Genomic DNA, 50453 nt, shown 5'->3' with positions numbered 1-50453 from the left:
CATCCTCTCAGACCAGCTAGGGATCGTCGCCTTGGTGAGCCGTTACCTCACCAACAAGCTAATCCCATCTGGGCACATCCGATGGCAAGAGGCCCTAAGGTCCCCCTCTTTGGTCTTGCGACGTTATGCGGTATTAGCTACCGTTTCCAGTAGTTATCCCCCTCCATCGGGCAGTTTCCCAGACATTACTCACCCGTCCGCCACTCGTCACCCGAGAGCAAGCTCTCTGTGCTACCGTTCGACTTGCATGTGTTAGGCCTGCCGCCAGCGTTCAATCTGAGCCATGATCAAACTCTTCAATTTAAGTTTGATGCTCGTGAATTAAACTTCGTAATGAATTACGTGTTCACTCAGAGACTTGGTATTCATTTATTGTCCGAAGACATTAAGAATCCATGTCACTTTGAGTGCCCACACAGATTGTCTGATAAATTGTTAAAGAGCAGTTGCGACGCGCTTCAGCGCTCTGTCGCGAGGTGGCGTATTATACGCTTTCCTCATTCAGAGTCAAGCGTTAATTTTTGCTTTTCCCTGTCGGCTTTTACGGTGACTTTTCACCGCTTAACCCCGCTGACCCGGCGGCTTGCGTGCCGTTGTTCCGTGTCAGTGGAGGCGCATTATAGGGAGTAATTCCGGTGTGACAAGGGGTAATTGCAAAAAACTTTCCAACTGTCTCTTTTTTCATCATTTTACTGTGTAATATGACAAAAACCGTTATTTTGCCGTTTTAACCAACCAGGTAAGCCGCCAGATGGCATACTGGCAGAGTCGAAAAGAAAGGAACTGCATTTATGTCTTTAAGCGCACAGCAACTGGCGGCACAAAAAAATATCTCCTGGGTTTTAGCGGAGAAACTGGCTCAAAAAATACTGACCGGTGAATATCAGCCAGAAAGCATTCTTCCGGGAGAGATGGAATTAGGCGAACAGTTTGGTGTAAGCCGTACCGCTGTGCGTGAAGCGGTTAAGACACTGGCAGCAAAAGGAATGCTTCTGCCACGCCCACGCATCGGAACCCGGGTTATGCCCCGCAGCAGTTGGAACTTTCTCGACAAAGAGTTACTGTCATGGTGGCTCACAGAAGATAACTTTGCAGAGGTTGTGAACCATTTTCTCATTATGCGCAGCAGCCTGGAGCCTCAGGCCTGCTTTCTGGCGGCAGCATCAGGCACTTCAGAACAAAAAGCGCAGCTCAATACCTTAATGGAGGAGATGGTTGAACTGAAAAGAAATTTTCAGCGTGAACGCTGGATTGACGTCGATATGGCCTGGCATGAACACATATATGAAATGAGCGGAAACCCTTTCCTGACCTCTTTCGCCTCCTTATTCCATTCGGTCTATCATACCTATTTCACGTCGATTACTCAGAATGAAGTAGTAAAGCTGGATCTTCATCAAGCAATAGTTGACGCAATTCTGGACAACGACGGTCCACGAGCATTTAACGCTTGCCAGGCGTTATTGAGCGCACCACCCCATTCAGGCAAATAACAAGGGCATCGAATGACCGGAAAAAAAGGGCACAGTATGGCCGGGCTGCCGTGGATTGCAGCAATGGCCTTTTTTATGCAGGCGCTGGACGCCACCATTCTGAATACCGCCCTCCCGGCTATCGCCCACAGTCTCAACCACTCTCCACTAGCGATGCAATCAGCTATCATCAGCTATACACTTACCGTAGCCATGCTTATTCCGATCAGCGGCTGGCTGGCCGACCGCTTCGGCACACGGAAAGTGTTTATCATCGCCGTGAGTCTGTTTATTCTGGGTTCGCTTGCCTGCGCCCTGTCGGGTTCACTGATGGAGCTGGTCATCTTCCGTGTCATTCAAGGCATCGGCGGAGCGATGATGATGCCGGTGGCGAGGCTGGCATTATTGCGCGCTTATCCACGTAGTGAATTACTGCCGGTATTAAACTTCGTTACGATGCCCGGACTGGTCGGCCCGATACTCGGACCGGTACTCGGTGGCGTCCTGGTCACCTGGGCCAGTTGGCACTGGATTTTCCTGATCAATATTCCCATTGGCATTATCGGGATTATTTACGCCCGCAAATATATGCCGGATTTCACCACCCCCAGACGCCGTTTTGATTTGTCAGGCTTTCTGCTATTTGGCTTCAGTCTGGTGCTGTTTTCCAGCGGAATAGAACTGTTTGGCGAAAAGCTCGTTGCGACATGGATTGCCCTGGTTATCCTTGCCTTGAGTATTGTTTTACTGGTGATCTATATTCGCCACGCGCGCCATCATCCCACACCGCTCATTTCGCTTTCTTTATTTAAAACACATACGTTTTCCGTAGGCATTGCGGGGAATCTGGCCACCCGCCTCGGCACCGGGTGCGTTCCGTTCCTGATGCCTCTGATGCTACAGGTCGGCTTTGGCTATCCGGCGATTATCGCGGGCTGCATGATAGCGCCTACGGCTATCGGTTCAATTATCGCGAAATCAACCGTCACGCAGATTCTTCGCTGGTTTGGCTACCGGAAAACGCTGGTTGGGGTCACGGTATTTATCGGACTGATGATTTCTCAGTTTTCACTGCAATCACCGGATATGGCGCTCTGGATGCTGCTATTACCGCTATTTGTACTGGGAATGGCGATGTCCACTCAGTTCACAGCAATGAATACCATCACTCTCGCAGATTTGACCGATGAAAACGCCAGCAGCGGTAACAGTATGCTGGCGGTTACCCAACAACTCTCCATCAGCCTCGGTGTCGCCATAAGCGCAGCAGTACTACGCTTTTATCAAGGATTCGATAGTGCAAATACTATTGAACAGTTTCACTACACCTTTATTACCATGGGGGCGATCACCGTGGTATCGGCGCTGGTATTTACCTTATTAAGCGCGAAGGATGGCCGTAATCTGATTAAGGAGCGGCACAAGCATTAGGCTGAGCCGCGAATCACCAGTTCCGGCGTCAATTGGACACGCTGTTGTTTTTGTTCTGGCTCGGCCATACGGTGGATTAGCACATCAATGGCCAGTTCGCCCAGTTCATCTTTCGGCTGATGAATGGTGGTCAGCGGTGGCGTCATGTAGCGCGCCAGTTCAATATCGTCATAGCCCACCAGCGCCATATCCTGCGGAATATGCAATCCTCGCTGATAAAGGGCCTGATAGGCGCCCACCGCCATAGCGTCGTTACCGACAAATACCGCCTGCGGTCGCTCAGGCAGATCCAACAGCTTCTGCATGGCGCTAAACCCACCGCCAAATTCAAAATCGCTGCTAATCACATATCCTTCAGGTACAACTAACCCGGCGCGGGCCATCGCGGAGTGATAGCCTTCCAGACGTAGCCGCGACGGCGTTTTATCCAGCGGCCCGGCAATGCAGGCGATCCTTATATAACCTTGATCAATCAGATACTGCGTCGCCATATCGCCTCCCAGCAGAGAGTTATCCTGAATCAGGTCGCTATCGCCGTCGAATGGTGCCCAGTCCATCATTACTGTCGGTACAGAAGGATAGCGCTGCATAATCTCCGGGGAAGGTTGGTGAGTTTCAGTGCACAACAGCAGTAAACCATCGACGCGCTTTTGCATCAGCGTTTCCAGATTGCGGTTCATACGCTGCTCATCGCCTTCGGTATTACACAGCACGAGACTGTATCCGCGTTCAAAACAGCTACGCTCCACGCCGCGTACCAGCTCCGAGTAAAAGGGATTGGTACTGGCGGTAATGAGCATGCCTATGGTGCGAGTTTGATTTAATTTGAGGCTGCGCGCCAACGCAGAGGGCGCATAATTCAGGCTCTTAATCGCAGCATTAACTTTAGCGGTAATGGCGTCGCTGACGAAGCGATCTTTGTTGATGACATGAGAAACCGTCGAAGTGGAAACGCCCGCAATGCGGGCTACATCCTTCATGGTGGCCAAGCGTTACCCCTGTTGACGTAAAAATTCGTCTATCTCTTCTCGCCATGGCACGGAGGGCTGGGCGCCTTTACGGGTGACCGCGATCGCCGCGGCAGCATGGGCAAAACGAATCGCTTCAGACAGTACGCTGCCTTCAAGTAACGCGGTAACCAGGGCACCGTTAAAAGTATCGCCAGCGGCAATGGTATCAACTACCTGCACGTTAAAGCCAGGAACCCGGCGACTTTCACCGTCGCTGCTGGCCCAGACGCCACGGCTGCCAAGCGTAATAATCACTGTACCGATACCTTTATCATGGAGCACATTCGCCGCTTTTGCCGCATCATCGTCATTTTCCACTCGAACACCGGTCAGTTTTTCCGCTTCGGTCTCGTTAGGGGTAATAATATCCACCAGCGCTAACAGTTCATCAGGCAGTTCAGGGGCTGGAGCAGGATTGAGTATCACTAAAGTCTGATTCTGGTGTGCGATTTTCGCCGCCGCCAGTACGCTTTCCAACGGTGATTCCAGTTGCATCAGCAATGCCTGTGCGCCGGCGATACGATCTTTTTCTGCCTCAACCTGAGCAACGGAGAGCGCAGCATTAGCGCCGGCATGAATACCAATAGTATTTTCGCCTTCAGCGTTCACAAAAATCAGCGCCACGCCAGTTGATTCACCGGCAACGGCTCTGACTGGCGCGACATCGATGTTATCGCTTTTCATCTGGCGACAAATACGTTCGCCAATATCGTCATCGCCGGTACAGGCAATAAAGGAGATATTTGCTCCGCTACGCCCGGCAGCAACAGCCTGGTTTGCACCTTTACCGCCAAAGGCGACCTGATAATGATGACCAGTGACCGTTTCCCCCGGTGTAGGGAAATCGTCGAGGTTGAGGATATGATCGACGTTGATACTGCCAAGGACGACAAGTCTGCCTGCGGTTTTCATAATCAATATTCCCGGGAAGCGCGCCACCGGAACCCGGTGGCGCATGCCCTGCTTTTCTTTATTATGTTGTCCCTCGGACTGTCACCAGCCCGAATAACACATTATTGCTTAATGACCAGTTTCAACTCAACCGGGTAGCTGGCATCCACTTTTTCGCCCTTCAGCACTTTATCGGCAATCTCAACACCCTTCACGCCGATCTGTTCCGGTAACTGGGCGATGGTCGCAGCCAGTTTGCCACTTTTTACCGCTTTCTCGCCATCCGCAGTACCATCAAATCCAACAACCATCACATCAGATCTACCCGCAGTTTGCAGCGCACGCAGGGCGCCCAGCGCCATCTCATCATTCTGGGCAAATACCGCCTGCACATCCGGATGCGCCGTCAGCAGGTTTTGCATAACGTTCAGGCCCTTAGTACGGTCAAAATCTGCCGGTTGGCTGGCCAGAACGTTAAATTTATGCGCAGCAACGGCCTGCCGGAAACCTTCTCCACGTTCGCGTGCCGCAGATGTCCCCGCAATCCCCTGTAATTCAATGATTTTCGCTTTGTCGCCAAGTTTCTTCGCGATATAGTCACCGGCCATTTTGCCACCAAGCACGTTATCGGAAGCAATATGGCTAACCACTTCGCCTTTTGATGCCTGGCGGTCGAGAGTGATGACCGGAATTTTGGCCTGGTTCGCCAGCTTCACAGCGTTGCCAACCGCATCAGAATCCGTTGGGTTAATCAGCAGCAATTTCGTGCCGCGAACGGTTAAATCCTGAACGTTGGCCAGTTCTTTTGCCGGGTTGTTCTGCGAATCCAGCACCACCAGGTTATACCCCAGTTTGTCAGCTTCTTTTTGCGCGCCATCTTTCAGCGAGACGAAGAACGGATTGTTAAGCGTAGAGATAACCAGAGCGATGGTATCTTTGGCCATCGCGTTTGCGCTAATGGTCGCACTTAACGCGACAGCAGAGACCAGGGTCGCCAGTTTTTTCATATTCATAGTTAAGATGTCCTGTAGAGTTCTCAGTTACTGCTTCTTGTTATCTACCAGTACCGCCAGCAAAATGACCACCGCTTTCACGATCATCTGGTAATAGGATGAAACACCTAATAAATTCAGGCCGTTGTTCAGAAAACCAAGGATCAACGCCCCAATTAACGTGCCGACAATACGGCCTTTACCGCCAGAAAGACTGGTACCGCCGAGCACAACCGCAGCTATCGCATCCAGTTCATAACCGGTGCCCGCCGTCGGTTGCGCGGAAGAGAGACGAGCGACTTCAATAATTCCGGCCAGCGAGGCGGTCATGCCGCATAAAGAATAGACGATGATTTTGACTTTATTGACGCTGATGCCGGAAAGGCGCGTTGCTGCCTCATTACCGCCAAGCGCGTAAATATAACGACCGAGACGAGTCTGGTGCAGCATGTACCAGGCGGCGATAAAAACAATCGCCATAATCCACACCGGGGTTGGAATGCCAAGCGGGCGGCCAATCCCGAACCAGCCAAACAGATCGGCATTGTCGGTAAAGCCGGTATTTACCGGGCTACCATCGGTATAAACCATGGTCACACCGCGCAACAGCAGCATCATCACCAGCGTGGCGATAAATGCCTGGACTCGCCCTTTCGCCACAATCACGCCTGTGACTGCGCCGATGGCCGCGCCTAATGCCAGCGCAGCGACAACAGCCACCAGCGCGTTCACCTCAATCCCGACAATTGATGCGGCTACCGCCCCGGTAAGCGCCAGCAGGGAACCGACGGACAGGTCGATACCTGATGTCAGAATAACCAGCGTCATTCCCACCGCCATAATGGCGTTAACTGACGTTTGTTGCAGAATATTGAACAAGTTATTCACGGTAAAAAAGTTGGGGCTCATGGTGGAAACAATCGCGATCAGCACCAACAGGGCAATCAACGATTTTTGCTCCATCAGCCACGCTTTTGTGAAATAGCGACGACCAGAAACAGCCGGGTTATTCATCTTTTTTACTCCTGATTCACTCGGTTAAGCTTGCCCACGGCGGCAGCCATCAATACTTCCTGAGTGGCCTGCTCGCGTCTGAATTCACCGCCGAGATGCCCTTCATGCATCACGATGATGCGATCGCTCATACCCAGCACTTCTGGCATCTCCGAAGAGACCAGAATGATGCTCAGCCCTTCAGCTTTAAACTGGTTAATCAGTTGATATATTTCTTTTTTCGCGCCCACATCCACACCGCGAGTCGGCTCGTCGAGGATCAACACCTTCGGGCGGGTCATCAGCCCACGAGCTATCGCGACCTTCTGCTGGTTACCACCAGAAAGCAGTCCAATGGACTGCTCCATCGAGGGCGTTTTTACATTAAACAAACGGATAAAATCACTCACCGCCTGCTGTTCATCTTTGTGTTTGAGGCTCCCCCCACTGCGGCTGAAGTAACGCAGTGCGGTGAGGGACATATTTTCTTTGACCGACATGCCCAACACTAAGCCATCGCGCTTACGGTCTTCAGAAATGTAGACAATACCGTTCGCCAGGCCATCCTGCGGAGAACGAGTCACCACTTCGCGCCCATCAAGCGTGACCGAACCGCTGCTGCGTGGCAGAGCGCCGTACAGCACCTTCATCAGTTCAGTACGCCCCGCGCCCATCAGCCCGGCAACGCCAAGAATCTCGCCCTGATGCAACGTAAAGGAGATGTTTTCCACACCCGAACCACACAGGTTATCAACCTTCAGACGAACCGCACCTGGCGCTTTATCCAGATGCGGATACTGATCTTCCAGCTTGCGACCCACCATCATCTCAATCAGCAGATCTTCATTCAGACTGGCGACTTCGCGCTCGGCGATAAACTGCCCGTCGCGGAAAACCGTAACATCATCGCAAATCTCAAAGATCTCTTTCATACGGTGGGAAATATAGACAATACCGCGGCCCTGCGATTTCAGTTCACGGATCACACGGAACAGGGATTCGGTCTCGGTATCGGTCAGGGCGTCGGTCGGTTCATCCATAATGATGACCTTCGACTCGAAACTGAGTACTTTAGCGATCTCCACCATTTGTTGATCGCCGATTGACAGATCGCCCACCAGCTTTTGGCTATTGAAGCGTAAATTCAGCTTCGTCAGCAGCTTGTCGGCTTCGGCATACATCATTTTCCAGTCGATTTTGCCAAAGCGATTGACGAACTCTCGACCGAGGAAAATATTCTCAGCAATCGTCAGTTGCGGGATAAGATTAAGCTCCTGATGAATGATGCCGATACCGGCTTCCTGAGAGAATTTGGGGCCGTTAAACGTGGTCTCTTTCCCCAACCACAACAACGAGCCCGCGTCGCGGGAGTAGATACCGGTCAGCACCTTCATCATGGTGGACTTACCGGCGCCATTCTCCCCGACCAGCGCCATCACGCGCCCTGGATAAACGTTTAGCGAAGCGCCGGAAAGCGCCTTGACGCCAGGAAAGGCTTTATCGATGCCTTTTAATTGCAATAAGGCTTCCATATTAACGGCCTCAGAACGTGACGCCGGCGCAGAGAATAATGTTCGCATACGGGGAACACTCCCCGCTGCGAATCACCGCCTGACTATCCGCGGTTTCTTTTTTGAACTGCTCATGACTGGTGTAACGAATTTCAATGGTGTTTCCCTGGTGTTGCTGCAGTTGCTCAAGATGGCTGAGCAACGTTGCGTGGAGCTGCGGATTAAGCGTTTTAATCTCTTCCGCGAGGATAGCCGCTTCAACCTGCATTTCGCTCGTCACAACCTCCAGAACCTGCATAAAGGAAGGCACCCCGTGAGTTAATGCCATATCAATACGCGCGCTGCTGCCGGGAATGGGTAACCCGGCGTCACAAACCACCAGCGTATCGGTATGACCCAGACGGGAAATGACCGACGAAATATCAGCATTAAGCACGACACCTTTTTTCATTTTCTCTTTTACTCCACGAGCGAAACGTTTCGCTGAGGTAAGTATGAGCACGACAAAAACAAAAAACCATCAGCAAGTGTGAGAATTGTGATCGCTATCGAAACGTTTCGCACACGGGAGAAAAGAAAGAGGGAACAGTTCAAATAAACAAAAACCCTTCATGAAGAAGGGTTTTAACTAATCAGATCTCAACCTGGGTTCCGAGCTCAATAACCCGATTAGGCGGAATTTCGAACTGGTCAGGCGCCCGCAGGGCGTTGCGCTGCAGCAGAAGATACAGTTTGCCGCGCAGACGCAGATACCAGGGGCGTTTGCCGATGATCAGCGATTCATGCGACATAAAGAAGGAGGTCTCCATCATCCGGCAGCTCAAACCTTCCAGCCCGCAACGGTGGAAAACCTCTTCGACGTTCGGCGTTTCGCGCCAGCCGTAGCTGGCAACCACCCGCCAGAATGAAGGCGACATTTGCTCGATCTGTACGCGGCGAACGTTATGCACGTATGGCGCATCTTCGGTACGCAGCGTCAGCAGAATGACTCGCTCATGCAGCACCTTGTTATGCTTCAGATTATGCAACAGGGCAAAAGGAATCACGTTCAGCGCCCGGGACATGTACACCGCGGTGCCGGGTACGCGCACCGGCGGCGATTTCTCAAGAGATGAGATCATCGCTTCCAGAGAATTACCATGCTCATGCATCCGGCGCAGCAGGCGAAAACGCTCGCTCTTCCAGGTGGTCATGATGATGAACATGATTAAACCAAGCGTCAGTGGCAGCCAGCCGCCGGAGACTATTTTATCCAGGTTGGCCGAGAACAGCGGGACATCAATGCACATAAAGGCCAGCAGCAACAGCGCCACAACAAACTTATTCCAGAGCCAGTTTTGCCGCGCCACCGTCGTGAACAGAATGGTGGTCAGCACCATCGTCCCGGTAACCGCAATACCGTATGCGGCAGCCAAATTCGACGAATGCTCAAAATTAACAATAACAATAACCACCGAGATATAGAGCAGCCAGTTGATAAACGGGATATAAATCTGGCCCGACTCCATTTCCGATGTATGAATAATACGCATCGGCGACAGGTATCCCAGGCGCACCGCCTGGCGAGTCAGCGAGAAGACCCCGGAGATAACCGCCTGAGAGGCGATAACCGTCGCCAGGGTGGCGATAATCAGCATCGGAATCAATGCCCACTCCGGCGCCAGCAGGAAAAACGGGTTTTTAATCGCTTCCGGGTGTTTTAACAACAGAGCGCCCTGGCCAAAATAGTTTAGCACCAGAGAAGGTAACACCACCGAAAACCACGCCAGGCGAATAGGTAATTTACCGAAATGCCCCATATCGGCATAAAGCGCCTCCACACCGGTAATCGACAGAACCACCGCGCCCAACGCCACAAAGGAGACAGTTTTATATTCGAGGAAGAAGTGAACCGCCCAGTAGGGGTTCAGCGCCTGCAGAACGACCGGATTAGCAAAGATGCTACGCGCGCCAAGCACTGCCAGCAGCAGGAACCAGATTAGCATGATCGGCGCGAACAGCTTGCCCACCATACTGGTGCCGTGTTTTTGAATAACAAACAGCAGCGTCAGGACGATAATGGATATGGGGACAACCCAGGTATCCAGATCCGGGGCGATAATTTCCAGCCCCTCTATCGCCGACATCACAGAGATAGCAGGAGTAATCACCACCTCACCATAAAAAAAACTCCCACCGATAAGCCCGAGGATCACCAGAACGGATGTCGTTCGGGCAGACGTATTTCGTCCCGCCAAAGACATTAACGTCAGTATTCCACCTTCACCGGCATTATCCGCCCGCATAACGAAGGTAATATATTTGAGCGATACGGTGAGAATTAATAGCCAGAAAATGAGCGACAGGAAGCCAAAAACAGCATCATGCTCCACGCCGAAGCCAAACTGACCAGACAGACATTCACGAAGTGTATACAGTGGGCTGGTACCGATATCGCCGTATACCACGCCGATTGCCGCCAGCGTTATTGCCGGCAACGATTGCTTATTATCAGAGCTCATAGACTAGTCTTTTCGTTTATACACAGCACTGTTCAGGCTGCCTCTGCGTTAGCTGCGCTCAGAAACCCGAGGTCATCTTTATGACGCTCCGAAGAATTCATCCCTTGCCGCCTTGACGCATCCTGAACAATTTTGTGTATATCAAACAGATGTGTTCCTGATCCCTTGGCCCACAAAAAGCGCACAGTATGCACGATTATTTACTGAATCGTACCCCTAACCGACATCATCTTAACCTGAAGCAAAGAAAATAAATGGATTCTTCGGTCTATTACCACCCCTGATCAAGCATCTATACTCGACTCAACAACGACATCCTGAAAAGCACGCAACTCAATTATGGCTCAATCACATTTACTGGCAGAAAGAATTTCCCGTCTCAGCGCCGCTCTTGAAAATGGACTCTTTGAACGCAGCCATGCAATACGGCTTTGCCTGCTTGCTGCGCTAAGCGGCGAGAGCGTTTTTCTGCTGGGCCCGCCGGGTATCGCCAAAAGCCTGATAGCCCGTCGCCTCAAGTTTGCTTTTCAGCAAGCCCGCGCGTTTGAATATCTGATGACCCGCTTCTCGACGCCGGAAGAAGTCTTTGGCCCGCTCTCCATCCAGGCGCTGAAAGATGAAGGCCGCTACGAACGTTTAACCACGGGGTACCTGCCGGAAGCCGAAATTGTTTTTCTCGATGAAATCTGGAAAGCCGGTCCGGCGATCCTTAACACGCTGCTTACGGCGATAAACGAACGTCATTTCCGCAATGGCGCGACCGAGAAAAAAATCCCCATGCGCCTGCTGGTGGCGGCATCGAACGAATTACCTGAAGCAGACAACAGCCTCGAAGCTCTCTACGATCGTCTGCTCATCCGTTTGTGGCTCGATAAGGTACAGGACAAAACCAACTTCCGTTCAATGCTGATAAGCCAGCAGGATGAGAACAACAATCCCGTTCCGGCTAATTTGCAGGTCTGCGACGAAGAGTTCCGGCAGTGGCAACAGGATATCGGCAACGTCAAGCTACCGGACAGCGTTTTTGAACTGATTTTCCAGCTGCGCCAGCAACTGGATACGCTGCCAAATGCGCCTTACGTTTCAGATCGTCGCTGGAAAAAAGCCATCCGCCTGCTGCAGGCCAGCGCCTACTTTAGCGGCCGCGATGCGATTGCGCCTGTCGACCTGATCCTGTTAAAAGATTGCCTGTGGCACAATATTGAAACCATGAATCTGATGTCCGCGCAGCTGGAAACCTTAATGACCAGCCACGCCTGGCAGCAGCAGGCGATGCTTACCCGACTGGGGGCGATTCTCCAAAGGCGTATTCAGCTTCAGCAACAGCACAGCGACAAAACCGCGCTGAAGGTAACGCGCCTGGGCGGAATGTTTAGCCGTAAACCCCATTATGAACTGCCTGCGTCTGTGCAGGATGCCACCTTAACGCTGCTCCTCCAGCAGCCGCTCAAACTACACGATCTGGACGTTATTCATATTACATTTGTCCGTGACGAGCTATCCCATTGGCTGGAAAAAGGCGGTGAGATCCGCGGTAAACTCAACGGTATTGGTTTTGCCCAGCCGTTGAATATGGATGTCGATACCAGCCAGCACCTCGTCGTACGCGATGTCAGTTTACAGGGGTCGCGTCTCTCTCTGCCCGGCAGCGAATCGCAGGAAAATATGCCGACCGAAATCAGGCAGCAGTTAGAAGCACTGGATGACGAGTGGCATCAACAGCATCACCGATTCAGTGAACAACAAAAGTGTCTGTTTATTCCCGGTGAGTGGCTGGGGCGAATTGAAGCCAGCCTGCAGGACGTCGGGACGCAGATTAAACAGGCGCGCCAGTCATGACGCTGGACATGCTGAATGTCATGCTGGCAGTCGGCGAAGAGGGAATGATCGATGAGATGCTGCTGGCGCTGCTGGCGGCACCTCAGTTAGCCGTTTTCTTTGAAAAATTTCCTCGGCTTAAAAATATCATCGCGGACGACATTCCCCGCTGGCGTGAAACGATTAAATCGCGGCTAAAAGAAACTCACATTCCCGCCGAACTGGATGCGGAAGTTCAGCGTTATCAACAATCTCAACGGCTTTCCACCTCGCAGTTCATCGTCCAGCTCCCGCAAATCCTGAACCAACTGGACAAGCTTCACTCCCCTTTTGCCGCCCAGGCGCAGCAACTGGTGGCGAACAACCCCACGTTTACCCCGTCATTACATACGCTCTTTCTCCAGCGCTGGCGTCTGAGTCTGGTGGTGCAGGCAACCTCTCTCAATCAGCAGTTGCTGGATGAAGAGCGCGAGCAACTGCTAAGCGAAGTTCAGGAACGAATGACCCTCAGCGGACAACTGGAGCCGGTGCTGGTGGAAAATGATAACGCCGCCGGACATCTGTGGGATATGAGCGCCGGAGAACTGAAGCGTGGGGATTATCAGTTGATCGTTCGCTATGGTGATTTTTTAACTCAACAACCTGAACTCATGCAGTTGGCCGAGCAATTGGGTCGCGCACGTGAAGCGAAAATGGTGCCCAAAAAAGATGCGCCGATGGAAACTTTCCGCCGTCTGGTACGCGAGCCAGCCACCGTGCCAGAGCAGATCGACGGACTTCAGCAGAGCGATGATATTCTGCGTTTGCTGCCGCCGGAGCTGGCGACGCTTGGCATTACCGAACTGGAATTTGAGTTCTACCGTAAGCTGGTGGAAAAGCAACTGCTGACCTATCGACTACACGGCGATGCATGGAAGGAAAAAATCACCGAGCGCCCGGTCACTCGCCAGGACGTCGATGAACAACCGCGCGGACCGTTTATCGTCTGCGTCGATACCTCCGGTTCTATGGGAGGGTTTAATGAACAGTGCGCGAAAGCGTTTTGCCTGGCGCTGATGCGCGTTGCGCTGGCGGATAACCGCCGCTGCTTTATTATGCTGTTTTCCAGCGAAGTAGTGCATTACGAACTCACCAGCCCGCAGGGCCTGGAACAGGCGATCCGCTTTTTAAGCCAGCGTTTTCGGGGGGGTACTGATCTGGCCAGTTGCTTGCGGGCCATTATTGAGCGAATGCAAAACCCGCAATGGGTGGACGCTGATGCGGTAGTCATTTCCGATTTTATCGCCCAGCGCTTGCCGGATGAGGTAATCAATAAAGTGGGAGAGCTACAGCGTAAATATCAGCACCGTTTCCATGCGGTTGCGATGTCAGTACACGGTAAGCCCGGCATTATGCGCATTTTCGACCATATCTGGCGCTTTGATACCGGGTTACGCAGCCGCCTGTTGCGACGCTGGCGACGTTAAGCCGTCATTAAAGAAGCGCGGTAACGCTTTGACGAACCTGCTGCGGCCATACGCCGCACTGGACCTGACCAATATGCTCAAGCTGCAGAAGCAGCATGGTCAGGCGAGACTGGCCAATGCCGCCGCCGATAGTCTGCGGCATTTCTCCGCGCAGTAGCGCCTGATGCCAGTCCAGCAGCAGGCGATCCTCATCACCGGTGATGGCAAGCTGGAGTTTCAGCGCCTCAGCATCCACGCGAATCCCCATGGAAGAGAGTTCGAATGCATCTTCCAGAACCGGGTTCCACACCAGAATATCACCGTTCAGACCAGCAAAACCTTCCGTCGTCGGCGTACTCCAGTCATCATAATCCGGCGCGCGAACGTCGTGACGCTTGCCGTCAGACAGCTTACCGCCAATCCCCATCAGGAATACCGCCCCAAGCTCTTTGGCGATTGCCCGCTCGCGGCCCTTAGCGTCAAGCTCCGGGTAGCGGCTTAAAAGCTCCTGGCTATGGACAAACTGGATCGTCTCCGGCAGAAACGGCTTGAGGCCAAATTCTTTACTGACGGCGTCTTCGGTAGCTTTGATCCCGGCATAGATCGCGGCAACGGTTGATTTCAACGTTCCGCAGTGGCGTTCTTCGTCGCCCATTACGCGCTCCCAGTCCCACTGATCAACGTAAACGGAATGGATGGCGGTTAACCGGTCTTCATCGGGGCGAAGGGCTTTCATGTGCGTGTACAGCCCTTCTCCCGCACTGAAATCATGTTGTCCCAGGGTTTGACGCTTCCACTTCGCCAGTGAATGAACCACTTCAAACCGGGCATCTGGCAGCGTTTTCACTTTCACCTGCACCGCTTTCTCGCAACCAGAAAGGTTATCCTGGGTCCCGTCTCCCACACGGCTTAAGATTGGCGCCTGGACTTCAATCAGGCCGAGCTTCTCTTCAAGCTGACGGGAAAAGTGAGACTTAACGAAACTAATCTGTCGTTGTTTGGCGATATATGCGGTTTTCATTATTTATAACTCCTGCGTCCTGTTGCCACTGATTAAGCAACAAAAGCGCGATACAATTCAATAATCCAACAACAAAAAGGTCATCATAGTTTTAATCCATTAAAATATAGCGCTAAAATAGAGTGATCCATCAAACTTCATAAGAAAAAGCTATGGAAAATTATCAGATCGACAATCTGGATCGCGGCATCCTCGAAGCCTTAATGGCCAACGCGCGCACTGCCTATGCAGAACTGGCAAAACAGTTTGGCGTCAGTCCAGGAACCATTCACGTCCGGGTAGAGAAAATGAAGCAGGCGGGGATCATTACCGGCGCCCGTATAGATGTCAGTCCAAAACAGCTGGGTTACGACGTGGGTTGCTTTATCGGTATCATTCTGAAGAGCGCGAAAGATTATCCTTCCGCCCTGGCAAAACTGAATAGCCTGGATGAAGTAACGGAAGCGTATTACACCACCGGCCACTACAGCATCTTTATAAAAGTGATGTGCCGATCGATCGATGCCCTTCAGCATGTACTTATCAACAAGATCCAAACAATTGATGAAATTCAGTCCACTGAAACATTGATCGTCCTGCAGAACCCGATTATGCGTACCATTCGCCCCTGATCGGGCCTTTTAATCCCACATTTTTCCACAGGTAGATCCCAACTCTCACACAGCGTACAATACGCCACTCTGAATAGTTGAGGGGCGATCATGGCAGACATTACTCTTATCAGCGGTAGCACCCTGGGTAGTGCGGAATATGTATCAGAACATCTGGCGGAAAAGCTTGAAGAGGCTGGTCACAACACGACTATTCAGCACGGTCCATTGATTGAGGATCTGCAAGCAGAAGGGATCTGGCTGGTTATCTCTTCAACCCACGGGGCTGGCGATATTCCCGATAACCTGGTGCCATTTTACGAAGCGTTACTGGAGAAGCAGGTCGATCTTTCTGCGCTCCATTTTGGCGCGGTCGGCATCGGTAGCCGTGAATACGATACCTTCTGCGGGGCGATTGATAAGCTCGAAACAGCGCTCAAAGCCTGCGGAGCAAAACAGATCGGCGAAACGCTGAAGATTAACGTCCTCGAACACGAGATTCCTGAAGATCCGGCTGAGATTTGGCTGGGATCCTGGAAGAATTTGCTCTGAGAAATGTAAAGATCCTATTTTTTTCTGTGGATAACCATGCTTAAAAGCTTGGATCAACCGGTAGTTATCCAAGTATAACCGTAGATTGTTTTTTGTGCTGTGTATAACCATTCATTTTGATCCCAGCTTATACGGACCAGGATCACCGATCATTCACAGATAGTGATCCTTCTTAAGCGTTTGATCTTACATCACTGATCTGACTTATCCACAACATGAGTCGATCCTAATAAGAGATCACAATAAAACAGATCTCTAAATAAAAGATCTTCTTTTTAATACTCAGGATCCCGGCGCTTTCTCCGAAGGTGAAAGTTGAGTAGAATCCACGGCCCGGGCTTCAATCCATTTTCAAACCGCTTTATGCGAGGCATACCACATGTTTTATCAGGATCCTTTTGACGTCATCATCATTGGCGGGGGTCATGCAGGCACTGAGGCCGCAATGGCCGCAGCGCGTATGGGGCAACAGACCCTGCTTTTGACACACAATATCGACACGCTGGGGCAAATGAGCTGCAACCCGGCAATTGGCGGTATTGGGAAGGGACACCTGGTAAAAGAAGTGGATGCACTCGGCGGGCTGATGGCAAAAGCCATCGATCAGGCGGGTATCCAGTTTAGGATACTAAACGCAAGCAAAGGTCCGGCTGTTCGTGCAACCCGCGCGCAGGCGGATCGCGTGTTATATCGGCAGGCGATACGTACGGCGCTGGAGAATCAGCCGAACCTGATGATCTTCCAGCAGGCGGTTGAAGATCTGATTGTTGAGAACGATCGCGTCGTGGGCGCCGTGACCCAAATGGGGCTCAAATTCCGCGCTAAAGCCGTTGTTCTTACCGTCGGGACGTTTCTCGACGGCAAGATCCATATCGGTCTGGATAACTATAGCGGCGGTCGCGCCGGTGATCCGCCGTCGATCCCGTTATCTCGCCGTCTGCGTGAACTTCCGCTGCGCGTCAGCCGTCTGAAAACCGGGACACCACCGCGTATTGACGCACGCACCATTGATTTCAGCGTTCTGGCACAGCAGCACGGTGATAATCCAGTGCCGGTTTTCTCGTTTATGGGGGATGCTTCCCGGCATCCGCGCCAGGTACCGTGCTACATCACGCATACTAACGAAAAAACCCATGACGTTATCCGCAATAATCTTGATCGTAGCCCAATGTACGCCGGCGTGATCGAAGGCATTGGCCCACGTTATTGCCCGTCGATCGAAGATAAAGTGATGCGTTTTGCCGATCGTAACCAGCATCAGATTTTCCTTGAGCCGGAAGGGCTGACCTCTAACGAAATTTATCCGAACGGTATCTCCACCAGCCTGCCGTTCGATGTGCAGATGCAGATCGTTCGCTCAATGCAGGGAATGGAAAATGCGAAAATCGTTCGCCCTGGTTATGCCATTGAGTACGATTTCTTCGATCCGCGGGACCTGAAACCAACGCTGGAGAGCAAATTTATCCAGGGTTTATTCTTCGCCGGGCAAATCAACGGCACGACAGGTTACGAAGAAGCGGCCGCGCAAGGCCTGCTTGCTGGTCTGAACGCCGCCCGTCTGTCCGCTGAAAAGGAGGGCTGGGCGCCTGCGCGTTCTCTGGCTTACCTCGGCGTGCTGGTGGACGATCTCTGCACGCTGGGTACCAAAGAACCGTACCGCATGTTTACCTCCCGTGCGGAATACCGCCTGATGCTGCGTGAAGATAACGCCGATCTGCGTCTGACCGAAGTAGGGCGTGAACTGGGTCTGGTGGATGATGAACGCTGGGCGCGCTTTAACGAAAAACTGGAACGCATTGAGCGTGAACGTCAGCGCCTGAAAGCAAGCTGGGTTAATCCTCAGGCGGAGAGCGCAGCGGAAGTTAACGCTCATCTGACAGCGCCTTTGTCTCGCGAAGCCAACGGCGAAGATTTGCTCCGTCGTCCGGAGATGACCTACGAACAGCTGGTGCAACTGTCGCCGTTTTCGCCGGGTCTTGACGATCAGCAGGCGGCTGAGCAGGTGGAAATTCAGGTAAAATACGAAGGCTATATCGCGCGTCAGCAGGATGAGATCGAAAAACAGCAGCGTAATGAAAATACTTTATTGCCAGCCACTCTTGATTATCGGCTGGTTAACGGACTGTCGAACGAGGTGATTGCTAAATTGAACGATCATAAGCCATCTTCGATAGGACAGGCATCGCGCATTTCCGGGATCACCCCGGCGGCAATCTCCATTTTGTTGGTGTGGCTGAAAAAGCAGGGAATGCTGCGTCGCAGCGCCTGATCTTTCCCTGAACGATACATTAAGCGGATAACGTATCCGGTATCCGCCCGATTCATTTCTCAGCCCGGTCAGCGTATCGCCTCCGGGCTCATTATTTTTAGACAGGTACTGACCGTGCTCAATAAACTTTCTCGCCTGCTTGACGAAGCGAGTATTACGCTTACCGATCACCAGAAAAACCAATTGGTGGCCTACGTGGGCATGTTGAATAAGTGGAACAAAGCCTACAACCTGACGTCCGTTCGCGATCCGAACGAGATGCTGGTGCGCCATATTCTCGATAGCATCGTCGTTGCACCCTACCTTAAAGGGACACGTTTTATTGATGTGGGTACCGGGCCTGGGTTACCGGGGATCCCGCTGGCTATTGTGCGTCCTGAGTCCCACTTTACCTTGCTGGACAGTCTCGGTAAGCGCGTGCGTTTCCTGCGGCAGGTACAGCATGAGTTAAAGCTGGATAACATCACCCCGGTGCAAAGCCGTGTAGAAGCCTTCCCGGCTGAACCGCCGTTTGATGGTGTGATTAGCCGGGCATTTGCGTCGCTAGCTGACATGGTGAGCTGGTGCAAGCATTTGCCTGCTGAGAACGGACTTTTCTATGCGCTCAAGGGATTAGCGCAGGAAGATGAAATGGCAAATCTGCCTCAGGGATATACCGTTAATGAGGTTCGTGAGCTACATGTTCCGCAACTGGAAGGGGCGCGTCACCTGGTCGTGATTCAGGCAAAAAAAATTTAATTTTTATCAAAAGATGTGACAAAAAGCCGGATTATGCATGTTACAGAAATACTGGTTTCGGCAGAGGATTACTGAAGACGCTTTAACCTTGCTTTTACTGCGCCTTTTCTTTCGGTTAACTTTGTCACCTGCTTTACACACTAAATAGTCAACATTGAAAATATCAGTATGCTAAAAATCAAGGAGATTGCAGCCCATAGTGATGTTAAAAAATTATTATGGATGTCAATGAAAGGTTTTTATTGTATATGGTGTTGTTTTAGAAAAAATACCTGATTTTTATGTTTATTATCAAAAGGATGAAAAAATGCGTTTTATGTACAGAATTAATTCAACGATAAGCTCAATGTTTATTATGTGATCTAAAGCACGCTTTAATTGCCGTGTTTTCGCGTTGTTTGCGGTTTTGTACCCGTGCTCACAGATTGATGAAATTCAGGAAAAGTTGTCAGTCGGAAGATAATTAAACATTTATTCACTATTTTGCTACTTATTGTTTGAAATCACGAGGCGTCACCGTATAATTTGTCCGCTTTTTGATGCTTGACTCTTCGCCTCAAAGGACGTTTTATACGACACGCGACATACCTCAAAGGGAGCAGGAGTAAAAACGTGATGTCTGTGTCGCTCTTGAGTCGAAACGTTGCTCGTAAGCTTCTGTTTATTCAGTTACTGGCGGTAATGGCAAGTGGACTGCTGTTTAGCCTCAAAGACCCTTTCTGGGGCATCTCCGCCGTTAGCGGAGGTTTGGCGATTGTGTTGCCAAATGTAATTTTTATGATTTTTGCCTGGCGTCATCAGGCACATACACCTGTTAAAGGCCGTGTGGCCTGGACCTTCGCTTTCGGCGAAGCCTGCAAGGTGTTGCTGACCTTCACCCTTCTGGTGGTGGCGCTGGCGGTTTTCAACGTGGCATTTTTGCCGCTGATAGTGACGTGGGTTTTGGTGCTGGTGGTACAAGTTCTGGCGCCAGCTGTAATTAACAACAAAGGGTAAAAGGCATCATGGCTTCAGAAAATATGACGCCGCAGGATTACATAGGACATCACCTGAAGAACCTTCAGCTGGACCTGCGTACATTCTCGCTGGTGGATCCGCATAACGCCCCGGCCACCTTCTGGACGCTCAACATTGACTCCATGTTTTTCTCAGTGGTGCTCGGTCTGTTGTTCCTGTTTATGTTCCGCAGCGTGGCGAAAAAGGCGACAACCGGCGTTCCTGGCAAGTTTCAGACCTTTATTGAGATGATCATCGGCTTCGTCCATGGCAGCGTCAAAGATATGTACCATGGCAAGAGCAAGGTCATTGCGCCGCTGGCTCTTACCGTGTTCGTCTGGGTATTCCTGATGAACCTGATGGATTTGCTGCCAATCGACCTGCTGCCGTACATCGCTGAGCACTGGATTGGTCTGCCGTCATTGCGTGTCGTACCGTCCGCTGACGTCAACATCACTCTGTCGATGGCGCTGGGCGTGTTTATCCTGATTCTTTTCTACAGCATCAAAATGAAAGGCGTGGGCGGGTTCGTTAAAGAACTGACTCTGCAGCCGTTCAATCACTGGGCGTTCATTCCTGTCAACTTAATCCTTGAAGGGGTAAGCCTGCTGTCTAAACCTGTATCATTGGGTCTGCGACTGTTCGGCAATATGTATGCCGGTGAGCTGATTTTCATTCTGATTGCTGGTCTGTTGCCGTGGTGGTCACAGTGGATTCTGAATGTGCCGTGGGCCATTTTCCACATCCTGATTATTACGCTGCAAGCCTTCATTTTCATGGTTCTGACGATCGTTTATCTGTCGATGGCATCTGAAGAGCATTGATTTTTTACCAACATACTACGTTTTAACTGAAACAAACTGGAGACTGTCATGGAAAACCTGAATATGGATCTGCTGTACATGGCTGCCGCTGTGATGATGGGTCTGGCGGCAATCGGTGCTGCGATCGGTATCGGCATCCTCGGGGGTAAATTTCTGGAAGGCGCCGCGCGTCAGCCGGATCTGATTCCTCTGCTGCGTACTCAGTTCTTTATCGTTATGGGTCTGGTGGATGCTATCCCGATGATCGCTGTAGGTCTGGGTCTGTACGTGATGTTCGCCGTCGCGTAGTAAGTTGTTCGAAAGAAACCTAAGCCACAGAGTAATTTTTTAAGAGGTATTGTGCTGTGAATATGAACGCAACAATCCTCGGCCAGGCCATCGCGTTTGTTCTCTTCGTATGGTTCTGCATGAAGTATGTATGGCCGCCTTTAATGGCAGCCATCGAAAAGCGCCAGAAAGAGATTTCTGACGGTTTAGCTTCTGCAGAACGCGCTAAGAAAGATTTGGACCTTGCACAGGCCAACGCGACCGACCAGCTGAAAAAAGCGAAAGCAGAAGCCCAGGTGATCATCGAGCAGGCGAACAAACGCCGTTCGCAGATTCTGGACGAAGCGAAAGCTGAAGCAGAACAGGAACGCACTAAGATCGTCGCACAGGCGCAGGCTGAAATTGATGCCGAACGTAAACGTGCTCGTGAGGAACTGCGTAAGCAGGTTGCTATCCTGGCTGTTGCTGGCGCCGAGAAGATCATCGAACGTTCCGTGGATGAAGCTGCTAACAGCGACATCGTGGATAAACTTGTCGCTGAACTGTAAGGAGGGAGGGGCTGATGTCTGAATTTGTAACGGTAGCTCGCCCCTACGCCAAAGCAGCTTTTGACTTTGCCGTCGAACACCAAAGCGTCGAGCGCTGGCAGGATATGCTGGCGTTTGCCGCTGAAGTGACTAAAAACGAACAAATGGCAGAGCTACTCTCTGGCGCGCTGGCGCCGGAAACGCTCTCTGATGCGTTTATCGCGGTTTGTGGTGAGCAACTGGACGAAAATAGTCAAAACCTGATTCGGGTGATGGCTGAGAATGGTCGTCTGAATGCGCTCCCTGATGTTCTTGAGCAGTTCATTCATCTGCGCGCTGCCAGTGAGGCAACCGCTGAGGTAGAGGTTATTTCTGCCACCCAAATGAGTGAAGAACAGCTTGCGAAGATCGCCAGCGCGATGGAAAAACGTCTGTCACGCAAAGTTAAGCTGAATTGCAAAATCGATAAGTCTGTAATGGCAGGCGTTATCATCCGTGCGGGTGATATGGTCATTGATGGTAGCGTACGCGGCCGTCTTGAACGCCTTGCAGACGTCTTGCAGTCTTAAGGGGACTGGAGCATGCAACTGAATTCCACCGAAATCAGCGAACTGATCAAGCAGCGCATTGCTCAGTTCAATGTTGTGAGCGAGGCTCACAACGAAGGTACTATTGTTTCTGTAAGTGACGGTGTTATCCGCATTCACGGCCTGGCCGATTGTATGCAGGGTGAAATGATTGCCCTACCGGGTAGCCGTTACGCTATCGCACTGAACCTGGAGCGCGACTCCGTCGGCGCGGTTGTGATGGGTCCGTACGCTGACCTTGCCGAAGGCATGAAGGTTAAATGTACTGGTCGTATCCTGGAAGTTCCGGTTGGTCGTGGCCTGCTGGGCCGCGTGGTTAACACCCTGGGCGCGCCAATCGACGGTAAAGGTCCGGTTGAGCACGACGGTTTCTCCGCCGTTGAAGCTATCGCGCCGGGCGTTATCGAACGTCAGTCCGTTGATCAGCCGGTGCAGACCGGTTATAAAGCCGTCGACTCCATGATCCCAATCGGTCGTGGTCAGCGTGAACTGATCATCGGCGACCGTCAGACCGGTAAAACCGCGCTGGCAATCGACGCCATCATCAACCAGCGTGATTCCGGCATCAAGTGTGTCTACGTGGCTATCGGTCAGAAAGCGTCCACCATTTCTAACGTGGTGCGTAAACTGGAAGAACACGGCGCGCTGGCTAACACCATCGTTGTGGTTGCTACCGCATCTGAATCTGCCGCACTGCAGTACCTGGCGCCGTATGCCGGTTGCTCAATGGGTGAATATTTCCGCGATCGTGGTGAAGATGCGCTGATTATTTATGACGACCTGTCGAAACAGGCTGTTGCTTACCGTCAGATCTCCCTGCTGCTGCGCCGTCCGCCTGGACGTGAAGCATTCCCGGGCGACGTATTCTACCTCCACTCTCGTCTGCTGGAGCGTGCTGCACGTGTTAACGTCGAGTACGTTGAAGCTTTCACCAAAGGTGAAGTGAAAGGGAAAACCGGTTCTCTGACCGCGCTGCCGATTATCGAAACCCAGGCGGGTGACGTTTCCGCGTTCGTTCCGACCAACGTAATTTCTATTACTGATGGTCAGATCTTCCTGGAAACCAACCTGTTCAACTCCGGTATTCGTCCTGCGGTTAACCCGGGGATCTCCGTTTCCCGTGTCGGTGGTGCAGCGCAGACCAAGATCATGAAGAAACTGTCCGGTGGTATCCGTACCGCACTGGCGCAGTATCGTGAACTGGCAGCGTTCTCCCAGTTTGCATCTGACCTTGACGATGCAACCCGTAAACAGCTTGACCACGGTCAGAAAGTGACTGAACTGCTGAAACAGAAACAGTATGCGCCGATGTCCGTTGCGCAGCAGTCTCTGGTTCTGTTTGCTGCAGAACGTGGTTATCTGGCGGATGTCGAGCTGGCGAAAATCGGTAGCTTCGAAGCCGCTCTGCTGGCTTACGTTGACCGTGATCACGCTCCGTTGATGCAAGAGATCAACCAGTCCGGTGGCTATAACGACGAAATCGAAGGTAAGCTGAAAGGCATCCTCGATTCCTTCAAAGCAACCCAGTCCTGGTAACGTCTGGCGGCTTGCTTTAGGGCAGGCCGCAAGGCATTGAGGAGAAGCTCATGGCCGGCGCAAAAGAGATACGTAGTAAGATCGCAAGCGTCCAGAACACGCAAAAGATCACTAAAGCGATGGAAATGGTCGCCGCTTCCAAAATGCGTAAATCGCAGGAGCGTATGGCGGCCAGCCGTCCTTATGCAGATACTATGCGCAAAGTGATTGGTCACCTTGCGAACGGCAATCTGGAATATAAGCACCCGTACCTGGAAGAACGCGACGTTAAACGCGTGGGCTACCTGGTGGTGTCTACCGACCGTGGTCTGTGTGGTGGCTTGAACATTAACCTGTTCAAAAAGCTGCTGGCGGAAATGAAAGCATGGTCCGATAAAGGCGTTCAGTGCGAACTCGCAATGATTGGCTCTAAAGGCGTGTCGTTCTTTAATTCTGTTAGCGGTAATGTTGTCGCCCAGGTGACAGGTATGGGAGATAACCCATCCCTGTCCGAACTGATCGGTCCGGTAAAAGTGATGTTGCAGGCCTATGATGAAGGCCGTCTGGACAAGCTGTATATTGTCAGCAACAAATTTATTAACACCATGTCTCAGGTTCCAACCATTACTCAGTTGCTGCCGTTACCGGCATCAGAAGATGGTGAGTTGAAGCGTAAATCCTGGGATTACCTGTACGAACCCGATCCGAAAGCGCTGCTGGATACCCTCCTGCGTCGTTATGTGGAATCTCAGGTTTATCAGGGCGTGGTAGAAAACCTGGCCAGCGAGCAGGCCGCACGTATGGTGGCGATGAAAGCCGCGACCGACAATGGCGGCAGCCTGATTAAAGAGCTGCAGTTGGTATACAACAAAGCTCGTCAGGCCAGCATTACTCAGGAACTCACCGAGATCGTCGGTGGAGCATCCGCGGTATAACCAGGTTAATTCGTAGAGGATTCAAGATGGCTACTGGAAAAATTGTCCAGGTAATCGGCGCCGTGGTCGACGTCGAATTCCCTCAGGATGCCGTACCGCGCGTGTACGAGGCTCTTGAGGTACAAAATGGTAGTGAGAATCTGGTGCTGGAAGTTCAGCAGCAGCTTGGCGGCGGTATTGTTCGTACCATCGCGATGGGTTCTTCCGACGGTCTGCGTCGTGGTCTGGATGTCAAAGATCTTGAGCACCCGATCGAAGTCCCGGTCGGTAAAGCAACGCTGGGTCGTATCATGAACGTACTGGGTCAACCGGTAGACATGAAAGGCGACATCGGTGAAGAAGAGCGTTGGGCTATCCACCGCGCAGCGCCTTCCTATGAAGAGCTGTCAAGTTCTCAGGAACTGCTGGAAACCGGCATTAAAGTTATCGACCTGATGTGTCCGTTCGCGAAGGGCGGTAAAGTCGGTCTGTTCGGTGGTGCGGGCGTAGGTAAAACCGTAAACATGATGGAGCTGATCCGTAACATCGCGATCGAGCACTCCGGTTACTCCGTGTTTGCGGGTGTAGGTGAACGTACTCGTGAGGGTAACGACTTCTACCACGAAATGACCGACTCCAACGTTATCGACAAAGTATCCCTGGTGTATGGTCAGATGAACGAGCCGCCGGGAAACCGTCTGCGCGTTGCGCTGACCGGCCTGACCATGGCTGAGAAGTTCCGTGACGAAGGTCGTGACGTTCTGCTGTTCGTTGATAACATCTATCGTTACACCCTGGCCGGTACGGAAGTATCCGCTCTGCTGGGCCGTATGCCTTCAGCGGTAGGTTACCAGCCGACCCTGGCGGAAGAGATGGGCGTTCTGCAGGAACGTATCACCTCTACCAAAACCGGTTCTATCACCTCCGTTCAGGCGGTATACGTACCTGCGGATGACTTGACTGACCCGTCTCCAGCCACCACCTTTGCGCACCTTGACGCAACCGTGGTACTGAGCCGTCAGATCGCCTCTCTGGGTATCTACCCGGCCGTTGACCCGCTGGATTCCACCAGCCGTCAGTTGGACCCGCTGGTTGTTGGTCAGGAGCACTACGACACCGCGCGTGGCGTACAGTCCATTCTGCAGCGTTACCAGGAACTGAAAGACATTATCGCCATCCTGGGGATGGATGAACTGTCTGAAGAAGACAAACTGGTGGTAGCGCGCGCACGTAAGATCCAGCGCTTCCTGTCCCAGCCGTTCTTCGTGGCGGAAGTGTTTACCGGTTCTCCGGGCAAATACGTCTCCCTGAAAGACACCATCCGTGGCTTTAAGGGCATCATGGAAGGCGAATACGATCACCTGCCGGAGCAGGCGTTCTACATGGTCGGTTCTATCGACGAAGCCGTGGAAAAAGCCAAAAAACTTTAACGCCTTAATCGGAGGGTGATATGGCAATGACTTACCACCTGGACGTCGTCAGCGCAGAGCAACAGATGTTCTCTGGTCTGGTCGAGAAAATCCAGGTAACGGGTAGTGAAGGTGAACTGGGTATTTACCCGGGGCATGCGCCGCTGCTCACCGCCATTAAGCCTGGTATGATTCGCATCGTTAAGCAGCACGGTCATGAAGAGTTTATCTATCTGTCAGGCGGCATTCTTGAAGTGCAGCCCGGTAGCACGACTGTTCTGGCTGATACGGCAATTCGTGGCCAGGATCTCGACGAAGCGCGAGCTCTGGAAGCGAAGCGTAAGGCCGAAGAGCACATTAAGAGCTCTCACGGTGACGTGGATTACGCTCAGGCGTCTGCGGAACTGGCCAAAGCGATCGCCAAACTGCGCGTTATCGAGTTGACCAAAAAAGCGATGTAACACCGGCTTGCAAGTCAAAAAGCCAGTCTGGTTTCCAGGCTGGCTTTTTTTTATGGAACCGTTTCATAAATAGCGAAACTAAAAAGCAGGTTTAAAATTTTGTGACTAATGTCTCGTTTTTGTTGATCGATTAAACAATGAAGCGTAGACTTGTTTTTGTGATGTGAGTCACATAAAAATAATCCATCAAAACATAATCGCTATTCAGGAAGACATCATGAAACTGATCAATAAAATCGTCGCTTTCTTCAGTGCTATGAACATTACTTTTGGTACTTTCAACAACTAAGAAGCAAGCTCTCCAGACTGCACTTGCGCTGTACCGCTAACTAAAACGACAACACATGCGGTGTGAGGCAGGAAAGAAAGTGATAAGGTCGCCCTCCGGCGACCTTTGTTTTTTATGGTGAGATTAGTTGCGGTTAAGGAAGTTACCGGTATTGAAACTCCCGTCCGCATTGCGTAGCAGCGGATCCGGCAGCGTCAGCGTCTGGTAATCGGCGCTGTTGATGCTTTGCCCTTTAGTATTGATACTTTTACCGCCGTGGATAAAGTAGTTGCTGTCGTCGATGTTACCGACCACGGCATCATCATATTTCCCCGGCTGAGTTCGTAGCGAAAGGTTGTCGCTAAACACGCCTTGCGTATCCGGTGCCCCATAAGGGCTTGGGCGGAAGATATAGTTGAAGCGCTGGTTATCCACCGCGACGTTATTTTCCACCACCAGCTTGCCGGGGTTAAAGTTGTCGGTAAAACCGTCCAGATGGTTGCCGATGGCGATGCTGTTACGTACCTCATGAGCAACCGGCTGCCCTTCTCCGCCGAGCTTAAAGCCGTTGCTGGTGTTATTGCGGGCAATTGAATTCTCGATCACCACAACGCCGTTAGCGCCGTCTTCAATCTTGTTAAACAGATCGAATCCGTCGTCGATATTATCGTGCGAATAACAACCCTCCAGCCGATTTCCCTCCCCTACGCGCATCTTCACCGCGAAGCCATCAGCGTTAATTTTCCCAGGATCTTCATTACTAAAGGACTCTGAATTGACCACCCGGTTATAGCTGGCCCATAGCGGTCGGCCAACATTTGCCGGAGAGGAAATTTGAATCCCGGTATCATCGTTACGATAAGCGACAACGTTCTCAATCAGGTTATGGCTACCCTGCACGCGCAGACTTTTGTCCGTAACCTCTATGCCATCAATATGCCAGTAACTGGCGTCCAGCAGCAGCCCGTGAATCACGGCTTTTCCTTCAACCTTCAGCGTCTTGACTTTATCTTTTAATCCACTGGCGCTAAGAGGAATTGTCGTTTGCGGATAATCTCCGGCAGCTAACAGAATTTGCCCGCCAGGCGGGATGAGTTCGACAGCGGAGGCTAAATCCAGCGGCGAATCTGCTGTTCCTTTCGCCTGGGGTTGTCCGTCAGGTGCGGCATAGAGCTTGTTCCCTGTCACATTGGTACTTTGTTCAACCGTCAGCGTTTGAGTTATCGCTTGTGCGCCGGAGGCTGGGGTAAAGCTGATTTCGAACGTGCTTTTATCTTTCAGTACGACAGGCTGGGTAAACATCTCTCCGGCTTTTACCGCTTTGTTCTGCCCGATCACCACTTCATCCTGGCGAACGGTTATGTGTCCGTCATCATTGGTACGAGCCTGTAACACGTAATCTTTGCTTTGGCTTTTTGTTCCAGAGGTTATTTGCATAACCGGTGGCCAGCTTTTGGCGACATAGGGTGCAGAAGGAACCGTTTTTGCCGTAGATGTGGTGAGCGAAGCATCGCTGATGGTGATTTTTGCGTTACGTGAGGCAAAGAAACCCACGTAGTAATGTTTTTTATCCTGCTGAGCGATCAGGTCGGCATGAGGAACCTTCAGGTCAACCCACTGATTGCTGTTCATCGGTGCCCACGCGGTTATAAACCCATCGTTAGTGCGCTCCAGCTTGAGCTGAAAAGTCGGTGTTTGCTGTAAGTCTATCTTCTCTTTATAGCTCTGGCGTTTTATTGTTGCACCTGCGTTCCCCCAGGGGTGGATAATCCCCTCCCGGCTGATAGCCTGTAACTTGATATGTGAGTTATCTTTTTTATCCTGAGTCATAATGGCGTTCATCACCATATTGGATGCTGCCGGAAACTCTTCGTAGCCGACTTTTAGCGGTTGTTGGCGCGGATTGCCTTTCACGTCGCGGACCAGCAATCCGGCCCCTTCCTGAGCAGCCGGGCGAGCGCCATTTTCCGGTCCAAACTGATTGACGGTGACCGTCGCTTGCAGGATAAAATTCTGGCTGGTGGGCAGTTCGGTATAAAAGAAGGTCAACCCATCGTGGGCGTTGGCTATTTTACCGCCGCGGCTCTCGATGGTGATCGGTTGGCTAAGATCCGCGATATCGCTGGGCATCAGCTTCTTCCCGGCGATCGTCACATCATTGACGCCAATTTTTTCTGGCAGGACGTTGGAGGAAAAATTGCTGTCGGTTGATTGTCCAAAGGTGATAGCCCGCCACTGATGCGCGTCGTTAGCCTGCAGCGGTAACGCAATCATCGTACTGCATAAGGTTAATGCCAGAGGTATTTTGTTCGTCATTTTTTTCTCCTGGGTAATATTTGAATGACATTATCAGGAAAATGAAATGGTGTTTCTATTTATTGCGTCACAATTAATGAATAGTAAAACCGTGTTTTATTTTTATGGTTTTCTTTATTCATGCATCAAAAAAACAACGAAAGCAGTGGGATAGCCGTTATAACCCATCGTAAAATTGATGTTTTAGTGCCAAACAGGTTTGCGCGGGAGAAAAATCCACCTCTAAAATGGAGTTGAGCGTGAAGCTTGTATGTTTTATCTCCGTCTCGTTTCATGATGAAAAATATGTAGATATTTCAACGTGAAAGGCTTTTACTTTTTGTTCTAACAGCTGTCAGGATGCGTATGTCAAATAGTGCGATGAGCGTGGTGATCCTTGCCGCAGGCAAAGGTACCCGCATGTATTCCGATCTTCCTAAAGTGTTGCATTCGCTGGCCGGGAAGCCGATGGTGCAGCATGTTATTGATGCGGCTAAAGACTTAGGGGCCTCAGCCGTGCATCTGGTGTACGGACATGGCGGCGATCTGCTTCGTCAGACGCTGCGCGAAGATAATCTTAACTGGGTCTTACAGGCGGAGCAGCTTGGTACCGGCCATGCAATGCAGCAGGCGGCACCGTTCTTCAGCGACGATGAAGATATCCTGATGCTGTATGGTGATGTGCCGCTGATTTCTGTTGAAACATTAACGCGTCTTAGAGAGGCGAAGCCGCAGGGTGGGATTGGTCTGTTGACGGTGAAGCTGGACGATCCGAGCGGTTACGGCCGTATTACGCGTGAGAACGGTAAAGTGACCGGTATCGTTGAGCATAAAGATGCTACCGACGAACAGCGTCAGATCCGGGAAATTAATACCGGTATCCTGATCGCTAATGGCGCGGACATGAAGCGCTGGCTGGCAAAACTGACCAACAATAACGCTCAGGGTGAATATTACATTACCGATATCATTGCGCTGGCGTATCAGGAAGGCCGCGAAATCGCTGCTGTACACCCGGATCGTTTAAGCGAAGTGGAAGGCGTAAACAACCGTCTGCAACTCGCTCGTCTGGAGCGCGTTTATCAGTCTGAGCAGGCCGAAAAGCTGCTGCTGGCCGGTGTGATGCTGCGCGATCCTGCGCGTTTTGACCTGCGCGGCGTTCTCACCCACGGGCGTGATGTTGAAATTGATACTAACGTTATCATTGAAGGCACAGTCATCCTTGGCCACCGCGTGAAGATTGGCGCGGGTTGCGTCATTAAAAACAGCGTGATTGGCGATGACTGTGAAATTAGCCCGTACAGCGTGGTGGACGATGCCCACCTGGAAGCGGCCTGTACTATTGGTCCGTTTGCCCGTCTGCGTCCTGGTGCGCAACTGCGGGAAGGTGTTCACGTGGGCAACTTTGTCGAAATTAAAAAGGCGCGCCTGGGTAAAGGCACTAAGGCCGGGCATTTGTCCTATCTGGGCGATGCCGAGATTGGCGATGACGTTAATATCGGCGCGGGGACCATCACCTGTAACTATGATGGCGCGAATAAACATAAAACGGTTATTGGCGATGATGTATTTGTCGGTTCGGATACGCAACTGGTCGCGCCGGTCACCGTGGGTAAAGGTGTGACCATCGCTGCGGGAACAACCGTTACCCGCGATGTTGCGGATAACGAACTGGTGTTAAGCCGCGTGCCGCAGGTGCACAAACAGGGCTGGCAGCGTCCGGTGAAGAAAAAGTAACTCTTTTTGCCGGATGGTGGCTTTGTCTTACCTGACCTACGTTCGATAACGTTCTGTAGGCCGGATAAGGGTAAGCGCCATCCGGCAGATGAGGGATGAGGCGATAAAGATATATCGCTCGCCCAAAAGCAGTACCTATAAAAAATACCCCCACTCTCTACAAGGCTCGGGGCGCCCGAAATACGGGTATTAACAGGTCAGCGACAACGACAGGCATAATGCCAAAATCGGAATTAAAAACTATGTGTGGAATTGTTGGCGCAGTCGCGCAGCGTGATATTGCTGAAATCCTTCTCGAAGGTTTACGCCGTCTGGAATACCGCGGTTATGACTCCGCTGGTCTGGCGGTTGTGGATAACGAAGGCCATATGAACCGTGTTCGTCGCCTCGGGAAAGTACAAATACTGGCTCAGGCGGTAGAAGAACATCCTCTCCACGGCGGAACCGGGATTGCCCATACCCGCTGGGCAACGCATGGTGAGCCGTCTGAAGGTAACGCACATCCGCATGTTTCTGACCATATTGTGGTGGTGCATAACGGTATCATCGAAAACCATGAGCCGCTGCGTGAGCTGTTGCAGTCCCGGGGCTACGTTTTTGTCTCCGAAACTGACACCGAAGTGATTGCTCACTTAGTGCACTGGGAACTGGAGCAAGGCGGCACGCTACGTGATGCTGTTCTGCGTGCGATTCCGCAGCTGCGCGGTGCATATGGCACGGTAATCATGGATACCCGTCACCCGGATACGCTGCTGGCGGCGCGTTCTGGCAGCCCGCTGGTTATCGGTCTGGGTATGGGCGAAAACTTTATCGCTTCCGACCAGCTGGCGCTGCTGCCGGTAACCCGTCGCTTCATCTTCCTGGAAGAGGGCGATATTGCGGAAGTGACCCGTCGTTCGGTCTCCATTTTTGATAAATCCGGCGCGGAAGTGAAACGTCAGGATATCGAATCCAGTCTGCAATATGACGCGGGCGATAAAGGTATCTACCGTCACTACATGCAGAAAGAGATCTACGAACAGCCGAATGCGATTAAAAATACGCTGACCGGGCGTATCAGCCACGGTGAAGTGGATTTAAGCGAGCTGGGGCCAAAAGCGAACGAACTGCTGTCTCAGGTTGAACATATTCAGATTATCGCCTGCGGCACGTCGTATAACTCCGGTATGGTCTCTCGCTACTGGTTTGAATCGCTGGCCGGTATTCCGTGCGACGTCGAAATCGCCTCTGAATTCCGCTACCGCAAATCCGCCGTGCGGCGTAACAGTCTGATGATTACCCTCTCTCAGTCCGGCGAAACGGCGGATACCCTGGCCGGTCTGCGCCTGTCGAAAGAGCTGGGCTATCTGGGTTCCCTCGCCATCTGTAACGTTCCGGGCTCTTCCCTGGTGCGTGAATCCGATCTGGCGATGATGACCAACGCCGGGACGGAAATCGGTGTGGCTTCTACCAAAGCGTTCACCACTCAGCTGACCGTTCTGCTGATGCTGGTGGCGAAACTGGCGCGTCTGAAAGGTCAGGATGCGTCTATCGAGCATGACATCGTGCACGGTCTGCAGGCGCTGCCGAGCCGTATCGAACAGATGCTGTCTCAGGACAAGCGTATCGAAGCGCTGGCGGAAGATTTTTCTGACAAACACCATGCCTTGTTCCTGGGGCGTGGCGATCAGTATCCTATCGCGCTGGAAGGCGCACTGAAGCTGAAAGAGATCTCTTATATTCACGCGGAAGCGTATGCGGCAGGTGAGCTGAAACACGGCCCGCTGGCGCTGATCGACGCAGATATGCCGGTTATCGTGGTGGCGCCGAACAATGAACTGCTGGAAAAACTGAAATCCAACATCGAAGAAGTCCGCGCCCGTGGCGGCCAGTTGTACGTCTTCGCCGACCAGGATGCCGGTTTTGTCAGCAGCGACAACATGCACATCATTGAGATGCCGCATGTGGAAGAGGTGATTGCACCGATCTTCTACACCGTTCCGCTGCAACTGCTGGCGTATCACGTTGCGCTGATCAAAGGCACCGACGTGGACCAGCCGCGTAACCTGGCGAAATCTGTTACCGTTGAGTAATCGTGACGATGCCCTGCGAAAGCGGGGCATTTTTTTCTGCGCTGTTCTGTTTTTAATCAATTATCCCGTCGTTTTAATGTGACAAACCGTCATCTTCAGCTACTGTTTTCAGTGTCATTAAAAGAAAATCTTCATGACATCTCAACGTCATAAAATGATTAAACATGTTGTTTATTAATGCTTTTTTTGGTGGTTTATTTCATCGTTTTTGATTGTCATAAAACTGTCATATTTCGTACATTTAACTGTCACCTGTTTGTCCTATTTTGCTCATCGTAGCCACTTAACAATGATTTACGAAAATCTTGCAGGAGACATTATGAAAGTCATGCGTACCACTGTCGCAACTGTTGTCGCCGCGACCTTATCCATGAGCGCGTTCTCTGCTTTTGCAGCAGCGAGCCTGACAGGTGCAGGTGCAACTTTCCCTGCGCCAGTGTATGCCAAATGGGCGGATACCTATCAGAAAGAGACCGGTAACAAAGTCAATTACCAGGGTATCGGTTCCTCTGGCGGTGTAAAACAAATCATTGCTAACACCGTAGATTTCGGTGCTTCTGATGCTCCTCTGACTGATGAAAAACTCGCTCAGGAAGGTCTGTTCCAGTTCCCGACCGTTATCGGCGGCGTCGTACTGGCGGTTAACCTGCCTGGTGTGAAATCCGGTGAGCTGGTGCTCGACGGTAAAACCCTGGGTGATATCTATCTGGGCAAAATCAAAAAATGGGATGATGCTGCGATTGCTAAGCTCAACCCTGGACTGAAGCTGCCTTCTCAGAATATCGCGGTGGTTCGTCGCGCCGATGGTTCCGGTACGTCCTTTGTTTTCACCAGCTACCTGTCGAAAGTAAACGAAGAGTGGAAATCTAAAATCGGTGCCGGTACGACCGTAAACTGGCCGACCGGTCTGGGCGGTAAAGGTAACGACGGCATCGCCGCTTTCGTTCAGCGTCTGCCGGGCGCTATCGGCTACGTTGAGTACGCTTACGCCAAACAGAACAACCTGGCCTACACCAGGCTGATTTCCGCTGACGGCAAGCCGGTTAGCCCGACCGAAGATAACTTTGCTAACGCCGCGAAAGAGATCGACTGGAGCAAATCCTTTGCCCAGGATCTGACTAACCAGAAAGGTGAGAACGCATGGCCGATCACCTCCACGACTTTTATCCTGGTTCACAAGACCTCGACTAAACCGGCGCAAACCACGGAAGTGCTGAAGTTTTTCGATTGGGCATACAAAAATGGCGGTAAAGAAGCTAATGCGCTGGACTATGCGACGCTGCCGGAAAACGTCGTTGAGCAGATTCATGCTGCATGGAAGACCAATGTGAAAGACAGCAGCGGTAAAGCGCTGTACTAATAGAATATCTTTAACGAACTGGCGGATGGCGCTACGCTTATCCGCCCTACAGTTCCGACTGTAGGCCCGATTTGTAGGCCGGATAAGCGTAGCGCCATCCGGCATGGGCAAACTTCGTAAACGCGTTTAATGAAAAGAGTAATTTATGGCTGCAACCAAGCCGACATTTAACCCTCCGGGGAAAAAAGGGGACATCATTTTCAGCGTGCTGGTAAAACTGGCGGCGCTGATTGTGTTATTGATGCTTGGCGGCATCATTGTCTCCCTCATCATCTCCTCCTGGCCGAGTATTGAGAAATTTGGTTTCTCCTTCCTGTGGACCAAAGAGTGGGATGCGCCAAATCAAATTTTTGGTGGCCTGGTACCGATTTACGGCACGCTGGTAACCTCTTTTATCGCACTGCTGATCGCCGTACCGGTGAGTTTCGGTATTGCACTGTTTCTGACGGAACTCTCTCCCGCATGGATGAAGCGTCCGCTGGGCATTGCCATTGAACTGCTGGCGGCGATCCCCAGTATCGTTTATGGCATGTGGGGCCTGTTTATCTTCGCGCCGCTGTTTGCCACCTGGTTTCAGGAACCGGTCGGGAATATTCTTTCCAATATTCCGTTTATCGGCGCGCTGTTCTCCGGCCCGGCATTTGGTATTGGTATTCTGGCGGCGGGCGTTATTCTTGCCATTATGATCATTCCTTACATTGCGGCCGTTATGCGCGATGTCTTCGAACAAACCCCGGTGATGATGAAAGAGTCTGCCTATGGCATCGGCTGCACGACCTGGGAAGTGATCTGGCGTATCGTCCTGCCGTTCACCAAAAATGGGGTGATTGGCGGCATTATGCTCGGGCTGGGGCGTGCGCTGGGGGAAACCATGGCGGTAACCTTTATCATCGGTAATACCTACCAGCTCGACAGCGCCTCGCTATATATGCCAGGCAACAGTATTACCTCTGCGCTGGCGAACGAATTTGCCGAAGCGGAGACGGGTCTGCACGTTGCCGCGCTGATGGAACTGGGCCTGATTCTGTTTGTGATTACCTTCATTGTGCTGGCGATTTCTAAGCTCATGATTATGCGCCTGGCGAAGAATGAGGGGGCACGCTAATGGCGACGCTTGAAATGCAAACCACCACAGAACTGGCGGAGTCCCGCCGTAAAATGCAGGCTAAACGCCGCATGATAAACCGCATCGCATTGACACTATCAATGGCGACGATGGTGTTCGGTCTGTTCTGGCTTATCTGGATCCTGATGTCCACCGTGACGCGTGGTTTCGACGGTATGAGCCTGGCGCTGTTTACCGAAATGACGCCGCCGCCGAATACGGCGGGAGGCGGTCTGGCGAACGCTCTGGCGGGGAGCGGGCTGTTAATTTTGTGGGCAACGGTACTGGGTACGCCGCTTGGCATCATGGCGGGGATTTATCTGGCGGAATATGGCCGTAAGTCCTGGCTGGCGGAAGTGATTCGTTTTATTAACGATATCCTGCTTTCCGCGCCGTCTATTGTGGTCGGTCTGTTTGTTTACACCATCGTGGTGGCGAAAATGCAGCACTTTTCCGGCTGGGCGGGCGTGATTGCGCTGGCGTTGCTGCAGGTGCCAATCGTCATCCGTACCACCGAGAATATGCTGAAGCTGGTGCCGGATAGCCTGCGTGAAGCGGCTTATGCGTTGGGAACGCCGAAATGGAAAATGATCTCGGCGATTACCCTGAAAGCGTCTGTTTCCGGGATCATCACCGGGGTACTGCTGGCGGTTGCCCGTATTGCCGGTGAGACTGCGCCACTGCTGTTTACCGCGCTCTCCAATCAGTTCTGGAGCACCGATATGATGCAGCCGATTGCTAACCTGCCGGTAACGATTTTCAAATTTGCCATGAGTCCGTTTGCAGAGTGGCAGCAACTGGCATGGGCCGGGGTATTGATTATCACCCTGTGCGTATTGCTGCTGAATATTCTGGCGCGCGTGATTTTCGCTAAGAATAAACACGGTTAATTTTTTGCGGCGTGGCGAAACGCGGCGCCGAATGAGGAAGAAAACGAGATGAGTATGGTGAATACGACCCCGGGTAAACTTTCAGTGCGTAACCTGAACTTTTACTACGGCAAATTCCATGCCCTGAAGAACATTAACCTGGATATTGCTAAAAACCAGGTGACGGCGTTTATCGGCCCGTCTGGGTGCGGTAAATCTACGCTACTCCGTACGTTCAACAAGATGTTTGAACTGTACCCGGAACAGCGTGCGGAAGGTGAAATTCTGCTGGATGGCGACAATATTCTTACCAATACCCAGGATGTCGCTCTGCTGCGCGCCAAAGTCGGTATGGTATTCCAGAAACCGACGCCGTTTCCGATGTCTATCTATGACAACATCGCTTTTGGCGTGCGCCTGTTTGAGAAACTGTCTCGCGCCGATATGGACGAACGCGTTCAGTGGGCGTTGACCAAAGCCGCATTATGGAACGAAACCAAAGATAAATTGCACCAGAGCGGGTACTCTCTCTCGGGTGGTCAGCAGCAGCGTCTGTGCATTGCGCGTGGTATCGCCATTCGCCCGGAAGTTCTGCTGTTGGATGAGCCGTGTTCAGCGCTGGACCCGATTTCCACCGGGCGTATTGAAGAGCTGATCACTGAGCTGAAGCAGGACTACACCGTGGTGATCGTAACGCACAACATGCAGCAGGCTGCGCGTTGTTCCGACCATACGGCATTTATGTATCTTGGCGAGCTGATTGAATTCAGTAACACGGACGATCTGTTTACCAAGCCCGCGAAGAAACAAACTGAAGACTACATTACTGGCCGCTACGGTTGATTTGGAGCTAACCATGGACAACCTAAACCTTAACAAACATATTTCCGGCCAGTTCAACGCAGAACTGGAAAGTATCCGTACCCAGGTGATGACCATGGGCGGCATGGTGGAGCAGCAGCTTTCTGATGCCATTACCGCCATGCATAACCAGGACAGTGAACTGGCGAAGCGCGTTATTGATGGCGACAAACAGGTCAATATGATGGAAGTTGCCATCGATGAAGCCTGCGTGCGTATTATTGCCAAACGTCAGCCCACCGCCAGCGACCTGCGTCTGGTGATGGCGATTATCAAAACTATCGCGGAGCTGGAACGTATCGGCGATGTGGCGGATAAGATTTGCCGCACTGCGCTGGAAAAATTCTCCCACCAGCATCAGCCGCTGCTGGTGAGCCTGGAATCGCTGGGCCGCCATACCGTACAGATGTTGCATGATGTGCTTGACGCTTTCGCCCGTATGGATCTTGATGAAGCGGTGCGTATTTATCGCGAAGATAAGAAAGTCGACAAGGAATATGAAGGCATCGTGCGGCAACTGATGACGTATATGATGGAAGACTCGCGCACGATCCCAAGCGTCCTGACCGCGCTGTTCTGCGCCCGTTCTATTGAGCGTATCGGCGACCGCTGCCAGAATATCTGCGAGTATATTTTCTATTTTGTCAAAGGCCAGGATTTCCGTCATGTTGGCGGCGATGAGCTGGATAAACTGCTTGCCGGGAAAGATCCGAAAGAGTGATTTCCGCGTTAAGCAAAATAAAACGTCAGCCGCCGTTGATTATGCCGCCGGGTTAAGAATTAGCTGATCGATGCTGTGGCGGTGTAAGAATCCGGAAACGTCTTCGTTTCCGGATTTTTTTATGCGTATCGCTCCGGCCTTTGATCGGGTTTGTTGCTATAACCCTACTTTTAACTTAATCCTATGACTTTCCTCGTTAAGTTTATCGCCCGGGCGTGATTTCTCGTTATCCTGAATAATCCGTGATTACCTCTCTGCGCAACCCGCGATTTTGATCGTGGAATATATTAGCTAAGCGGAAAACGCTTTCTGCATCCGACCTCACCGGTATTCTGGCCACTAAAAAATATGTCGAACTGAAAATTCGCGGTAAATCACAATTTATCTTTTTGCTCATTGCTGGTGGATTAAAAATTGCTATGTTAAGGACTGAAACTGGATTGCTACCGCTTTGCGGGCTAAACCTGACATCTCCTTTCCGGAGGTGCCAGGTTTTATGCTTTCAGGCCTGGCGAAAAAACAGACAGCAGATTAACCGCGGATGGGTTCAGGTTTTTTTATCCAAAAATAGTGGAATGAGAAACCTGAAGAAACAATCTCCTTAGTTCAGGCATCATCATTTTTATACTCAGTTCCCCTGGCGCTGGTCGCGACTGAAAATATCACCAGCGCACGGCGTCAGGCCGCACTGGAGAAAAACCTTAGCGCAACGAAAAAAGGGGGCAGCGCGACAAAAACGGAAAAATAAACAGGCGGTCTGCTTCTCTGTATCCACTCCGGCTCTGCTGCTGCGCTTGTTCGAACAGCGCTAGCGTCAGGTGCCCAACCTTCTGAACTCTTTTATAACCGCGAAAATAAAACGAGAGACTTGATATGAAAAGAAACATCGCTTGTCTGACGCTGGCCATCACGACACTATTGGGTTGTGCGGCTATGCCTGTCGTTGCTGCACCGCTTCCGGCTACGCCGAGCACTGCGATCCCGGTCAGCCAGTACGTTACGCAGGTTAATGCCGATAAGAGTATTACCTTCCGTCTGTTTGCCCCGGACGCAAAGCGCGTCTCAGTGGTGACGGGGGCCACGCCGGATACATTCGTCTCCCATGATATGAGCAAAGACGCACGGGGGATTTGGGCATGGAAGAGTGAAGTACTGGCCCCTAACCTCTACGAATACTATTTTGATGTCGACGGATTTCGTTCGGTCGATACCGGTAGCCGCTATCAGAAGCCGCAGCGTCAGGTGAATACCAGTCTGATTCTGATACCTGGCAGCATTCTCGACGATCGCGCGGTTGCTCATGGTGAGTTACGGACGTTAACCTACCACTCAAAGGCGCTGAATTCTGAGCGTCGCGTCTACGTATGGACGCCACCGGGATATACCGGTACCGGTGAGCCGCTGCCGGTGCTCTATTTTTATCACGGTTTTGGCGACAGCGGCTTATCGGCCATCGATCAGGGCCGTATCCCGCAAATTATGGATAACCTGCTGGCAGAGGGGAAAATCAAGCCCATGCTGGTAGTGGTGCCGGATACCGAAACCGATATTCCTGAAGCGATTGCGGAAAACTTCCCGCCTCAGGATCGCCGTAAGAGCTTTTATCCGCTGAATGCGAAAGCGGCCGATAAAGAGCTGATGAACGACATTATCCCGCTGATTGATCAGCGTTTCAATGTGCGTAAAGACGCGGATGGCCGGGCGCTCGCCGGGCTGTCGCAGGGAGGCTATCAGGCGCTGGTTTCCGGGATGAATCATCTTGAAAGCTTTGGCTGGCTGGCAACATTTAGCGGCGTGACGACTACGACGGTGCCGGATGCTGGCGTTGAAGCGCAATTACACCAGCCGCAGGCTATCAATAAGCAATTGCGCAACTTCACCGTCGTGGTGGGTGAGAAAGATACCGTTACCGGGAAAGATATTGCTGGTCTGAAAGCTGAGCTGGAAAGGCAGAAAATCAAGTTTGATTACCATGAGTATCCTGGCCTGAACCATGAAATGGATGTCTGGCGCCCGGCCTACGCCGAATTCGTACAAAAGTTATTTAAGTAAAAATCAGAAGCCAGGAGGCAGAATCCTGGCTCCTTGTTTACAACTTTAATGAGACGACTTTTTGCGGTCAGGTTCTGGAAGATGGGACCATTTCGAATCTGCGTAACCAGCTTTACTCTCCCGGTAGACCCATTAAGCGTAGCGCATACCGGATATACCCGGATTGCGTTACGCTCCGGCACTATCGTGTGATATTCCATCCGCGCGTTTTCCACAGTTCTGGCAGCTCGTCCAGGCGGGTAAACGTCGTCACCTGTGGATGTTCGATAGGCTTATTGTGCGGATCGGCGCAGAAGTAGAACACTTCCATTCCTGCGGCGATCCCTGACCGGGCACCGGCGCTGGAATCGTCGACCAGGATGCAGCTCTTTACGTTAACCTTCATCGCTTTTGCGGCATGTAACATCAGCGCCGGATCCGGCTTCCAGCGCTGAATGTCGTAACCGCTGTAAAGACGATCGTGGAAATGGTGCAGCATTCCTGTTTTGCCCAGCGAGTGCGTCATTTTACTGACCGGGCCGTTGGATACCACGCACATTGGCACGTTGACCTCGCCCAGCAGCGCGGGAGCGCCAGAGATGACGTCCAGCTCCGTATCAAACAGGCGGGCGACTTCGGCGCGGTAAACCGGCTCAAGCGTCGCCTTTTCCAGATTAACGCCGTACTCTGCATTAATGGTGTCGATAATCTCGTACAGCTTTACCCCTTTGAAGCGCTTAAAAATCTCTTCTAAATCCAGCGTAATGCCGAATTCTTTGAACATGTGAACGTAAGCACGGGAGCAGATCACCTCGCTGTCGACCAGCGTGCCGTCACAGTCGAAAAATACTGCTTCTGGTTGGGTCATATCGTTTCCATTTTAATAAGTTAACGTTTTATGCTGATTCGTGAGACGCAATCGTTGCCGTATAAGCAAATTCAATGAAAAAAGTATCTCACAACCGCCCTTATTGTCGCATTTTGGTATAGGATAGCGACGAATTTTCCCCTCCTTTGTTCGGAAACCGATAATGAGTCAACAACAAACCAGCCAGTCTTCTGGCCAGGGATTGCTGGAGCGAGTGTTCAAACTGCGCGAACACGGTACTACGGCACGCACTGAAGCGATTGCAGGGTTCACCACCTTCCTGACGATGGTATACATCGTTTTCGTTAACCCACAAATTCTCGGCGTGGCGGGGATGGATACCAGCGCCGTTTTTGTTACCACCTGTCTGATCGCCGCATTCGGTAGCATCATGATGGGCCTGTTTGCTAACCTGCCGGTCGCGCTGGCGCCAGCAATGGGCCTGAATGCCTTCTTCGCTTTTGTGGTGGTTAAGGCGATGGGGCTGCCGTGGCAGGTTGGAATGGGCGCTATTTTCTGGGGGGCGATTGGCCTGCTGCTGCTAACGATTTTTCGCGTACGCTATTGGATGATTGCCAACATCCCGGTAAGCCTGCGCGTGGGGATCACCAGCGGCATCGGCCTGTTTATCGGCATGATGGGCCTGAAAAACGCGGGCGTGATTGTGTCAAACCCTGAAACCCTGGTGAGTATCGGCAAGCTGACCTCTCATAGCGTGCTGTTGGGGATACTTGGGTTCTTTATTATCGCAATTCTGGCTTCGCGTAACATTCATGCCGCAGTGCTGGTTTCCATCGTCGTGACCACCCTTCTGGGCTGGATATTGGGTGATGTTCATTACACCGGCATTGTTTCCGCACCGCCGAGCGTCGCGACGGTGATTGGTCATGTGGACCTGGCCGGCTCGCTGAATCTCGGCCTGGCGGGCGTGATTTTCTCGTTCATGCTGGTGAACCTGTTCGACTCCTCCGGCACCCTGATCGGCGTGACTGATAAAGCCGGTCTGACCGATGCGCAGGGTAAGTTCCCGCGCATGAAGCAGGCGCTGTTTGTCGATAGCATATCGTCAGTTATGGGCTCCTTTATCGGTACCTCTTCCGTCACCGCCTATATCGAATCTTCTTCGGGGGTTTCTGTGGGAGGCCGTACCGGCCTGACGGCGGTCGTGGTGGGTATTCTGTTCCTGCTGGTTATCTTCCTGTCGCCGCTGGCCGGAATGGTTCCGGGCTATGCCGCCGCCGGGGCGCTGATTTACGTTGGCGTACTGATGACGTCCAGCCTTGCGCGCGTGAAGTGGGATGATCTGACGGAAGCGGTTCCGGCGTTTATTACCGCCGTGATGATGCCGTTTAGTTTCTCTATCACCGAAGGTATTGCCCTGGGCTTTATCTCTTACTGCGTAATGAAGATTTGTACCGGTCGTCTGCGCGATCTCAGCCCGTGCGTGATCGTGGTTTCACTTCTGTTCCTGCTGAAGATTGTGTTTATTGACGCATAATGGCAGGAAAGCCCTTTTCTGAGAAAAGGGCTTTCGTATTTACCCTCTCTCCCACGGAGAGAGGCCGGGATGCGGGCATCGGCCCGCACTCCTCTTTACGCTTTCACCCGCTTAATATAATCACCGAACGCCGTCAACTGGCCAGAAAGATGGTCGAGTGTACCCTGATCGACAACTTTCCCTTCCTGCTGATCTACCTTGTTCTGAATCACGCCGCCCATAAACTCTGGTTTATTCATCACCATCGCATCAAGGAAGACCAGAATCTGGCGCAGATGATACTGGCAGCGCGCGCCGCCAATTACTCCCATTGAGCTGGTTTGAATCAATACCGGCTTACCGGATAGCGGCTGCTCAGGTAAACGAGAAAGCCAGTCGATGGCGTTTTTTAGTCCGCCAGGAACCGAATAGTTGTACTCCGGAGTGACGATAATTACGCCATCAGCCTCGCGAATTTGCTGCGCGATATCCAGAACACTTTGCGGAAATCCCTCTTCCTGTTGGGTATCAGCATCGTAGAGCGGAATATCGCCAATGGACGGTAATGCGGAAACTTCCATACCAACAGGCGCAATGGCGGGTAGGGTACGCGCGACCATAGCATTAAAAGAGCCTTTGCGTAGACTTCCGAGTAACGTAACAACTTTCAACGTATCAGACATGATTGCTCCTTTGCATCATGATTGCCGGCAAGACCGGTCAGTTGAGGGAGAAGGCTTTTTCTATCGGTAAACTGGTAAAGCGCATCAGTCGGGCGGACGGAGCCTTTGCGCGCGCTTGCGCATCGGGCAGGCTGCTCCAGCCCTCTTTTCCGCTATATTCCCATACTTTCAGTTGGCCGATATCCGGCGTTGCGGCGATAGACCATACCAGTACCGTTTCAGCATCGCAGACGGCTTCGATTGACTGTATCCCGGACGTTCGCAGCCGGCCTGACCCTGGAAGAAGCTGCAGATGAAGCGGTGATTCACCGGTGAGTTTCAGGACGCTTTTTCGCAATGCGATGAGCTGGGCGCGCGCTTCGTCAGGATCATGCTGATTGTTAATCCACAAATGCTCGTTACTGTTAAAAACGTTGCAGCCCGCGTCGTGCGGTGAATGTAACCCATGGGAAGTGTGCTGTAATTCCATGTCCAGGCCGCAATCGCCCTCGGTGGCTAACGCTACACCGACGATATTCCCGGCATAAGAGATAGAGAAGCGCGGGAGATATTCATCGCGAAAAGCCGGTTTATCATTCTCGTCATCAATTATTTCGGGCAGTTCGCTGATGCCATACAGCATAAAGAGTAGCTCGGCGAGTAGTGACCGTGATGCGTAATAGCGGCTTTGACGGTACTCAGGCAGGCATCTTGCGTATTGATGACAAGCCGCGGAAAGTCGTGTTGATAGCGGTTCTCGAGTGTTGAGTATCCCTCTTGCAAAATGCGTTGCCATTCGTCGCTCCGTGATTAATGGTCAATGATAAAAACTGTGAATAATATTATCGCTCAGAATTACCAGGTTTTAATGCGGAAATCCCCCCTTGAAAAGGGAAATTATGTGAATTTTACAATTTATTGTGCCAGGCGGTTTCCGGCATCGTATGATTTGGCTGGGCAGCCCTGCTAAAAACCTGCTTTAACCGAAAGTTAAGGCAGCGATACATTGCCTTGAAAATATGGCTATGGGCACATTCAAGGACACAAAAACCATTTTGTTCACAATGGCTGGTGGAACCACGGTTAAAACCATCACTCTATGAGACTTAGGGGTGTTCAGCTTTTATTGCAGATGTTCCCGTAATGGTAATAGCTTTTGTCAATGAATCGAGCCTCCTGAATAACTGAGCGGACGATTTTATGCAGCGCGCATAGCCCCTTGTTATGAGGCGATAAGCATAGTTTTTGCGTACTGACTTGCGCTATAGTCCCCACGTTGCGGTAAAACCGCAGCCGGAATTGGCGTTCCGAATTATCACGAGTGTCGGTAGCGATGTTTGCAGTGCTACTGGCGCGGCCTGCGCTCGCCCCTTCAATGGTGGCTCAGGCAGGGGCTTCGAAAGAAGCGCCGGGTCGTGATAACCGGTACGCCAACCCTGTCTGGGTCACCACCAGTGAGCCTGGCGTCTCCGGTGGTGGCGTTAACCTGCTTATCACGAAGCGGAGCGCTGCGTATGTGTCCTTTTCCTGAATCTCCCGTTGCACCAGCCTCCGCCGGAGGTATCTATGAAAATTACCGTAGAACAACCCTCAGCCAGAGAACTGGTCGATCGCTCGCGAGTCCTGGTGCATGTGATGCTCGAGCATCCTGACGATATCGGCCCGAATTATGCGTTGCTTCTCATCCTTGCCGACCAACTACAACTGTTAAGGGATGCTTTTGAAGAGGATGAGATCAGACAGCTTAGGGATGAGAAATTACCTCAATAATTTTTACAGCGACCACAGCATCAGGGACAGATGTTGTGGTTGATTCCCCCACCTGCTTTTTCCTGGCTGGCTCCCCCATATTCTCTGAGGTGAATTCCATGAGCACAGCAATGGCGCGGGTTGAAAGGGCATCCCCCATCTTTCGCTGTTAAAGGCGAATAATGTGGGGGAGTCGAGTACACTGCCAGTGTATCCCCCCATATATTCCTAGTTCCATCATTATTCCCCCGTATCCGGGAGCCGGATCTGTTCTCCATCGAGCACAATCAGTTGCTCGCGTAGCAACTTCTCCAGCCAGCACGAAAATTTCTTCTCGACGTTAATCCCCTTTGCGCGTAGATCGTCGCGCAAGAGCGCGCGGGTACAGGGCTTATTCTGGCTGATGTGTTGGTTAATACAGCGCCATAACGCCGTATGGTTGCGGGTGATATGAGGAACGCCGGATGGAATGCCACTACTCAGTAAGTCATCGTCTGGTTGCCGGGGCTCGTCGTTCAGTACCAGCGAGGTCACTGGTTTACCATCGCTATCGGTATAGATAACGACTTCCTCAAGGTCGTAGGCGGTGACCTCCGGCATCTCCGCATCTTTCATCTTTGTACAACTTGAGTGATAGCGTTGCGCCGCCCCTCGCGCCTGACGTTAAACTCGGCATCCAGCGCGGCCTGAAAAGCACTTGAACCGCGTGCGCCCCGTTCCTGATCCTTACCCGAGCGATGAACGATCATCATCGCTGCGCGCGTATGATACCGAATGGCGTCGCAACCCTGGATAAATTCGCCCATATCCCGCGCGGTGTTTTCATCTGAGTTACCAAAACAGCGGGCCAGCGTATCGAGGATGATCAGTCGTACCGGCATTCAGGTCATGTTCTGAATGTCCTGCGTTGCCAGGATCACCTGTTCGATGCTTCCCGGAGCGGCTGGAAAGATCGGGCAGTCGACGCGAAACAGGTTATCGAGCGCCATCTTGTCATTAACGCTGAGTTCCCAGGCGCGGATCCGCCGCGATACACCGGTTCCTCCTTCTCCGGCGATAAACAGCACAGCTCCTTGATTGACTCGCCTTCCGCCCCATGACGTACCGCTGGCAATATGGCACGCCAGCGATACTGCCAGGAAGGATTTAAAAGAGCCGCCGGGGCCGTAAATACTGCACAGCGCCCCGGCGGGAATAAGTCCTTTAACCAGATAATCCTGACTGGTGTTAAACCCTTCCGAGCCCCGGCGCAGCGGAAGAGGGGTGGTAAGAGTACGGTCTGATGCTGTCATGACTTACGACCTGAGGTTTGCAGGAAGCTGCTGGTTGAACACAATCCGGGAAATGGATTCACCGTAGTGACGGTAAAATTCATCCTAGTCGCTCAATGTGGTGTCTGCAGGGAGAACCACACAGCCCTTCACTACCTCGGCAGCGGCGGTTGCATTCAGCAGCCCGGTATTTTTCTCCTGACTGCAATCATTATCGCCAGCCAGGATAAGGTGGCATTCAGGCCACTGCTCCCGGAAAGCGATGGCCACATTTTTCAGGTTGTGCGCCGACAGGGCAGCAACGGCCGGAAAATGATGAAGGCATGAGACCGCAAGTGCGGTTGCATATCCTTCGGTAATGATGATGCCTTCCGGTGGTTTGTTGTCCGGTGCCCAGGGTTCCGGCCCACCGTTGCGGCTCGCCTGATGTACTGGGCAAAACCAATCCTTCAGATGGCTACCGGGCAGCAGGTACTTTTTCCCTCCAGGATGAATGAACTGCGCACCTGTCAGCTGCGCGCCTGTATTTCGAATTGGCAATACCAGCGTACCCGCCCCGAAATGCACACCGCAGATTGTCCGGCTACTACGTTCAGTCAGAAGCCACTGGGCTCGTCGCCAGCCTCGCGTTGTCAGATACGGCGCTTCTCCGTATTCGCAATGACGAAGCAGTGTCTTAATACGCGATTCCATATTCAAAGCCTGTGATTTTTCCCTGGCTGGCGGAACCAGCGGTACAGGATCCATGTCCTGCACCATTCCGGCGGCCGCAACCAGTGCGCAACCGAAGAAGCGGGAAACCAGATCCAGTCCGTCACCTGCGCCGCACTGATTGCAGAACCATGTGCCGCGCCCCTTCAGATCATCCATCCTGAAGCGATCCTTACCCCCACAACAGGGACACGGGCCATGCCGATGATTTGGTGGAATGAAAATGCCAAGTTGTTCAAATATTTTCGGCCAGTTATTGCGTGCCCGATCGGAGACGGCAGAAACGTAATAGCTCATGATTGCCTCCCATACACCTGCTGGATGTAGCGCCCTCGACCATCGCCATGACCAAGATCCATCGCAACCATCGCCCTGGCTTCCTTTATACTCAGTCCCTGTCGCTGGTAGTGCGCCATCGCCTCCTGCGCCCATGAATAGCGCAGACTGTGTGGTGCATAGGGGCCAGTCAGCCCTGCGCGAACTGCGCTGCCACGCCAGTAATTCATTGCGGCGCGCAGATCGGGTTTATTGAGCAAACGTCCCCCGCGTTGTGCCACCAGGGGCATAGCCCGGTTCAGGATGTTGCGTAGCCTTTCAGGTTCGAGCACCACCGTCTGACGGGAACGTGATCCTTTGGTGCCAAAAACCACCTGCAATCGGTTTTCTCCACGCTCTAACGCAGCGGCCCAGGTCTTCAGAGACTGACAACACTGCACCGCTTCCTGTGAACGCAAACCCATTGCTCTGGCAAGCTCCAGCGTCAGAGCCAGCCCTTCATCTTTTTCATGAAAAGCAGACAGCGCCGACAACCAGCGTTCTGAGGTTAATGGCAGATGCGTTCCTGCCCGGCTGGCGTTACCCAGCCCGAGCGCTTTATTGCTGATGCGCTCCGATTGGGCAAATTTTTGACGTCCAGACTGAGCAAGGATGGTGCGCAGGGCAGCCATCTCGTTTTGTAGCGTGCGTGGCGTAATGCCTGCTTCCCGTCGCGCCATCACGTAGCTTTCGATATGTGACGATTTCAGATGCTGGAGATCCTGAATCTGGATATTCAGCTTGTGCAGATGCTGGCTTAAACGCCCGGCGCTGCGGAGGCGATCATGGACTGTTTTAAAACTGCCGCCAGCCAGCAGGGCGAGTTTTTCCATGCGTTTTGTAAGTTTCGATATAGCTATTCTCCACTCAATTCTCCGACGCGCGGTTGGGCACAGCGTGCTGTGCTGAACGATACCGGTGCGCCGGAGAATGCGCGGATGAGGTATGACGGGGTACGGTGATGCACGAATGCAGCCGCCTGCTCAGGCAGGTATATCCCCACAGGTAAAATAACCTGTCCTCCGGTATCGGTTCGGTAGTGCTGGTTTCTCCTCCTGGTAAGTGAATTTCTGACATCTGTTTGAGTGTCAGCCTGTTTGTTGCAGTGAATTTGCAGGCAGTAGCTGGGTTGACGCTGATCTGCGCGCTGGCGTCACTTTCACTCGCTTACGCTCTTAAAAGTGACGCCGCGTTTTGCACATTCAGCAGGAAGTATGGACGCAAAGCCTTCGGCAATGCCGTCCGACTTCTCTACAGCGTTCTGTCTGTCGCTACGCTTGCAACAGGGTAGCGATATAGGGTGTGGTCACCTGTATCGAGACAGGAGGTCAGTTTCAGACCACGCTTCGTTCCCTGGTTGACCGGGGGGCTGACCGCCAAAGGCGCTTCTTACAGGTCGCAGTTCGTCTTAGAACAGGAAACTTTTAGGGGTACTGCTATGAGTTGGGGATAGGGTAGATCTGGGGGAAGGGGAAAGCTGTGGGAAATTGTTTGTGGGATTTGAAGATTTTCGTTAGAGTTATTAATGATAAATGAAGTGAAAGTCTGATGGTATTGAATAGTATTAAAAATGAAACGAACTACTAATTTAGGTACAATAGCGGAGTTTTCTACTTTTGTACCTAATATTAGTTGTTGTTTATTTAGATCTACTCTTCATGATCGTAAACATTTCCTAGGAGCATCGCATTGCTCAGAGTTTCAACTTTGCTTATTAATTTGTTATATTTTGTCTCGTTTTCAGTATCAGCGTTTAGCTTCCAAACGATAGTTCCTTTATAAAAAATAAATATAATCAAGTCATTATTTTTTTTATATTCAGCAATTGTCCACAAAATATGGTGGCATTTATTAAATAAACTGTCAAATTTTTGCCTAAATAAATAGTTATATATATTTATCAATCTTTGGAAATCATTTTCTGTGATTTTATCAATGTCTCCATTTTTAATTAATGCTTCATTCTTGTAAATCGTTGCACGACATATGTTATATGGGCTAGTATCTGTTTTAATTACTGTATTAAGACTGTTCAATTGATCGGAGTTATTTTTTTCGCTGTTTAGTGTAAACAAAATGTTATTCGCAGCGGTGTGGTAACCTAACCGACGAGCTTTTTTCTCTTGTTTTTCTAGGACTGCTATCCGCTCTCCTTTTTCTTTGTTTAGAGAAAGCATTACATCTGAGAGGATATATGCAGCGGTATCACTCTTGAATTCATTTTTACGGGTGCGCGCGAGACCAATTGCTTTCATTGGATCTTCTCTTTCTAAAATATACAACTCTTCAGTATATATACTGCGTTGCGTTTCTTTATCTTCAGGAGGACATAGGTCTTTGCTTAGAGCTAAATATTTCTTTGCTTCATCATGATTAGATTTCATACGCCAAGCGTATGCGATGTGATAGTAGTATTTATAAAGATTATCTTTGTCTATTTCTCGAATATATTCAATCAAACTACTAATAGATGATATAGCTTCATTAAAGCGAGATGAGTTGCAGAGACTATATATATATGACTCTGATAAATATAGAAGTTTGTTCATTCTACGTTGATATTGCTCATGTCCCTCAGGGGTATTTGAAGTACCTAACCTTGATTTACAATCATCAAATGCAAATTTTAAAAGGGTATTAGCATTATCTTCTTCAGTATTATAACCATTATCATATATTTTCCTGTTCGCCGAACTTAATTTTATTCCTGTTTTTGATTCAATAAAAGTTACACTCAAATAGGCATTTGCAATTAAGTGTTTTTCTTGAACGGTCATTTTTGATAAAATATAATCCTTTACAATAGGATTTATTTTTATTATTGTTGTGGCGCTATCTATAAAAATAGTAGTTGCTAATTCTAAATAACTGCTCGGAATAGTAGATCACTCAGGGGGAACTCAGTCCGGTTTATGCGATCTGATCAATCGCTGAATATCCCAAATCACCAACCGGACTGAGCGATGCCGATCATAGCCCCAATACCCCGTGGCGAACGACGCCTGATGCAGAAAGCTATCCATAAAACTCGCGATAAAAATCATGCCCGCAGGCTAACGGCTATGCTGATGCTTCATCGGGGTGAACGGGTCAGCGATGTTGCCAGAACACTCTGTTGTGCCCGTTCATCCGTTGGTCGCTGGATTAACTGGTTTACGCACTCAGGTATTGAAGGCCTGAAATCCTTACCCGCAGGACGCTCCCGACGCTGGCCGTTCGAGCATATTTGTGCATTGCTGCGTGAGCTCGTTAAGCATTCTCCCGGCGATTTTGGTTATCAGCGTTCCCGCTGGAGTACCGAACTGCTGGCGATAAAAATCCGTGATGTCACCGGTTGTCCGCTACAT

Annotated in this window: 44 protein-coding genes, 1 rRNA gene and 1 pseudogene; 29 read left to right on the top strand and 17 right to left on the bottom strand. The window is 51.5% G+C overall.

Annotated features, from left to right (window positions below; all coding sequences use genetic code 11):
- Positions 1–303 (bottom strand): 16S ribosomal RNA (locus FE839_RS20535); the annotation flags it as partial.
- A gap of 488 nt (positions 304–791) precedes the next feature.
- Between FE839_RS20535 and FE839_RS20530 the strand changes: the two genes are divergently transcribed.
- Positions 792–1493 (top strand): FadR/GntR family transcriptional regulator, encoded by a 702-nt coding sequence (locus FE839_RS20530; RefSeq protein ID WP_138362624.1) that lies wholly within the window; start codon positions 792–794, stop codon positions 1491–1493.
- A 12-nt stretch (positions 1494–1505) separates the two neighbouring features.
- The gene (mdtD, locus tag FE839_RS20525; protein ID WP_138362623.1) at positions 1506–2903 is read left to right on the top strand and encodes a multidrug transporter subunit MdtD; all 1398 of its coding nucleotides are present in this window, start codon (positions 1506–1508) and stop codon (positions 2901–2903) included.
- Here mdtD and rbsR read toward each other — a convergent pair.
- The 7 genes from rbsR to kup form a co-directional block, all read right to left on the bottom strand.
- Complete coding sequence (gene rbsR, locus FE839_RS20520; RefSeq protein WP_171034933.1) at positions 2900–3883, bottom strand: ribose operon transcriptional repressor RbsR; 984 nt, start codon at positions 3881–3883, stop codon at positions 2900–2902. The two genes, mdtD and rbsR, sit on opposite strands and share 4 nt — an antisense overlap.
- Before the next feature lie 12 nt (positions 3884–3895).
- Positions 3896–4825: a ribokinase gene (gene rbsK / locus FE839_RS20515; RefSeq protein ID WP_138362621.1), complete on the bottom strand. Its 930-nt coding sequence runs from the start codon at positions 4823–4825 to the stop codon at positions 3896–3898.
- A gap of 101 nt (positions 4826–4926) precedes the next feature.
- Positions 4927–5817 (bottom strand): ribose ABC transporter substrate-binding protein RbsB, encoded by an 891-nt coding sequence (gene rbsB / locus FE839_RS20510; protein WP_138362620.1) that lies wholly within the window; start codon positions 5815–5817, stop codon positions 4927–4929.
- A 27-nt stretch (positions 5818–5844) separates the two neighbouring features.
- Positions 5845–6810 (bottom strand): ribose ABC transporter permease, encoded by a 966-nt coding sequence (gene rbsC / locus FE839_RS20505; RefSeq protein WP_138362619.1) that lies wholly within the window; start codon positions 6808–6810, stop codon positions 5845–5847.
- 5 nt (positions 6811–6815) lie between these two features.
- Positions 6816–8321 (bottom strand): ribose ABC transporter ATP-binding protein RbsA, encoded by a 1506-nt coding sequence (gene rbsA, locus FE839_RS20500; protein WP_138362618.1) that lies wholly within the window; start codon positions 8319–8321, stop codon positions 6816–6818.
- A 10-nt stretch (positions 8322–8331) separates the two neighbouring features.
- Positions 8332–8751 (bottom strand): D-ribose pyranase, encoded by a 420-nt coding sequence (gene rbsD, locus FE839_RS20495; protein ID WP_138362617.1) that lies wholly within the window; start codon positions 8749–8751, stop codon positions 8332–8334.
- 181 nt (positions 8752–8932) lie between these two features.
- Positions 8933–10801, bottom strand: a complete 1869-nt coding sequence (gene kup / locus FE839_RS20490) for a low affinity potassium transporter Kup (protein WP_138362616.1) — start codon at positions 10799–10801, stop codon at positions 8933–8935.
- A 339-nt stretch (positions 10802–11140) separates the two neighbouring features.
- On the opposite strand from kup, the gene ravA reads away from it, so the two are divergent.
- Both ravA and viaA read left to right on the top strand, forming a co-directional pair.
- On the top strand, positions 11141–12640 hold the full coding sequence (ravA, locus tag FE839_RS20485) for an ATPase RavA (RefSeq protein ID WP_138362615.1): 1500 nt from the start codon (positions 11141–11143) through the stop codon (positions 12638–12640).
- Positions 12637–14085, top strand: coding sequence for an ATPase RavA stimulator ViaA (gene viaA / locus FE839_RS20480; RefSeq protein ID WP_138362614.1), 1449 nt, complete (start codon positions 12637–12639; stop codon positions 14083–14085). Before ravA ends, viaA begins: the two co-directional genes overlap by 4 nt.
- 7 nt (positions 14086–14092) lie before the next feature.
- Here the strand turns inward: viaA and asnA are convergent, their stop codons facing one another.
- Positions 14093–15085 (bottom strand): aspartate--ammonia ligase, encoded by a 993-nt coding sequence (gene asnA, locus FE839_RS20475; RefSeq protein ID WP_138362613.1) that lies wholly within the window; start codon positions 15083–15085, stop codon positions 14093–14095.
- A 152-nt stretch (positions 15086–15237) separates the two neighbouring features.
- Between asnA and asnC the strand changes: the two genes are divergently transcribed.
- The 13 genes from asnC to FE839_RS20410 all read left to right on the top strand — a co-directional run bounded on the left by asnC (position 15238) and on the right by FE839_RS20410 (position 26734).
- Positions 15238–15696 carry a transcriptional regulator AsnC gene (gene asnC / locus FE839_RS20470; RefSeq protein WP_138362612.1) on the top strand — a complete coding sequence of 153 codons (459 nt, stop codon included), beginning with the start codon at positions 15238–15240 and terminating at the stop codon, positions 15694–15696.
- A 90-nt stretch (positions 15697–15786) separates the two neighbouring features.
- On the top strand, positions 15787–16227 hold the full coding sequence (gene mioC, locus FE839_RS20465) for an FMN-binding protein MioC (RefSeq protein WP_138362611.1): 441 nt from the start codon (positions 15787–15789) through the stop codon (positions 16225–16227).
- Positions 16228–16606: 379 nt separating this feature from the next.
- On the top strand, positions 16607–18496 hold the full coding sequence (mnmG, locus tag FE839_RS20460) for a tRNA uridine-5-carboxymethylaminomethyl(34) synthesis enzyme MnmG (RefSeq protein ID WP_138362610.1): 1890 nt from the start codon (positions 16607–16609) through the stop codon (positions 18494–18496).
- 114 nt (positions 18497–18610) lie between these two features.
- Positions 18611–19234 carry a 16S rRNA (guanine(527)-N(7))-methyltransferase RsmG gene (rsmG, locus tag FE839_RS20455; protein WP_138362609.1) on the top strand — a complete coding sequence of 208 codons (624 nt, stop codon included), beginning with the start codon at positions 18611–18613 and terminating at the stop codon, positions 19232–19234.
- Between the two features lie 615 nt (positions 19235–19849).
- Positions 19850–20230, top strand: coding sequence for a F0F1 ATP synthase subunit I (atpI, locus tag FE839_RS20450; protein ID WP_138362608.1), 381 nt, complete (start codon positions 19850–19852; stop codon positions 20228–20230).
- Positions 20231–20238: 8 nt separating this feature from the next.
- Entirely contained in the window at positions 20239–21054 is an 816-nt protein-coding gene (atpB, locus tag FE839_RS20445; protein ID WP_138362607.1) for a F0F1 ATP synthase subunit A, read from the top strand.
- 48 nt (positions 21055–21102) lie between these two features.
- Positions 21103–21342 (top strand): F0F1 ATP synthase subunit C, encoded by a 240-nt coding sequence (gene atpE, locus FE839_RS20440; RefSeq protein WP_000429386.1) that lies wholly within the window; start codon positions 21103–21105, stop codon positions 21340–21342.
- Between the two features lie 56 nt (positions 21343–21398).
- Positions 21399–21869 (top strand): F0F1 ATP synthase subunit B, encoded by a 471-nt coding sequence (gene atpF, locus FE839_RS20435; protein ID WP_110276038.1) that lies wholly within the window; start codon positions 21399–21401, stop codon positions 21867–21869.
- 14 nt (positions 21870–21883) lie between these two features.
- Entirely contained in the window at positions 21884–22417 is a 534-nt protein-coding gene (gene atpH / locus FE839_RS20430) for a F0F1 ATP synthase subunit delta (protein WP_138362606.1), read from the top strand.
- A 12-nt stretch (positions 22418–22429) separates the two neighbouring features.
- Positions 22430–23971 carry a F0F1 ATP synthase subunit alpha gene (gene atpA, locus FE839_RS20425; RefSeq protein ID WP_138362605.1) on the top strand — a complete coding sequence of 514 codons (1542 nt, stop codon included), beginning with the start codon at positions 22430–22432 and terminating at the stop codon, positions 23969–23971.
- Positions 23972–24021: 50 nt separating this feature from the next.
- Positions 24022–24885: a F0F1 ATP synthase subunit gamma gene (atpG, locus tag FE839_RS20420; RefSeq protein WP_004107278.1), complete on the top strand. Its 864-nt coding sequence runs from the start codon at positions 24022–24024 to the stop codon at positions 24883–24885.
- A gap of 26 nt (positions 24886–24911) precedes the next feature.
- Positions 24912–26294 carry a F0F1 ATP synthase subunit beta gene (gene atpD / locus FE839_RS20415; protein ID WP_138362604.1) on the top strand — a complete coding sequence of 461 codons (1383 nt, stop codon included), beginning with the start codon at positions 24912–24914 and terminating at the stop codon, positions 26292–26294.
- A gap of 20 nt (positions 26295–26314) precedes the next feature.
- A complete protein-coding gene (locus tag FE839_RS20410; protein ID WP_001251970.1) occupies positions 26315–26734 on the top strand; it encodes a F0F1 ATP synthase subunit epsilon in 420 nt (139 codons plus the stop codon).
- A 412-nt stretch (positions 26735–27146) separates the two neighbouring features.
- Here the strand turns inward: FE839_RS20410 and FE839_RS20405 are convergent, their stop codons facing one another.
- Positions 27147–29318, bottom strand: a complete 2172-nt coding sequence (locus tag FE839_RS20405; protein WP_138362603.1) for a right-handed parallel beta-helix repeat-containing protein — start codon at positions 29316–29318, stop codon at positions 27147–27149.
- 345 nt (positions 29319–29663) lie between these two features.
- On the opposite strand from FE839_RS20405, the gene glmU reads away from it, so the two are divergent.
- The 8 genes from glmU (at position 29664) to FE839_RS20365 (ending at position 40074) form a co-directional block, all read left to right on the top strand.
- Entirely contained in the window at positions 29664–31034 is a 1371-nt protein-coding gene (gene glmU / locus FE839_RS20400; RefSeq protein WP_138362602.1) for a bifunctional UDP-N-acetylglucosamine diphosphorylase/glucosamine-1-phosphate N-acetyltransferase GlmU, read from the top strand.
- Between the two features lie 242 nt (positions 31035–31276).
- Positions 31277–33106 (top strand): glutamine--fructose-6-phosphate transaminase (isomerizing), encoded by a 1830-nt coding sequence (glmS, locus tag FE839_RS20395; RefSeq protein ID WP_138362625.1) that lies wholly within the window; start codon positions 31277–31279, stop codon positions 33104–33106.
- Positions 33107–33425: 319 nt separating this feature from the next.
- Positions 33426–34466 (top strand): phosphate ABC transporter substrate-binding protein PstS, encoded by a 1041-nt coding sequence (gene pstS / locus FE839_RS20390; protein WP_138362601.1) that lies wholly within the window; start codon positions 33426–33428, stop codon positions 34464–34466.
- 145 nt (positions 34467–34611) lie between these two features.
- The gene (pstC, locus tag FE839_RS20385; protein WP_138362600.1) at positions 34612–35571 is read left to right on the top strand and encodes a phosphate ABC transporter permease PstC; all 960 of its coding nucleotides are present in this window, start codon (positions 34612–34614) and stop codon (positions 35569–35571) included.
- Positions 35571–36461 carry a phosphate ABC transporter permease PstA gene (gene pstA / locus FE839_RS20380; protein WP_138362599.1) on the top strand — a complete coding sequence of 297 codons (891 nt, stop codon included), beginning with the start codon at positions 35571–35573 and terminating at the stop codon, positions 36459–36461. The genes pstC and pstA overlap by 1 nt, the downstream gene beginning before the upstream one ends.
- 48 nt (positions 36462–36509) lie before the next feature.
- A complete protein-coding gene (pstB, locus tag FE839_RS20375) occupies positions 36510–37283 on the top strand; it encodes a phosphate ABC transporter ATP-binding protein PstB (protein ID WP_138362598.1) in 774 nt (257 codons plus the stop codon).
- Positions 37284–37296: 13 nt separating this feature from the next.
- Positions 37297–38022, top strand: a complete 726-nt coding sequence (gene phoU / locus FE839_RS20370; protein WP_138362597.1) for a phosphate signaling complex protein PhoU — start codon at positions 37297–37299, stop codon at positions 38020–38022.
- A gap of 873 nt (positions 38023–38895) precedes the next feature.
- Positions 38896–40074, top strand: a complete 1179-nt coding sequence (locus FE839_RS20365; protein WP_138362596.1) for an alpha/beta hydrolase-fold protein — start codon at positions 38896–38898, stop codon at positions 40072–40074.
- Positions 40075–40255: 181 nt separating this feature from the next.
- Here FE839_RS20365 and yieH read toward each other — a convergent pair whose 3' ends face one another.
- Positions 40256–40921, bottom strand: a complete 666-nt coding sequence (yieH, locus tag FE839_RS20360; RefSeq protein ID WP_138362595.1) for a 6-phosphogluconate phosphatase — start codon at positions 40919–40921, stop codon at positions 40256–40258.
- A gap of 163 nt (positions 40922–41084) precedes the next feature.
- Between yieH and FE839_RS20350 the strand changes: the two genes are divergently transcribed.
- Positions 41085–42419, top strand: coding sequence for an NCS2 family permease (locus FE839_RS20350; RefSeq protein ID WP_138362594.1), 1335 nt, complete (start codon positions 41085–41087; stop codon positions 42417–42419).
- A 95-nt stretch (positions 42420–42514) separates the two neighbouring features.
- On the opposite strand, the gene FE839_RS20345 is transcribed toward FE839_RS20350, so the two are convergent.
- A complete protein-coding gene (locus FE839_RS20345; protein WP_138362593.1) occupies positions 42515–43081 on the bottom strand; it encodes an NADPH-dependent FMN reductase in 567 nt (188 codons plus the stop codon).
- Between the two features lie 37 nt (positions 43082–43118).
- Positions 43119–43856, bottom strand: a complete 738-nt coding sequence (locus FE839_RS20340; protein ID WP_138362592.1) for a 4'-phosphopantetheinyl transferase family protein — start codon at positions 43854–43856, stop codon at positions 43119–43121.
- 537 nt (positions 43857–44393) lie between these two features.
- Between FE839_RS20340 and FE839_RS25150 the strand changes: the two genes are divergently transcribed.
- On the top strand, positions 44394–44591 hold the full coding sequence (locus tag FE839_RS25150) for an ash family protein (RefSeq protein ID WP_138362591.1): 198 nt from the start codon (positions 44394–44396) through the stop codon (positions 44589–44591).
- Between the two features lie 35 nt (positions 44592–44626).
- A complete protein-coding gene (locus FE839_RS20330) occupies positions 44627–44830 on the top strand; it encodes a hypothetical protein (RefSeq protein ID WP_138362590.1) in 204 nt (67 codons plus the stop codon).
- Between the two features lie 219 nt (positions 44831–45049).
- On the opposite strand, the pseudogene FE839_RS20325 reads toward FE839_RS20330, so the two are convergent.
- From FE839_RS20325 to FE839_RS20310, 4 genes and pseudogenes are all read right to left on the bottom strand, one after another.
- Positions 45050–46101: pseudogene (locus FE839_RS20325) on the bottom strand (helicase RepA family protein).
- Between the two features lie 84 nt (positions 46102–46185).
- The gene (locus tag FE839_RS20320) at positions 46186–46950 is read right to left on the bottom strand and encodes a toprim domain-containing protein (RefSeq protein ID WP_241675655.1); all 765 of its coding nucleotides are present in this window, start codon (positions 46948–46950) and stop codon (positions 46186–46188) included.
- Between the two features lie 134 nt (positions 46951–47084).
- Complete coding sequence (locus FE839_RS20315; protein ID WP_138362589.1) at positions 47085–47960, bottom strand: integrase domain-containing protein; 876 nt, start codon at positions 47958–47960, stop codon at positions 47085–47087.
- 795 nt (positions 47961–48755) lie between these two features.
- Positions 48756–49883, bottom strand: coding sequence for a hypothetical protein (locus FE839_RS20310; protein ID WP_138362588.1), 1128 nt, complete (start codon positions 49881–49883; stop codon positions 48756–48758).
- 186 nt (positions 49884–50069) lie between these two features.
- Here FE839_RS20310 and FE839_RS20300 point away from each other — a divergent pair.
- Positions 50070–50453, top strand: a 384-nt coding sequence (locus FE839_RS20300) for a helix-turn-helix domain-containing protein (RefSeq protein WP_138362587.1), incomplete at its 3' end; no start/stop codon positions are given.

It is taken from the genome of Klebsiella indica (genome assembly GCF_005860775.1).
GTDB lineage: Bacteria > Pseudomonadota > Gammaproteobacteria > Enterobacterales > Enterobacteriaceae > Klebsiella > Klebsiella indica.
The sequence above is the reverse complement of the archived record's forward strand: the minus strand, read 5'-3'. Positions and strand labels throughout refer to the sequence as shown.

Coding starts and splice junctions, on each gene's coding strand:
- FE839_RS20530 (WP_138362624.1), top strand. CDS start 792: ATGTCTTTAAGCGCACAGCAACTGGCGGCACAAAAAAATATCTCCTGG.
- mdtD (WP_138362623.1), top strand. CDS start 1,506: ATGACCGGAAAAAAAGGGCACAGTATGGCCGGGCTGCCGTGGATTGCA.
- rbsR (WP_171034933.1), bottom strand. CDS start 3,883: ATGAAGGATGTAGCCCGCATTGCGGGCGTTTCCACTTCGACGGTTTCT.
- rbsK (WP_138362621.1), bottom strand. CDS start 4,825: ATGAAAACCGCAGGCAGACTTGTCGTCCTTGGCAGTATCAACGTCGAT.
- rbsB (WP_138362620.1), bottom strand. CDS start 5,817: ATGAATATGAAAAAACTGGCGACCCTGGTCTCTGCTGTCGCGTTAAGT.
- rbsC (WP_138362619.1), bottom strand. CDS start 6,810: ATGAATAACCCGGCTGTTTCTGGTCGTCGCTATTTCACAAAAGCGTGG.
- rbsA (WP_138362618.1), bottom strand. CDS start 8,321: ATGGAAGCCTTATTGCAATTAAAAGGCATCGATAAAGCCTTTCCTGGC.
- rbsD (WP_138362617.1), bottom strand. CDS start 8,751: ATGAAAAAAGGTGTCGTGCTTAATGCTGATATTTCGTCGGTCATTTCC.
- kup (WP_138362616.1), bottom strand. CDS start 10,801: ATGAGCTCTGATAATAAGCAATCGTTGCCGGCAATAACGCTGGCGGCA.
- ravA (WP_138362615.1), top strand. CDS start 11,141: ATGGCTCAATCACATTTACTGGCAGAAAGAATTTCCCGTCTCAGCGCC.
- viaA (WP_138362614.1), top strand. CDS start 12,637: ATGACGCTGGACATGCTGAATGTCATGCTGGCAGTCGGCGAAGAGGGA.
- asnA (WP_138362613.1), bottom strand. CDS start 15,085: ATGAAAACCGCATATATCGCCAAACAACGACAGATTAGTTTCGTTAAG.
- asnC (WP_138362612.1), top strand. CDS start 15,238: ATGGAAAATTATCAGATCGACAATCTGGATCGCGGCATCCTCGAAGCC.
- mioC (WP_138362611.1), top strand. CDS start 15,787: ATGGCAGACATTACTCTTATCAGCGGTAGCACCCTGGGTAGTGCGGAA.
- mnmG (WP_138362610.1), top strand. CDS start 16,607: ATGTTTTATCAGGATCCTTTTGACGTCATCATCATTGGCGGGGGTCAT.
- atpI (WP_138362608.1), top strand. CDS start 19,850: ATGTCTGTGTCGCTCTTGAGTCGAAACGTTGCTCGTAAGCTTCTGTTT.
- atpB (WP_138362607.1), top strand. CDS start 20,239: ATGGCTTCAGAAAATATGACGCCGCAGGATTACATAGGACATCACCTG.
- atpE (WP_000429386.1), top strand. CDS start 21,103: ATGGAAAACCTGAATATGGATCTGCTGTACATGGCTGCCGCTGTGATG.
- atpH (WP_138362606.1), top strand. CDS start 21,884: ATGTCTGAATTTGTAACGGTAGCTCGCCCCTACGCCAAAGCAGCTTTT.
- atpA (WP_138362605.1), top strand. CDS start 22,430: ATGCAACTGAATTCCACCGAAATCAGCGAACTGATCAAGCAGCGCATT.
- atpG (WP_004107278.1), top strand. CDS start 24,022: ATGGCCGGCGCAAAAGAGATACGTAGTAAGATCGCAAGCGTCCAGAAC.
- atpD (WP_138362604.1), top strand. CDS start 24,912: ATGGCTACTGGAAAAATTGTCCAGGTAATCGGCGCCGTGGTCGACGTC.
- FE839_RS20410 (WP_001251970.1), top strand. CDS start 26,315: ATGGCAATGACTTACCACCTGGACGTCGTCAGCGCAGAGCAACAGATG.
- FE839_RS20405 (WP_138362603.1), bottom strand. CDS start 29,318: ATGACGAACAAAATACCTCTGGCATTAACCTTATGCAGTACGATGATT.
- glmU (WP_138362602.1), top strand. CDS start 29,664: ATGTCAAATAGTGCGATGAGCGTGGTGATCCTTGCCGCAGGCAAAGGT.
- glmS (WP_138362625.1), top strand. CDS start 31,277: ATGTGTGGAATTGTTGGCGCAGTCGCGCAGCGTGATATTGCTGAAATC.
- pstS (WP_138362601.1), top strand. CDS start 33,426: ATGAAAGTCATGCGTACCACTGTCGCAACTGTTGTCGCCGCGACCTTA.
- pstC (WP_138362600.1), top strand. CDS start 34,612: ATGGCTGCAACCAAGCCGACATTTAACCCTCCGGGGAAAAAAGGGGAC.
- pstA (WP_138362599.1), top strand. CDS start 35,571: ATGGCGACGCTTGAAATGCAAACCACCACAGAACTGGCGGAGTCCCGC.
- pstB (WP_138362598.1), top strand. CDS start 36,510: ATGAGTATGGTGAATACGACCCCGGGTAAACTTTCAGTGCGTAACCTG.
- phoU (WP_138362597.1), top strand. CDS start 37,297: ATGGACAACCTAAACCTTAACAAACATATTTCCGGCCAGTTCAACGCA.
- FE839_RS20365 (WP_138362596.1), top strand. CDS start 38,896: ATGAAAAGAAACATCGCTTGTCTGACGCTGGCCATCACGACACTATTG.
- yieH (WP_138362595.1), bottom strand. CDS start 40,921: ATGACCCAACCAGAAGCAGTATTTTTCGACTGTGACGGCACGCTGGTC.
- FE839_RS20350 (WP_138362594.1), top strand. CDS start 41,085: ATGAGTCAACAACAAACCAGCCAGTCTTCTGGCCAGGGATTGCTGGAG.
- FE839_RS20345 (WP_138362593.1), bottom strand. CDS start 43,081: ATGTCTGATACGTTGAAAGTTGTTACGTTACTCGGAAGTCTACGCAAA.
- FE839_RS20340 (WP_138362592.1), bottom strand. CDS start 43,856: ATGGCAACGCATTTTGCAAGAGGGATACTCAACACTCGAGAACCGCTA.
- FE839_RS25150 (WP_138362591.1), top strand. CDS start 44,394: ATGTTTGCAGTGCTACTGGCGCGGCCTGCGCTCGCCCCTTCAATGGTG.
- FE839_RS20330 (WP_138362590.1), top strand. CDS start 44,627: ATGAAAATTACCGTAGAACAACCCTCAGCCAGAGAACTGGTCGATCGC.
- FE839_RS20320 (WP_241675655.1), bottom strand. CDS start 46,950: ATGGATGATCTGAAGGGGCGCGGCACATGGTTCTGCAATCAGTGCGGC.
- FE839_RS20310 (WP_138362588.1), bottom strand. CDS start 49,883: ATGACCGTTCAAGAAAAACACTTAATTGCAAATGCCTATTTGAGTGTA.